The sequence below is a fragment of the uncultured Sphingomonas sp. genome, assembly GCF_964244265.1.
Classification (GTDB): Bacteria; Pseudomonadota; Alphaproteobacteria; order Sphingomonadales; family Sphingomonadaceae; genus Sphingomonas.
Genome location: NZ_CAXTHV010000019.1, coordinates 1 through 54,572 on the forward strand (window position 1 = coordinate 1; position 54,572 = coordinate 54,572).

The window sequence follows — 54,572 nt, forward strand, 5'->3', positions numbered from 1 at the left end:
AGGTGGATCATCTTGGTGCCGGTGTCGGCCTGCTGGCGGTTGTTCGTCACCGCGACCGAATAGAATTCGCCGACGCTGTTCTCGCCGTTCAGCACGCACGACGGGTATTTCCAGGTGATCGCGCTGCCAGTCTCGACCTGCGTCCACGACACCTTCGAATTGCGCCCCTGGCACAAGGCGCGCTTGGTGACGAAATTGTAAATCCCGCCCTTGCCGTCCGCGTCGCCGGGATACCAGTTCTGCACGGTCGAATATTTGATCTCGGCATCGTCCAGCGCGACCAGCTCGACCACCGCGGCGTGGAGCTGGTTCTCGTCGCGCATCGGCGCGGTGCAGCCTTCGAGGTAGCTGACGTACGAGCCCTTGTCGGCGACGATCAGCGTGCGCTCGAACTGGCCGGTATTCTCGGCATTGATGCGGAAATAGGTCGACAGCTCCATCGGGCAGCGCACGCCCTTAGGGATGTAGACGAAGGTCCCGTCAGAGAAGACCGCGCAATTCAGCGCGGCGAAGTAATTGTCGTGCTGTGGCACCACCTTGCCCAGCCATTTGCGGATCAGGTCCGGATAGTCCCTGATCGCCTCGCTGATCGACCGGAAGATCACGCCCGCGGCTTCAAGCTCCTTGCGGAACGTCGTGGCGACAGAGACGCTGTCGAATACCGCATCGACCGCGACCTTGCGCGCACCCTCCACCCCGGCGAGCATCTTCTGCTCCTCGATCGGGATGCCGAGCTTTTCATAGACCTTGAGAATCTCGGGATCTACCTCGTCGAGGCTCCCGACCGTGGCCCGGGCCTTGGGCTCGGCATAATAATAGGCGTCCTGGTAATCGATCGGATCGAGCCGCAACTTGGCCCAATCGGGCGGCGTCATCGTCAGCCACAGGCGATAGGCCTTCAGCCGCCAATCGAGCATCCACTCCGGCTCGTTCTTGCGCGCGGAAATGAAGCGGACGGTGTCCTCGCTCAACCCCTTGGGCGCGAACTCCTGCTCGATGTCCGAATGGAAGCCCCATTCGTACGCCTTGTTCGCAGCCGCATAAGCCTCCGCGTTCTTGGTGGCCATCTTCAGGAAATCCCAACTTCCGTTCGGGCTGAGCTTGTCGAAGCCCCGTCCTTGTTCTGTAACGTCAAAGAAAAGGACCGCCCTTCGACAAGCTCCCGGCAAACGGAGGGAGCGTTGGACAAACTCGCCAGGCTCACCCCCGCCAGCGCACCACGCACCGCACCATTGACCGCGTTCCAGTGCGGCTTCACGCGACAGCTTTCCTCGACGCAGCATTCGTGCGTGCTGCCCTCGACACAGGCGGTCAGCATGATCGGCCCCTCGATCGCCTCGACGATGTCGGCCAGGCTGATCGCCGCCGGCGGTCGCGACAGGCGAAAACCGCCACCAGTGCCGCGCGTGCTCTCGATCAGACCGGCGGCCGACAGGCGGCTGACCAGCTTCTGCACGGTCGGTAGCGGCAGCCCGGTTTCGACAGCGAGCAAAGTCGCATTGAGCCGCGTCGAGCCACCCCTCGCCCCACAGCTTCGCGCGGCGGCGGACATCATCACGACCGCATAATCAGCCAGCGAGGAAAGGCGCATTGTTACGACAACCTTAAATAGGACCTAATCAGTCCGATTGCCATGTGGGCGTTGACGGACGCGTCGTCAACCGCTCGCCGCCACGTCGATCGCATGGATGCCGCTTGATCATGCCTGGTCTAGGGTGCAGCCTGGCATCTGACTCCGCATGAGCTTTCCCGCCCGCCCCCTGCTGTTCACGCTTCCCGCCGAACCGGCACACCGCCTGACGATCCGCCTGCTCGCGGGCTGGGCGTCCGCCGGCTTGCCGTTCGCGCCGCAGCCGCCGGCATTGCCGGTGACCGTCGCCGGCATCACCTTTGCCAACCCGCTCGGGCTTGCCGCGGGCGTCGACAAGGACGGGCGAGCAATCGATGGATTCTTGGCGCTGGGCTTTGGCCATGTCGAGATCGGCACGCTGACCCCGCTGCCCCAGCCGGGCAATCCGCGCCCTCGACTGTTTCGGCTGGTGGCCGACCGCGCGGTGATCAACCGCATGGGGTTCAACAATGCAGGACTGGCCGCCGCGCTGCCCCGCGCCGAGCGCGCCCGAAGGCGTGGCGTGCTGGGGATCAATATCGGCGCCAACAAGGACGCCGCCGATCGCATCGCCGATTACGAACACGGCGTCGCCGGCGCCGCCTGCGTCAGCGATTACGTCACGATAAATATCAGCTCGCCCAACACCCAGGGTTTGCGCGACCTGCAACATGGCCCGGCGCTGGTCGAGTTGCTTGCGCGCGCGGCGGGGGCGCGCGGGACGACGCCGCTGTTCCTGAAGGTCGCGCCCGATCTTGACCACCGCCAGGTCGACGCCATCGCCCGTGCCGCGATCGATGCGGGGATCGACGCGCTGATCGTCGGCAACACGACGACTGCCCGCTTTACCCTCGCCTCACCGAATGCCGGCGAAAGCGGCGGCCTGTCGGGCGCCCCGCTCGCCGCGCTCGCCCGCCGGCGGCTGGCCGATTTCCGCACGGCCACGGGGGGCGCGTTGCCGCTGATCGCCGTCGGGGGCATCGGCGATGCGGGTGAAGCCTATGCCCGGATCCGCGCCGGCGCCAGCCTGGTCCAGCTCTATACCGCTTTGGTCTATGGGGGGCCGGGACTGCCCGCACGCCTGCTCCGAGACTTGGCGGCATTGCTGGCGAGGGACGGCTTTGCAACGGTAGCCGAGGCGACCGGCACGGACAGCTAGCGCCTCCGCATCACCCGTTCGGTGATGGCCTGGCCCTCGCGCCGAGGATCATAGCCGCCGTCGAACGCGCCATCACGCACGATCAGCCCCTGCAGGCCCGAATCCTCGCCCTGGCCCGGCCGCAGGGTGATGCCGCGCGCTGCCAGTGCGGCCTGCAGACCGGGTGAGAATTTGGTCACCTCACCGAAGAAGTTCCCCCCGGTCGCGACCAGATTGGGGAGGGCCAGCGCGTCCTGCATCGGCAGCTTCCAGTCGATCGCGCCGACCATCGACTTGCCGACATAGGCCAGGATCGCGCTGCCTCCCGCCGATCCCAGCGCGCCGGCAAAGCGGCCGTCGGCATCCAGCATGATCAGCGGCGTCATCGACGATCGCGGGCGCTTACCCGGCGCTGCCGCATTGGCGATCGGCCGGCCCTGCGCGTCGCGCGGCGCAAACGAGAAATCGGTCAGCTGGTTGTTGAGGAAGAAGCCATCGACCATCCGCCCGGTGCCGAAGATCGATTCAACCGTCGTCGTCATCGACACCACGTTGCCCGCGGCATCGCGGACGATGAAGTGCGAGGTGCCGGTCGGCTCGACCGTCGCGTCGATCGCTGCCAGCGTTGCGCCTGGCGGCATGCCTGCGGCAGGCGCTGGCGCCGCGCTGGTACCGATCAGCGCCGCGCGCGAGGCAACGTAAGCGGGATCGAGCAGGCCCGCCACCGGCACCTTGACGAACGCCGGATCGCCGACATACCGGTCGCGATCGGCGTACATCAGCCGGCTCGCCTCGGCGAACAGGAACCACGCCTGGGGGTCCTGCGGCCCGCGTGTCGCGATATCGGTGCGTTCCAGCATCGCCAGCAATTGCAGCAGCGCGACGCCGCTCGACGGGGGCGGGGGCACGCAGACGAGGTACACGCGGTAGTGGCCGCACAAGGGATCTCGCTTGACCGGGCGATAGCCGGCGAGATCGGCCAGCGTCATGGTCCCCGCCAGCGGTTCGGCATGCGTTCGCGCGACGATCCGCGCCGCCGTCGGCCCGGCATAAAGCGCGGCCATGCCCTGGCGTGCCAGACGGCCGAGGAATTCGGCATAGGCCGGGTTGCGCAGGCGGTCGCCGGTCCGAACCAGTTTGCCGTCGGGCCCGGTGAAATAGGTGCGGACGTCGGGAGCATCATTCTCCGCGAACTTGCCGGCCAGGAAACGCCCCAGCCGGGGCGACACGATGAAGCCGTCGCGGGCAACCCGCCCGGCATCGCCGAACAGGGTACGCCACGGCAATCGGCCATGCTCGTCATGCGCCAGCCCAAGCAGCCGCACCGCGCCGGGCACGCCGGTCGCGCGCCCGCTCAACACCGCCTCGTTGAACGGCATCGGCTTGCCGTCGGCGCCCAGGAACATGTCGGCGGTGGCCCCGGCCGGTGCCGTTTCGCGCCCGTCATAGAGGGTTATGCGGCTGGTTGCGGCGTCTAGATAAATCATGAAGGCGCCGCCGCCGATTCCCGAGCTCTGCGGCTCGACGAGCGAGAGCATCGCCTGCATCGCGACCGCCGCGTCGACCGCGCTGCCGCCGCGCCGAAGCACCGCCAGCCCCGCCTCCACCGCGACCGGATTAGCGGCGGCAACGAACACCCGGTCGTCGCGCGTGACCGTCGCAGGTTGCGATTCGCGTGTCGTGACGCACCCCGCCAGCACGGTTGCCAGCAGAACGGCAAGCGCGATTTTGGTCCGCCGCATCACCTGCGCCACGGTCGCATGCCCTGCATCATCGTGTCTCCGTTCGCCGCACCATGATGATAGGCATGCTAGGGTGGGGCTGTCGATGGCAAGCATGTGGCCGGTGCTGGCGAAAATCGCCTGGCGGCGGTAGACCGATGGCCGTCGCGGTGACACCCTGGCGCCTGCATCGCGATTTCGACGGGAGCATTGATGAGCCGGCAGATCGAGCGCTTTCCCAATCTGGTCGCAATGTTTCTCGCGCGCGCCGCAGCGGGAGGCGACGCGCCATTCCTGTGGCGCAAGACCCGCGGCAAATGGGTGGCGACCAGCTGGGCCGAGGCCGCGCGCCAGGTGGCGAGCCTGGCCAGGGCGCTCAAGGCCATCGGCCTACAGCCCGGCGACCGCGTGATGCTGGTCAGCGAGAATCGTCCCGAATGGTGCATCAGCGACCTGGCGGTGATGGCCGCCGGGTGCGTGACGGTGCCGACCTATGTCACCAACACCGAACGCGACCACGCCTATATCATCGAGAATTCGGGCGCGCGCGCGGTGATCGTGTCGACCGCGAAGCTCGCCCGCCCGCTGCTCCCGGCAGTAACCGCGTCCGCAGGGTCGATGGCCATCATCGGGATCGAGGAGCTGAAGCTCGGCCCGGCCGACGCGTTCGATCACCACGATTGGGGCCGGCTGATCGCCGACCACCCGGCCACCCCCGACATGATCGCCGCGGACGCCGGGCGCGATGACCTGGCGTGCATCATCTATACCAGCGGCACCGGCGGTACGCCGCGCGGCGTGCGGCAGCATCACGGCGCGATCCTCCACAATGTCGAGGGCTGTGTTGCGCTGATCGCCGAGGATTTCGGCTGGGCGGACGAAGTGTTCCTGTCGTTCCTGCCGCTGAGCCACGCTTATGAACATACCGGCGGCCAGCATCTGCCGATCGGGCTGGGCGCGCAGATCTATTATGCCGAAGGGCTCGACAAGCTGGCGTCGAACATCGCCGAAGTGCGCCCCACGATCATGGTCGTGGTGCCGCGCCTGTTCGAGGTGCTGCGGACCCGGATCACCAAGGCGGTGGAGAAACAGGGCCGCCTGCAGACCTATCTGCTCGACCGCGCGGTGGCCATCGGCCGGCGGCGCGGCGCGGGACGCATGCGGCTGCGCGACCGGCCTGTCTCGCTGCTGGTCGACGCGCTGCTGAAGCCGAAGATCGCCGCGCAGTTCGGCGGCCGCGTCAAGGCGCTGGTGTCGGGCGGCGCACCGCTCAATCCCGAGGTCGGCACCTTCTTCCAGTCGCTCGGCCTGACGTTCCTCCAGGGTTATGGCCAGACCGAGGCGGCACCGATAATCTCGTGCAACCGCCCCCGCGCCGGGATCAGGATGGACACGGTCGGCCCGCCGCTCGGCAATGTCGAGGTGCGAATCGCCGAGGATGGCGAGATCCTGGTGCGCGGCGAGCTCGTCACGCACGGTTACTGGCGCAACGAGGCCGAGACGCGGCGCGTTTTGCACGACGGCTGGCTGCTGACCGGTGATATCGGCGACATTGACGATGCCGGGCGGATCAGGATCACCGACCGCAAGAAGGACCTGATCGTCAACGACAAGGGCGACAACGTCTCGCCCCAGAAGGTCGAGGGGATGCTGACGCTGCAGCCCGAGATCAGCCAGGCGATGATTACCGGCGACCAGCGCCCCTATATGGTCGCGCTGCTGGTGCCGGATGCCGAATGGACCCAGCAATGGTGCGCGATGAGCGGATCGTCGTGCAACTTCGCCGCGCTCGCCGGCAATGCGGATTATCGCGCCGCGCTGATGGCGGCGGTCGACCGCGTCAACGGCGACCTATCGCAGACCGAGCGCGTCCGCCGCTTCATCATCGCCGACGAGCCGTTCACCATCGCCAACGAACAGATGACGCCCAGCATGAAGAACCGCCGCCACGTGTTGAAGGCCATCTATGGCGCGCGGCTGGACGCGCTGTATCGGTGAGGCGACGTCGGCGGCGGTGACAACCTACGGCGCGGCGGCCGACACACCCATCTTTGCCGCCACCGTCCTGGGCAGCACCTCCATCGTCCAGTCGGTGCCGGGCTTCAGGTATTTGGCCGCCACCGCCTGCAACGCCGCCGGGGTGGCATTGGCATAATCGCTGGCGATGCCGCGCACCGCGATCAGGCGGCGCGGGTCATAGGTCGCGCCGGCCAGCTGATCGAGCCAGAACGTGTTGCCCGTCGACGCGCGCAGGATATATTGCTGCATCGGCAGCTTGGCGCGCTGCAGCTCGTCGTCGCTGATCGGATTGGCGACCAGGTCGGCGGCAATCTCGCGCGACAGCTTGAAGAAGAGGGCGGTCTTGTCGGGCGGCACCTGCCCGATCGCGATCATCCGCCCTCCCGCCGACAGCCCCGTCGGCCAGCTCGACTGGACGTTGGGGCTGTAGCTCGCGCCGGCCGCGATGCGCAGGCGGTCGAACAGCCGGTCGCTGAACACCGCCGCCAGGATGTCGAGCTGGCGGCCTTCGCGGATGCCGTCGACACCCGCCCCGGTCGGCCAGGCGATCACCGCCACCGCCTGGTTTTCGGGCCCGTTATGCGTACGTACGACCGGATCGACGATATGGTCCGGAAAGCGGATCGGCGTTTCCGTCGCGGCCAATGCCGTACGGGGCTTGAGCGCGCCGAAGGTCGCGGCGACCGCGGCAACCGCGTCGTCGGCCTTGACGTCGCCGAACACCTGCACTTCGATCGGGCCGCTGGCGAGGATAGGCTCCCACAATCTGCGGAAATCGGCAGCTGTCATGCCGGTCACCGAATCGCGCGGCGGAATACCCCAGCGCGGATCCTTGGCGTGCAGCAGCCATTCGAGATCGCGCGAGAGCACGCCATCAGGCGAGGATTCGAGCCCCGAATAGCCGGCCAGCATCACCGCCTTGGCGCGCGCCACCGGATTGGGGTCCCAGCCCGGCGCGGCCAGCTTTTCGGCGATCAGCCGCAACTCGTCCTTGTAATCGGCGGGCGACGTGATCCCGCCGAGCACGAAGGCGTCGTCGTCGATCGAGAAATCCATCCCCAGCCGGCGCCCGGACGTCAGCTGGTCGAGCTGTTCCTGGCCGAGCCGGCCGATGCCGCTGGCGACCAGCGCGAGGTCGCCGGCCCAGGCCGGCGTCCGCCGGTCGGCGGGGAGTGCGTTATAGCCGCCACCCCAGCGCACGCGGACATAGACGCGCCCGGTCTCGCTGGGATTGGCGAACAGCATCAGCCGCACGCCGTTGGAATAGGTGACGCGTTCCATGTCCAGCTCGGGCAGTGCCTCCCGGCTGACCACCGTCGCCGGCTTGCCGAGCGGCGGCAGCCTGGAGAAGTCGACCCTTGCCGTGGCGGTGCGCTTGCCCGCCAGCTTCGACACGTCGGCCTTCAGCGCGGCGGCCAGCTTGGTGCCGGCGGCGGCATCCGGCTGGGGCGTCGAGACGAGGGCGCGGGTCTCTACCCCCTGGAAGATCTTCTTGCTCGACGCCAGGATCGACGCCGGGGTGAACATCCCCTTGGCCCGTGCGTCGGTGAAGATCGCATAGGATATGTCGGGCGCGGCCACCGTCTCGCGGATATCGAGCGCCGCGACCATGTTGTCGGCCTGTGCCGCGCCCGCCTCGACCCGGGAAGTTTCCACGCCGTTCTTCATCGCCGAATCATATTCGGCGAGTTCGCGATCGAGTTCGGCCTGGCTCGGCGGCCTGGTCTGGGCGTCGGCGATCACCGCGCGGACATCCTTCAGCGCCTGTTCCCAATTGTCGCCGACCGGCACGACGTTGACGAAGGTGCCGTTGACCGACCGCGATACGTCGTCGAGGCTGACCTGCGCCTGGAGAAAGCTGCCCCCGGCGCGGGCGCGCGTCTCCAGCCGGCGGCTGATGATCTGCGCGGCCAGCTGGTCGATCATCCGCTTCTGGTTGAAGATGACCGTGTCGGCATTGAACTTCCACGGCCGGATCACGCCCATCGTCACCAGCGCCGGCAGGCCGGGCTCGACCAGCGTGCCGGTGGTCGGCTGCCCCGGGGCGGGACTGCCGAAATCGGCGTCGGCCGGCGCCGGTCCGATCCCCTTCCAGCCCGAAAAGTTCTTGTCGACCAGCACTTCAAACAAGGTCGGGTCGAAATCGCCGGAGATGATGATGACGGTGCGTTCGGGGCGATACCATTTGTCATGAAACGTGCGCACGGTATCGGCGGTCGCCGCGAGCAGCGTCTCGTCGGTGCCGATCGGCGGGCGCGTCGCCATCGGCTGTCCGGCGAACAACGTCGCGCGCAGCGCGTCGGAAAAGCGGACCTGGGGCCCCGGCGCCTCGCGCTTTTCGGCGAGCACCACCGGACGCTCCGAATCGAGCACCTTCTGGTCGAAGGTGGGTCTGGCCATCATGCCCGAAAGGATCTTCAGGCTTTCGTCGACGCTTTCCGCCGACGCCTGCGGCAGGTCCAGCTTGTAGACCGTCTGGGTCGGCGTGGTCTGCGCATTGGTGTCGGTGCCGAAGGTCGCGCCGAACCGCTGCCAGGTGCGCTTCGCCTCGCCGTCGGCGACATACTGGCTGCCGCGAAACGACAGATGCTCCATCAGATGGGCGAAACCCAGTTCCTTCGGGGTCTCCATCAGCGAGCCGACGTCGATCCGGACCCGGATCGAGACCTGCCCGGGCGGCACGCCGTTCTTGCGCACCGCATAGCGCAGGCCGTTGGGCAGGGTGCCGAACCGCCAGTTGAGGTCGGGGGTGATGTCGCTGCCCTTGAACAGCCACGCCGACCGATCGACTTCAGGCCGGACCGCGAGCGCAACGTTCCCCGTTTGCTGCGCATTGGCGCGGGCCGGATCGTTCTTCCGGTCGGGAACGTCCTGGGCAATGGCCGGGATCGCGAGACCCAGGACGATCGCGGCGACCAGGGAAAAGCGCTGTGTGCGTGGATATATCGACATCAGCCCTGTCTAGCGGGCTTCGCCGGTCGCCGCCAGCCCGCGTCGGTATATCGCTGGGAGGGCCCCGGGCCGGAACCGCCGCCTAAGGCCGCGCTTGATAAGCGCAAGTCGTCACGCCACATACCGGGCATGCTGATCGAAACCGAAGCAACACCCAATCCGGCGACGGTGAAGTTCCTGCCTGGACGGACGGTCATGGAACACGGCACGCGCGACTTTGCGACGCCGGAAGAGGCCGAGGCCTCGCCATTGGCGGAAGCGCTGTTCGACCTGGGCGACGTGACCGGCGTTTTCTTCGGCCGCGATTTCGTGTCGGTCACCGCCGCGCCGGGAACTGCCTGGTCGGGGCTGAAGCCCGACGTGCTTGCTATCCTGCTCGATCATTTTTCGGCACGGATGCCGCTCTTCCATCCGGCGTCGGCCGCGGGCATCGGCGTGGCGCCCGACGATGGCGGGTTGGCCGACGATCCCGCCGATGCCGACATCGTCGCGCAGATCCGCGAGCTGATCGATACCCGCGTGCGGCCGGCGGTGGCCAATGACGGCGGGGACATCATCTATCGCGGGTTCGACAAGGGCAAGGTCTTCCTGCGGATGCAGGGGGCTTGTGCCGGCTGCCCGTCATCGACGGCGACGCTGAAGAACGGCATCGAGCAGCTGCTCAGGCATTATGTCCCCGAAGTGACCGAGGTGCGCGCGGTCTGACCGGCACCTCCCGCTGCTGATTGCATCCGTCAACTGGTGGGGCTGTCCAGGGACGCCTCGTCACCCCTGGAAAGGTAATGCCATGGCCGACAAGCTCGACGATGCCGCGCTCGACACGCTGTTCCGCACCGCGCGCAGCTATAACGGCTATACCGACGGTGCCGTGAGCGAGGCCGATATCCACGCCATCTACGACCTGGTAAAGATGGCGCCGACATCCGCCAATCAGCAGCCCGGACGCTTCGTCTGGTGCCACAGCGCCGAAGCCAAGGCCAAGCTCGCCGCCTGCACCGGCGAAAAGAACGCCCCCAAGGTCATCGCCGCGCCGGCGACGGTGATCATCGCCTATGACCGCGAGTTCCACGAGCACCTTCCCGAATTGTTTCCGCATGTCGACGCGCGGCCGTGGTTCGCCGACCCCGTCGCACGCGAACGTCACGCCACGCTCAACACGACACTGCAGGCGGGATATTTCATCCTGGCCGCCCGCGCGCTGGGTTTCGACACCGGACCGATGACTGGCTTCGACAATGCCGCCGTCGATGCCGCCTTCTTCGCCGATCGGCCCGATTACCGGTCGATCATGATCTCGACGTTCGGCCATGGCGACCCGACCAGCATCTTCGGCCGGCTGCCGCGTCCCGACTTCGACAGGTTCAACACTATTGTCTGACGAATGATTGCGGTAGCGGGGCCAATGATCCGCACGCTTGTGATCGAGACCGCCACCGCCGCCTGTTCAGTAGCGCTGGTCGCCGGCGACGTGATGGTCGGCCACGCCCATGAAGTGGTCGGCCGCGGCCATGCCGAACGGCTGGTCCCGATGATCGCCACGCTGCCCGACGGCGGTCGCGCCCAGGCGATCCTGGTCGATGTCGGGCCGGGCAGCTTCACGGGGATTCGCGTCGGGATCGCCGCCGCGCGCGGGCTGGCGCTGGGCTGGGGCGTGCCGGTCGCCGGGTTTTCGTCGCTGGCGCTGGTCGCCGCCGCCGCGTTCGGCCACGACCCCGGCTGCCGCCGGCTTGCCGTACTTCTGGAAGGCGGGCATGGCGAAGTGTTCATGCAGTCGTTCAACGCCCAGCCCTTCGCCGCCACCTCCGCCTTGGCCTCGCTGCCGCCGGCGGCAGCGCTGGCGGCGTTGGGCGGCCGCCGGGCCGTCGGCAACGGCGTCCGCTTCCTGGCCGCCATCGATCCGATGATCGAGGCGATCGACGCCCTGCCGGATGCCCGCGACATCACGCTGCTGCCGTCCGCCTGCCGCCTTCTGCCGCCGAGCCCCTGTTATGGCCGCGCCCCCGACGCCAAGCCGATGGCGATCGCGTCATGAGCACCGTGTTGATCGAGTTGCGCCAGGGCGGCATCGCCGATGTCGATCAGGTCGAACGCATCATCACCGAGGCGTTCGATCCCCGTTATGGCGAGGCGTGGACGCGCAACCAGGTGATCGGCATCCTGGCGATGCCGGGCGTCTGGATGACCCTGGCCGAAATGGCCGGCACGCCCTGCGGCTTCGCGCTGGCCCGCGGCATTGCCGGGGAGGCCGAGTTGCTGTTGATCGCGGTCCTGCCAACGGCGCGGCGGCGCGGTGTTGGTTCGGCATTGATGCGGTGCTTGCTGGCCGAGTGTCGGACACGCAAGATCGCCACGCTGCACCTGGAGGTGCGCGCGGGGAACGACGCCATCAACCTGTATCGCAGCACGGGTTTCGTGAAGATCGGCGAGCGCCGCGATTATTATCGCGGCGGCAACGGCCAGAGCTATTCGGCCTTGACGCTGCATCGCAAGATGGACTGACGGTACTGGCGACGGCCACCGGGGCGCCGGGGTGATCGCGCCGCCTGTTGCGACTCACTCTCCTCTTTCGCAATAAGCCCGCACGCCCTACATCGGATGCATGTCACGAAAAATCGATCTCGAGATGCTTTGCAACGAACGGGGTCTGCGAATCACCGATCAGCGCCGCGTGATCGCGCGGGTGCTGTCGGAAGCGGAGGACCACCCCGACGTCGAGAAGGTCTATGAGCGCGCCTCGTCGATCGACCCCGGCATCTCGATTGCGACGGTATACCGCACGGTCCGCCTGTTCGAGGAGGCCGGCATCCTCGATCGCCACGATTTCGGTGACGGCCGCTCACGCTACGAGCCCTCGCCCGAGGCGCATCACGACCATCTGATCGACGTCGAGAGCGGGCGGGTGATCGAGTTCGTCGATCCCGAGCTCGAACAGCTCCAGAAGCAGATTGCCGAGCGGCTCGGTTTCCGCCTCGTCGATCACCGGATGGAACTGTATGGAGTCAATCTCTCGCGCAAGGATTGACGCGGCCGCCGGTCGGCCGTCGCGCATTCCTCCGCTAGGCTGGGGGCGGATCGCACGGCGCGTGGCGGGCCTTGCGCTTGGCGTTCTGGTCTGTGTGCCACTCCACTTCCTGTGGCGGCTGGTCAGGGCGCCATCCCCCTGGCCGCGGCTGTTCCTGGCCTATGCGGGTCGGGTGGCAGGCGCGCGGGTGACGGTGACCGGCACGCCGTTGCGCCGCGACGTATTCTTCATCTCCAACCATTGCAGCTGGATCGACATCCTGGCGATTGCGGGCGCGAGCGGCAGCGCGTTCATCGCCAAGGCCGAGCTGCAGCGCACGCCGATGATCGGCTGGCTGGCGAACATGAACCGTACCGTGTTCGTCTCGCGCGAGGATCGGCTGGGCGTCGCCGAACAGATCAACCGCCTGCGCGCGGCGATGGCGCGCAACTGGTCGGTCACCGTATTTCCCGAGGGTACGACCACCGACAACCGATCGCTGATCCCGTTCAAGTCGCCGTTGCTCAAGGTGCTGGAACCGCCGCCGCCCGGGGTCAGGGTCCAGCCGCTGATGCTCGATTACGGCGCGGTCGGCCCCGACATCGCCTGGATCGGCGTGGAGAACGGACGCGACAATGCGCTGCGCGTGCTGGCGCGACGGGGCAGCTTTGCGGTGCGCCTCCATTGCCTGGAGCCATTCCACCCGCGCGACTTTTCCGGCCGCAAGGCGATCGCGGCGGAAAGCCAGCGCCGCATCCGCGACGCGCTGGCCGAGGCGATGGGCCGCCCGGTGCCGGACTTTATCGGTCATAACGCCTGGGCGGGCAAAACTCCTGACAATATTGGACAGGATTTGCTAACGGCCTGCCATGACCGCTTCTCCCAAGACATTCCACGTCAAGAGCTTCGGCTGCCAGATGAACGTCTATGACGGCGAGCGGATAAGCGAGCTGATGGCGGCGCAGGGGATGACCGCGACCGGCGAGGCGGGCGATGCCGACCTGATCGTGCTCAATACCTGCCACATTCGCGAGCGGGCGACCGAGAAGGTCTATTCGGACATCGGCCGCCTGCGCAAGCATGCCCGCAAGCAGGGGCGCGGCCCGATGATCGCGATCGCCGGCTGTGTCGCCCAGGCCCAGGGCGACGAGATCGCTCGCCGCGCCGGGGTCGACGTCGTCGTCGGGCCCCAGGCCTATCACCACCTGCCCGCCCTCGTCGCCCGGGCGGCGCGCGGCGGCCTCGGCATCGACATGGACATGCCCGGCCTGGCCAAGTTCGCCGCGCTGCCGGCGCGGCGCAAGGTCGGGCCGACCGCGTTCCTGACGGTGCAGGAGGGATGCGACAAATTCTGCACCTATTGCGTCGTTCCCTATACGCGCGGGGCAGAGATCAGCCGGCCCTGGACCACGCTGGTCGACGAGGCGAAGGCGCTGGTCGATGCCGGCGCGCGAGAGATCACGTTGCTCGGCCAGAACGTCAATGCATGGCGCCAGGGCGACCGCGATCTCGGCGCCTTGATCCGCGAGCTCGATCATATTCCCGGCCTCGCGCGGATCCGCTATACGACCAGCCACCCCAACGACATGACCCAGGGGCTGATCGACGCGCACGCGCACGTCGAGAAGCTGATGCCGTTCCTCCATCTGCCCGTCCAGTCGGGCAATGATCGCGTGCTGAAGGCGATGAACCGCAGCCATTCCCGCGACAGCTACCTGCGCATCCTCGACCGGGTGCGCGCGGCACGGCCCGACATCGCGCTGTCGGGCGACTTCATCGTCGGCTTCCCGCAGGAGACCGAGGCCGAGTTCGCCGACACGCTTAGCCTGATCGATGCAGTCGGCTATGCCCAGGCATACAGCTTCAAATACTCGCCGCGCCCGGGCACCCCGGCCGCCGACATGGCGGGACAGATGCCGGCAGAGGTGATGGACGACCGCCTGCAGCGCCTCCAGGCCAGCCTCAACCGCGATCAGGCGGCGTTCAATGCCGCGACGGTGGGACGCACGTGCCGGGTGCTGATCGAGCGCAAGGGCAAGCTGCCGGGGCAGTTGATCGGCAAGAGCCCATGGCTGCAATCGGTGCACCTGACGAGCGAGGCGAAGATCGGCGCGCTGGTACAGGTCGACCTGATCCGCGCCGATCCGAACAGCATGGCGGGTGCGGTCGGGATGTCGGCGGCGGCTTGAAGTCTCGTGCGCTTGAACGAAGCGAAAATGGACCAACCGCCCCTTTTTAGCTGTCTTGCCCGCCGCCGCTCTGTCATCCTTCGACACGGATGAATCATACCCGCCTCCCCGAGCACCACGGAAATCGCGTGGCTCGTTTCCATACCCTCGCGCGTTTGCCCGATCCATACTCCCCGTCCTGGCCCAAAGGAGCCGCATGAGCCGCAAGCCCGTTCCCGCGCAGATCGGCGACCGCAGCCGCGTCGAGCTGACCTTCGACAAGCCCCAGCTGCTCGCGCAATTGTTCGGCCAATATGACCGCAACCTCGTCGCCTTGGAACACCGGCTGGGCATCTACATCACCGCGCGCGGCAATCGCGTCGGGCTGGAGGGCACCGCCGAACAGGTGGCGATGGCGCGCGACGTGCTCAACGACCTCTACAAGCGTATCCAGCGCGGCGAAGACCTCGACGGGGGACTGGTCGATGCGTCGATCGCGATGGCCGCCGAACCGACGCTGGAGGGCATCATCCGTGCCGTGCCCGGAGGTAATGGCGACCCGTCAATCATGATCCGCACGCGCAAGAAGACGATCGTCCCCCGCACGCTGGCCCAGGCGCAGTACATGCGCGACTTGACCGGCCACGACATGATCTTCGCGCTGGGACCGGCCGGCACCGGCAAGACCTATGTCGCGGTCGCGCAAGCGGTCGCGCAGCTGATCAACGGATCGGTGCAGCGGCTGATCCTGTCGCGTCCCGCGGTCGAGGCCGGCGAGAAGCTCGGCTTCCTGCCGGGCGACATGAAGGAGAAGGTCGATCCCTATCTGCGCCCGCTCTATGACGCGCTCAACGACTGCCTGCCCGCCGAACAGGTCGAGCGCCGCATCCTGTCGGGCGAGATCGAGGTCGCGCCGATCGCGTTCATGCGCGGCCGCACGCTGGCCGACGCCTTCGTGATCCTCGACGAGGCGCAGAACACGACGCCCGCGCAGATGAAGATGTTCCTGACCCGCTTCGGGCAGAACAGCCGGATGGTGATCTGCGGCGATCCCAACCAGGTCGACATTCCGGGCGGCGTCGTCGCCTCGGGCCTGAACGACGCGGTCGTGCGGCTGGAGGGCCTGGAGGGCATTGCGGTGGCGCGGTTTACCTCAACCGACGTGGTACGGCACCCGATCGTCGGTCGCATCGTCGAGGCTTATGAGGGAACAAGCGGTTGATTGCAGGGATATCCCGACATATAATTGGATATCCATGGAGGGCGGTCGTGGCTTCTCTTTACATCAAGGACAGCGAGACCGCGGCCTTGGCCAGCGAAATTGCCGGAAAACTTGGCAAGACCAAGACAGAGATTGTTCGTGAGTTGCTTCGCGCGAAGAAGGCCGAACTGGAGGTTCTGGAGCCCAAGGCCAATTTGGTCGAATGGATGGAAGAATATCATCGTACGCATCCCCGCCTGGAGCCGACCGGGCTCAAGGCAGACAAGGCATTCTTTGACTGGTTGTCCGGCGAAGAGGACGTGGATGACCCTTTTCATTGATGCCTCCGCGCTTGTCGCTCTTGCCGCCGATGAACCCGAACGCCGGGCACTTTCCGCACGTCTGGCAGATGACAACAACCCCATCTGGTCGGCCATGACGTATTGGGAAGCGGTTTCTGCCCTGTGCTGGTCATACAAGCTCGACGCGCCCGCGGCACGCCATCGTATCGTCGAGGTTCTGGCACCAATGCCAATCCGTCTGGTCACGATCGGAGCAGTAGAAGCCGATCTCGCGCTCGAGGCCTATGAACGGTATGGCAAGGGCCGGCACCCCGCCAGGCTTAATCTGGGCGATTGCTTTGCATATGCCTGCGCCAAGGCCAATGGCGCGCAATTGCTCTACAAGGGCGGTAACTTCGCCCGGACGGACCTCGCCTGATGCTTGACATCGCCATCACTCGCGAAGATCCATGGCCCCATCATGACTGGGACGCGCTCGCCGCCGCTGCGGCGCAGGCGGCGATTTGTCTGACGCCGTATGGCGACTGGCTCGGGGGTCCGGCAACCATCGAAATTTCGGTCCGGCTCACCACCGACGACGAGGTCCACGCCCTCAACCACCAGTATCGCCACCAGGACAAGCCGACCAACGTGCTGAGCTTCCCGATGGTGCAGCGCGACCTGCTCGATGCCGTCACGCTCAATTCCGACGATGGCGAGGTGTTGCTGGGCGACATCGTGCTGGCGCATGACGTCTGCGCCGCGGAAGCCGCGGAGCGCGACATCGACCTGGCCGCGCACGCCGCGCATTTGATCGTGCACGGCACGCTGCATTTGCTAGGCTATGATCATATGGACCCGCGCGAGGCGGAGGCGATGGAGGAGATCGAGGCGCGTGCCCTGGCCTCGCTCGGTATCGCCAATCCCTATCTGATCCACGAGGATTGATCACTCTTATGCCTGAGGGCCAAAGTACCGGGGACACCGGCGAAAATAGTCTCTGGCGCAAGTTGATGGGGCTGTTCGGCGACGCGGAGCCGTCGTTGCGCGACCAGCTGGAAGACATGATCCGGCGCCATGAGGGCGATCCCGCCCCGGATGCCAAAGGTGACCTGACCCCGCTGGAACGCCAGATGGTCCGTAACCTGCTCCATTTCGGCGAGCGTGATGCGGGCGACGTCGGCGTGCCGCGCGCCGACATCGTCGCGGTCGAGGAAAAGACCAGCTTCACCGATCTCGTGGCCTTGTTCGCCGATGCCGGGCATTCGCGCCTCCCGGTCTATCGCGAGTCGCTCGATAAGGTCGTCGGCATGATCCACATCAAGGACGTGTTCGCGATCCTGGCAAATGGCGCCCCCTCCCCCGACGGGATCACCGCGCTCGTCCGCCAGCCGCTCTACGTGCCGATGGCGCAGGGCGCGCTCGACCTGCTCGCCGACATGCGCCAGAAACGCGTCCATCTGGCGATCGTGCTCGACGAATATTCGGGCACCGAGGGATTGGTGACGATCGAGGATCTGATCGAGGAAATCGTCGGCGACATCGAGGACGAGCATGACGACGCGCCTGAAGCGCTGCTCGTGCCGCTCGACGGCGGCGCCTGGGATGCCGATGCGCGGGTCGAGCTGGAGGATGTCGCCGCGATGATCGACCCGAAGCTGACTGCCCCTGACGAGGATGTCGATACGCTGGGGGGGCTGGCGGCGGTACTGGCGGGGCGCGTGCCGGTGCGGGGCGAGCGGCTTGATACGCCAAGCGGCTGGACGATCGAGGTGATCAATGCGGACGAACGCCGTGTCCAGCGTGTCCGGCTCCACCCGCCCCGGCCGGTGCCGGAGAACACCGACGATTAGAATGCAGGCTCAACGCCTGTGATCGATTTTTTCGCTATCGTAGATCAGATTAACTCATTGCATAAATCATTGCGGGAAGGAGCCGCCGAGTTCAGTGTCCGCTCAGCAAGCCGCAACGACGGCGCGCATGTCCCTATCCCTGCGCGAGCGCCGGGGACAATGAGGAGCAGAGAGATGGACGCAATCACTGAAGGCAGCCCGCTGAGCGCGCCAGGCAAGCAGCCCGCCGCGCTGCGCACGTTGCTCGGCCGCACCAATCGCGACTGGTGGCCCAACCAGCTGTCGCTCGAGATCCTTCACCAGAAGGGTCTTACCGGCAACCCCATGGGCGATGATTTCGACTATGCGCAAGCGTTCCGATCGCTCGATTATGACGCGCTGAAACGCGATCTCACCGCGCTGATGACCGACAGCCAGCCCTGGTGGCCGGCAGATTACGGTCATTACGGCCCGTTCTTCATCCGCATGGCGTGGCATTCGGCCGGCACGTACCGTACCGGCGACGGCCGCGGCGGCTCGGGCGCGGGGCAGCAGCGTTTCGCTCCGCTCAATTCGTGGCCGGACAACGGCAATCTCGACAAGGCGCGCCGCCTGCTCTGGCCGATCAAGCAGAAATACGGGTCCAAGCTCAGCTGGGCCGACCTGTTCATCCTCGCCGGCAACGTCGCGATCGAATCGATGGGCGGCCCGACCTTCGGCTTTGGCGGCGGCCGCGCCGACGTGTTCGAGCCCGAAAAGGATATCTATTGGGGCACCGAGGAGGAATGGCTCGGCCAGACGCGGATCGACGAGGAGGCCGGACTGGCGCTGGAGACTCCGCTCGCCGCCATCCAGCACGGCCTGATCTACGTCAATCCCGAAGGACCCGGCGGTTGCCCGGACCCGATCGGCTCGGGACGCGACATGCGCGAGACCTTTGCCCGGATGGGCATGAACGACGAGGAGACCGTCGCGCTGACCGCCGGCGGCCACACCTTCGGCAAGGCGCACGGCGCGGGCGACCCGAAGCTGGTCGGCAAGGAGCCGGAAGGCTCCGACATCGCCAGCCAGGGCCTGGGCTGGACTTCGACCCACGAGAGCGGGATGGGCGACCATACGATCACCAGCGGCATCGAGGGGTCGTGGACGCCGACGCCGATCACCTGGGACGACAGCTATTTCCATATGCTGCTCGACTATGAATATGAACTGGTGAAGAGCCCCGCCGGCGCGCATCAGTGGCAGCCGGTCGACCAGGCGCCGCAGGACCTGGCGCCGGGCGCGCACAGCCCCAACCGCCGCGTGCCGACGATGATGACCACCGCCGACATGGCGCTGAAGAAGGACCCTAGATACCGGGCCATCTCCGAACGGTTCCGCGACAACCCCGGCCAGTTCGCCGACGCCTGGGCGCGGGCATGGTTCAAGCTGTGCCATCGCGACATGGGCCCCAAGATCCGTCTGCTTGGGCCCGAGGTGCCGGCCGAGGACCTGATCTGGCAGGATCCGATCCCGGCCGCCGACTACAAGATCATCGAGACTAACGAAATTGCCTCGCTGAAGCTGATGATCGCGGCGTCGGGTCTCTCGGTCGCCGAGCTGGTGGGCACCGCCTGGGCGTCGGCCTCGACCTGGCGCGGGTCCGACCATCGCGGCGGCGCCAACGGCGCACGCATCCGCCTCGCGCCGCAAAAGGATTGGGACGTCAACGAGCCCGCGCAGCTTGCCAGGGTGCTCGCCGCCTATGAGGACATCAAGCGCGACTTCGACGCGCAGGCGGCAGACGGCAGGAAGGTGTCGATCGCCGACCTGATCGTGCTGGGCGGCTCGGTCGGCATTGAGAAGGCGGCGCATGACTGCGGCCAGGCGATCGCGGTGCCGTTCATCCCCGGCCGCACCGACGCGACCCCCGAGCAGACCGACGCCGAGAGCTTCGACGTGCTCGAGCCCAAGTGCGACGGCTTCCGCAACTACCTCCAGACGCGCTACAACGTGCCGACCGAGGAGCTGCTGGTCGACCGCTCGCAATTGCTGGGCCTCAGCGCGCCCGAAATGACGGTATTGGTCGGGGGCTTGCGCGTGCTCGGCGTCAATCACAGTGGCGCCGCCAAGCACGGAATGTTCACCGATCGCCCCGGGCAGCTGAGCAACGACTTCTTCGTCAACCTGCTCGACATGCAGACCGCGTGGCGCCAGGTCAGCGACGAGAGCGACGAGGAGTTCGTCGGCACCGACCGCCACACCCATGAGCCCCGCTGGACGGCGTCGCGCACCGACCTGGTGTTCGGCTCTAACTCGCAGCTGCGCGCGCTGGCGGAGGTCTATGCCTCGGCCGACGCGGGGGGCAAGTTCGTCAAGGACTTTGTCGCGGCGTGGACCAAGGTGATGAACGCCGACCGCTACGATCTGGTCGCGGCTTGACCTCCCGTCCCCGGCGCGCGTGGCGTCGGGGACCTGCCGGTTGCCGCCGCCCGTTCCTCTCCCTATCGTGGCGGCATGCGCCAGCGAATCCTGATCGGTCTTGCGCTCGTCCTGGTCGTGCTGGGCGGGCTGTATCTCCTGTTTGCCCAGCCCGACGAAGCCCGGTTGAGCGTCGCGGCGGTTACCGGGCGACGGCCCGAAATCACCCCGCCCCGCGCGCAATTGTGGCCGACAATGGGAACCGCCCAGGCGGTCGGCTGGGGCGATGGCGCGACCCCCAGGGCAGCCGCCGGGCTGAAGGTCAAGGCGTTCGCCACCGGGCTGGAGCATCCGCGCTGGCTGCACCGCCTGCCCAATGGCGACGTGCTGGTCGCCGAAAGCAATTCGCCGCCGCGCGCGACGCGCGGGATCGCCGACATCGTGATGGGCTGGCTGCTCGGGCGCGTCGGTGCCGGCGGCGCCTCGCCCAACCGGATCGTCCTGCTGCGCGACGCGGATGGCGACGGCGTGGCGGAAAGCCGGTCGGTGCTGCTCGACGGGCTCAACTCGCCCTCGGGCATGGTGCTGATGGGGCAATGGCTCTACGTCGCCAACACCGACGCGCTGGTCCGCTATCCGTTCACCCCCGGCCAGACGCGGATCATCGCCCCGCCCGAACTGATCGTGCGCTATCCCGGCGGCGGCAATCACTGGGCGCGCAACGTCATCGCCGCGGAAGACGGCCAGTCGCTTTACCTGTCGGTGGGATCGTCGAGCAACATTGCCGAAAACGGGCTCGACGCCGAAAAGCTGCGCGCCGACATCCTTCAGGTATTTCCCGACCGGAAGACCTTCCGCATCTATGCCGCCGGCCTGCGCAACGCCAACGGCATGGCGCTGGAGCCCCACAGCAACACGCTGTGGGCGGTGGTCAACGAACGCGACATGCTGGGGTCGGACGGCCCGCCCGATTACATGAGCCAGATCGAGATCGGCGACAATTTCGGCTGGCCGTGGTTTTATTGGGGCGGCTATCCGGACCGCCGCGTGAAACCCGAAAACCCGGGCCTGCAGGAATATTCGAAGCGTCCCGATTATGCGCTGGGGCCGCATACGGCATCATTGGGGCTGACTTTCGCCGCCGGCGCCACGCTTGGCCCGGCCTTCGCCAGCGGCGCGTTCATCGGCCAGCACGGCTCGTGGAACCGACAGCCGGCGTCGGGTTACAAGGTGATCTTCGTGCCCTTTGGCGACGACGGTTTTCCGGCGCGCGGCGCGATGCCGGTGGACGTCCTGTCCGGCTTTCTCGATGGCGAAGGTCGCGCGCAGGGGCGACCGGTCGGCGTCGTGCTCGATCGTACCGGCGCGCTGCTGGTGGCCGACGATGTCGGCAACACGATCTGGCGGGTCAGCGCCGCGGCGCCGGTAAAATAGGGATCATTCGAGCAACCTGGGCGCTTCCTTGGCCAGCTTGGCGCGAATGCGGTCGGCGAACAGCGCGAGGAAGGGCGGCAGGTCGACCGTCGCGATCACGCGCTCGTCGCGCACGTCCAGCCGGCCGGCGACGCGCTGCCCCAAGGCCGCCACGGTGAACGCCATGATGTCCCCCTGCCAATGATGGTCGACCGCCGCGCCGCCGGGAAACCAGCCGGCAAGCTGGCCGATGCCGGCGTCGATCCGCCGCCGCGCTTCGGCCAGACCCAGTTTGTGCGGTATGTCGACGGTAATCGGCTCGCTCATCTATCACCTCAAGCTCGCGAACAGCCCCGCCACGATCACGTGGCGAACAGCATCGCATCATCGGCAAACGCCTTGAACTCCAGCGCGTTGCCCGACGGATCGCGGAAGAACATCGTCGCCTGCTCGCCAGGCTGACCAACGAAGCGGACGTGCGGTTCGATCCCGAACACGATCCCCGCCGCCGCGGCCCGCGCCGCCAGCGCGCGCCAGTCGTCCATCGCCAGCACGACGCCGAAATGCGGCACCGGCACGTCATGGCCGTCGACCGGATTGGTCAGCCCAGCCGCCCCGGCCGCAGGATCAAGGTGCGCCACGATCTGATGCCCGAACAAGTCGAAATCGATCCAGCGCTCGGCGCTCCGGCCCTCCGGGCATCCGAGCATACCGCCGTAAAAGGCCCGCGCGGCGTCCAGATCGTGGACCGGAAAGGCGAGATGGAAGGGACAGGGCATGCGCCGTTGCTACCCGATCAGACGCTAGGTGCGAAGAGGGGCGGAGCGGTCGCGTGGCATGACGGCCATTGCCGCGCCGCCGCCGCACGGCGATAGCCGGACGATGCGCCGCCTTGCTCCGCTTTACCCGCTCGCGCTCGGCGCGCTGGCCGCAACCGGGTTCGCGCCGTTCGGCTGGTGGCCGATGACGCTGGTATGTTGTGCCCTGTGGCTGGTCGCGGTGCACCGCGCGGCGACGCCGCGCCGGATGCTGCTGATCGGCTGGCTGTTCGGCGTCGGCCATTTTGGCGTCGCCAACATCTGGATCCGCCAGGCATTCGATTTCCAGGACGCGATGCCGCATTGGCTCGGCTATCTGGCGGTGCTGCTGCTTGCCATGTACCTCGCCATCTATCCGATGCTGGCCGCGGGGCTGGCTTGGCGGCTGGCCCGTCCCGCCGCGCGCGGAGCACCGGTGGCGGCTCTGGACGGCGCCTTCGTCTGCGTCGCCGGGGCGGGCTGGATCGCGACCGAATGGCTGCGCGGTACGATGTTTACCGGCTATCCGTGGGATCCGCTGTCGGTCATCTGGGTGCCCGACGTCGCCCGGGTCGCGCGGCTGACCGGCACCTATGCGCTGTCCGGGCTGACGATCGTCGCCTCGGGGATGCTGGCGATGCTGGTCGCCGGCCGCTGGCGGATGCCGCTCGGCGGGGCGGCCATTGGCGGCGCCCTGTTTATCGCGGCCTATGCGCCTTCGCCCCCATCGCCCCCCGCCGGCGGACCCCTGCTCCGCGTGGTCCAGCCCGATCTGGCCGAAGAGGAGCGGCCGACCCCCGATTATCCCGAGAACAACTTCCAGGCACTGGCCCGCTGGTCGGGGCGCCCGCCCGGGCGCCCCCGGCTGATAGTATGGCCGGAGGGCGCGCTGCGCTATCCGGTCGAGGACGGCTATCCGCGCTATATCTACAGGGAAATGGGTAACGCGACGGCAGCGCGTGCGCGCATCGCCTTCCTGCTCGGCGATCGCGACCTAGTGCTGACCGGCGCGCAGCCGATGTATTTCGGACGTGGCGGCGATCTGGTCGCGGCGACCAACGCAATCGTCGCGATCGGTCCCGATGCCCGCCTCCATGGCCGCTATGACAAGGCGCACCTCGTTCCCTATGGCGAGTATCTGCCGCTCAGGCGGTTGCTCGAAGCGATCGGGCTGTCGCGGCTGGTGCCCGGCGACATCGACTTCATTCCCGGCCCGGGTCCCCGCTCGCTGGACCTGCCCGGCTTTGGCCGAATCGGGATGCTGGTCTGCTATGAAGTGATCTTTTCGGGTGCGGTCGTTGGCCCAGGAACGCGCCCGCGCCTGCTGTTCAATCCATCGAACGATGCCTGGTTCGGCGAGATCGGGCCGCTCCAGCACCTCCGGCAGGCGCGGCTGCGCGCGATCGAGGAGGGCCTGCCGATCGTGCGCGCGACGCCGACCGGCATCTCGGCGGTGATCGGCGCCGATGGCGGGCTGATCGCCGCGCTGCCGCCGCACGTCGCCGGCGCGATCGAGGTTCCGTTCCCCCGTCCCTTGCCGCCGACACCATTCGCGCTGTGGGGCAATGCCGTCGCCGCGCTGATCGCGGGGCTGTTGATGATTAACGCGATTGCCATTCGCCGGCTGGACCGTTAGGGCACCAGCTCATATAACGATTTCTTTATACGGGCATGGAAACGGCCCGCTTCCCGCCAGAATATGAGGAAATGCATGCGTTCCGATTACCTCTTCACCTCCGAATCCGTGTCCGAAGGCCATCCCGACAAGGTTGCCGACCAGATCAGCGACGCGATCGTCGACCTGTTTCTGTCCAAGGATCCGGAGGCGCGCATCGCCTGCGAAACGCTGACCACGACGCAATTGGTGGTGCTCGCCGGCGAGATTCGCGGCAAGGGGATCATGGACGAAGCGGGCAATTGGGCGCCGGGCGTGCCGGAAGAGGTCGAACAGGCGGTTCGCGATACCGTCCGGCGCATCGGCTATGAACAGGACGGCTTTCACTGGCGAACCTTCCGCTTTGAAAACAACCTCCACCCGCAATCGGCGCACATCGCGCAGGGCGTCGATGCCAGCGGCAACAAGGACGAGGGTGCGGGGGACCAGGGGATCATGTTCGGCTATGCCGCCGACGACACGCCAGACCTAATGCCGGCGACGCTCTATTACAGCCACAAGATCCTCGAACAGATGGCGGCCGACCGCCATTCGGGCGCCGCGCCGTTCCTCGAACCCGATGCCAAGAGCCAGGTCACGCTGCGCTATGAGGGCAGCAAGCCGGTCGCCGCCACCGCGATCGTCGTCTCGACGCAGCACGGCAAGGGCTATGACGAAGGCGCCAGGGAAGCCGAGCTCCACGCTTATGTGAAGCGCGTCGTCGCCGCCATCATCCCCGCCGAGCTGCTGTCCGGCGAAACGGTCTATCACATCAACCCGACGGGCAGTTTCGAGATCGGCGGGCCCGACGGCGATGCCGGGCTGACCGGCCGCAAGATCATCGTCGACACCTATGGCGGTGCCTCGCCCCATGGCGGCGGCGCGTTCAGCGGCAAGGACCCGACCAAGGTCGACCGGTCGGCCGCCTATATCACGCGCTATCTCGCCAAGAACATCGTCGCCGCCGGTCTTGCCCAGCGCTGCACGATCCAGCTGGCCTATGCGATCGGCGTTTCCAAGCCCCTGTCGCTCTATGTCGATACGCACGGCACCGGCACGGTCGGCGACGACGAGCTGGAAGTCGCGATCGGCAAGATCGAGAAGCTCGGCGGCCTGACCCCGCGCGGCATCCGCACCCATCTCGGCCTCAACAAGCCGATTTATGCGAAGACTGCCGCCTACGGCCATTTCGGCCGCAAGGCAGAAGGCGACTTCTTCCCCTGGGAGCGTACCGATCTGGGCGACGACCTGAAAACGGCGCTCGCCTGATCCTCGGCGATAATTGCCTGTCGGGGGGGGGCGGGCGCGATCCCCGGGTCTTCTCCGGCCAGCTGATCGGCGTGCTGCGATCACGCCCGGTCGTCGGGGCTGCGATGATCCTCGAGTCGAGGCGGGCCGTTCAGGCGGCGCCAAAGGTCGGCCATCACCCGATTGTGGATCACCCACCGCCGCCACCATTGCGCTGCCCTGACCCTTCTGGCCCGCCGGTCCAGCGCAATGCACAGGGCGAGGATCGCGGCCATCGCGCACGCACACACCGCCAGTATCGCCATTGCGGAGCCGTCCATCCATGATCAATAGGAGCATCGGGCAAAGGGGACAATGCGAGCGCGCACCGGCAAGCGGTAAATCATCCCGACCCGGGTCAGACGAAGCATTGCCGTCCTGCAATCCCCGCGGGGCTGCGCCAAAAATTGACGCTTCCCATGTTGGACATCCTGTGTCTTCATACTATCCGATCTTTTCCATCGTCCATGGCGACCCGACGGAAGTGGCCGGAACAATCGCTGTAGGGCGTGAACTTGTGTGACTTTTGACGACATGCGCTGCGTCCCCGGCAACGCTGTCTCGACCTCGCAATCGCTGGGTCTGCGCTCTAAGCGGCCGGCACCATGAACGACCCGATCACCATCCGCCGCCTCTATGGCCGGCGCCAGGGCCACAAACTCCGCCAGGGCCAGGCATCGTTGGTCGAGGAACTGCTGCCTGCCATATCGGTGCCTGCGACCGGTCCGCTCGACGCCATGCGCCTGTTCGGCGATGGCCGGCCGCTTGAGCTCGAGATCGGCTTCGGCGCGGGCGAGCACCTTGCCGCGCAAGCGGGCAGCACGCCCGGCAACGGCTTCATCGGCTGCGAACCGTTCCTCAACGGCGTGGTCGGCGCGCTCAACCATGTCCGCGACGCCGCGCTGGACAATGTGCGCCTGCATATGGGCGATGCGCTCGACGTGATCGAGCGGCTGCCCGACGCCGGCCTGTCGCGGCTATACCTGCTCCACCCCGATCCGTGGCCGAAAGCCCGGCACGCCAAGCGGCGGATGGTGAATGACGGACCGCTCGACCTGATCGCCGCCAAGCTGAAGCCGGGCGGCGAGTTCCGGCTGGGGACGGACGATCCCACCTATTGCCGCTGGGCGATGATGGTGATGGGGCGCCGCCGCGACTTCCGCTGGACGGCGACGAGCGCGCGGGACTTTCTCGAACGCCCCGCCGATTGGCCGCAAACGCGCTACGAACGCAAGGCGCGGCGACAAGGCCATGAAGTCTGGTATTTCCGATACATACGCATTTAACTCGATACTTTCGACCGTCTGCCAAGCCGTCAGGCGATGCGGATGACGATCTTGCCGGTATGCCAGCCGCTTTCGAGCCGGCGCAAGGCGTCCGGCAGCTGCTCGAACGCATAGCTGCTGTCGATCACCGGCCGGATGCCGGACCCCGTCTCGATCACTTCACCGCGCCGTCGGAACAGAGGATCAGATCGGGGATCGTCGCCGCCCGATAGGCGCCTGATATGAAGATCTTGTCGCGATAGTTGAGCGATGCCGCCCGCATCGCGATCCGGACCTGGCCGGGACCGAGCGGAGCCGGCGCGGGCAGATTCTCGATCGCCAGCGAGGCCGGCCCGCTCAGGCGATGGGTGACGAACGCCTTCATCGGGAAACTCCCGCTATGCGCGACAGCGACGGAGCCGCGCCTGGCTGTCGCCCGCGCCTCACCGCGACGGCATCTCGATCGGGGCGAGCTGCTCGTGGGGGAGCGCCGCGTCGATCGCGGCTTTTTCCTCCGCCGTCAGCCGCAACGCCACGGCGGCCAGGCTGTCGCGCGCGGTCTCCGGGCGGGTCGCGCCCACGATCGGGATCATCACCGGCGAGCGGGCGAGCAGCCAGGCCAGCGCGACCTGCTGCACGCTGACGCCGCGCGCCGTCGCGATCCCGTCCAGCACCGGCAGCGACGCGACGTGGCCGGCGCCGCCCAGCGGCGACCAGGCGAGGAAGGCGATATCCTCCGCCGTGCAATAGGACAGCAGGCCCTCCGCCTCGCGCGCCCAGATCGAATAGCGGTTCTGGACACTGGCGATCGGCACGATCGCCCGCGCCTCGGCGAGCTGCCGGCGGCCGACGTTGCTCAGCCCCACCGCGCCGACCTTGCCCTCCTCGCGCAGCCGCGCCAGCGCGCCGACCTGATCGGCGAACGGCACGGCGGCGTCCGGCCCATGGAGCTGGTAGAGGTCGATCCGCGAAACTCCGAGCGCGCGCAGGCTGCGTTCGCACGCCGCGCGGATATGCTCCGGGCGGCCGTCGCGCGCCCACCCGCCCGAGGTCCGGACATTGCCGCTCTTGGTGGCGAGGAGGATCGCATCGCGCGGGCCGCCCCAGCGCGCGATCGCCTCGGCGAGCAGGGCTTCGTTATGATGCGCTTCGGCCGGGGACGGACCGTAGCAGTCGGCGGTGTCGAAGACGGTCGCGCCCGCATCCAGCGCGGCGCAGATGGTGGCGATGGCGCGTTCGCGGGACGGCAGCGGCAGGTCGGTCGAAAGCCGCATCGGGCCGAACGCGATGGTGGGGCTCCCGCCCTTCAGGATGCCGGGTGTCTCGGTCACGCTCGGAGTCTGTTTGGAAACTCGCGGAAGTGCAAGTTTCGAGGCGGCACCGGCCCGCTCCCCACCCGACCTCCCACAGCGTATCCTGATTGGGAGGTCGGGCGGGGGAGCGGGCCGGTGCCGTAAACGCGCCATAGACGCGTTTCCAAACGGACTCTCAATGCCGGGCCGAACGCAGCAGCCGCCCCGGCCCCGCGCCGGTAATCGACCGTCTCGACACCAATCTCGTCGGCAAGCGTCAGCTGGGCGCGCGGCGCATAGAAACCCGTGTGCTGCACCACAAAGTCGAACGCCCCGGCGAGCGTGGCGGAGTTGCGCATTACCATCTGGATCGCGCCGAACAATGGTGCGGCACGCTGCCTCTCCGCCAGCCGCAACCCGAGATCCGGGCATCCGAGCTGCTCTGCCGCTTGCTCGAGCAAGCGCACCATGCTTCGCGGTAAGACTATCGATTGGCCACTTTCCAAAGTCTGCGGCGCGATGCCGAAATCGTCGAGCATCGCCTTCGGCGAACCGCCCATCTCGGTCACGAGTGCCCAGAAGCACCGTAGTGCCGAGGCGCGTACCCACGGCAGCGATGTAGAATCCGAATCGGCAATATCTGCAGGCATCGTTGGCGCCATGGTCTATCCTCCCCCGGGACTAGCATGGCAGCCGGAGAGCGCGAAAGTGTAGCGATCGCGGCGACGGCCTTGCGTGTGCGGGTTTGACGAGCCTCCGCCGCCTGCTATCCGCGTCCGAAAGGACCTTGTCAGCGAGGCTTCCTTGTGCGACCTTTCGATCGAGGAAATGCGTGACCGCCATGAAATCTGGCACCGCATCCTGAGCATCGCGCGGGACTGCGACCGCTTTGACCGCCAGCTCGTGCTGTCGCAGCTTTGATGCCAGGTCACGACCCTCTGTTCGGGGCGAGTGGATAGCCGTATCGTCTCCGCTGTGATCGGTCTCCGTAAACGCTTTGGGCTGCTGCGGCGACGGCGTGCCGATGCCGCAGCGCCGGATGCGACACCCGATGCCCTGCTGTTCATGGTCGATCCGGGACGTGTTCGGCCTTGGCGCGGCTTGGCGCGTGATGAGACCATGCTGACCCCTCAATCCCGCCGAGACCTGATAAACTCGATTGCCGATGACGGCCAGCGCGTGGCGGCAATCGTCCGCCCAGTGTTCGACGACGCCCATTTTCTTTATGAGATCATTGCCGGATCACGGCGGCTTGCCGCGGTGGCGCAGTTACGCGCGACCACCCGGCCCGATCTTAGGCTGCTGGTCCGGGTCGAGATGGTTGACGATGAAGCGGCCTATCGGCTGGCCGATCTGGATCAGCGAGCCTGCCTTCCGCTCGCACCGATCAACCGCGCGCGCAGCTATGCCCGCGCGCTCGACGAAATTTACAGCGGCGATCAGGGGCGGATGGCCGACCAGCTGCAATTGGGCGAGGACGAGCTTGCCGCGATGCTGATGGTGGCGAGGATCCCGGAACCGGTGGTTGCCGCGTTCGCCGCGCCCGACGACCTGACGCTCGATACCGCGCTGGCGCTTGCCCGGCGTAGTGCCGAACCGGACGGATTGCACCTCCTTGCCACTGCCACGCAGATCGCCATGGCGCAGGCAGCCCGACGCGCCGATGGCCAGCCGCCTTATCCCGCCGATGAGGTGCTGCGCCTGCTCGACCCCGCGGCGCAGGCCGCTGCCCCGACAATGACGCGGGGAACGCCCATACGAGTTGAAGTCACCACCCTCGCCAGCCGGGAGCTGGTGATCCGCCTTACCCCCCGAAAAGCGATGTCCGTCAAGAATTACAGGTTGTTGATCGAGGCCATGCTGGCCGGCGCGGGCGATGCGGGATTTATCGTATCACTCGCGGAAGACGATTCAGATGATCCTTCTCCTTGAGGGTCCGCCCGGATGTCGGGATTGCCCGATCGCCGCCACAGCGCGCGCAGGGCCTGGCCCAGTATTGCGGGCATTCCCGGCCGCAGCAGCAGCAAGTCGCGGATCGCGGGGCCCTTGCGCGCGCCGATCACGCGCTTGTACCCGCTGTCTCCCGCGCCCCAGTCGACCGTCTGTATGCCCCGGTCGATTGCGCGCATGAGATTGCGATAATAGAGCAGCTTGCCCGGCGAATGCTTGGCAAAGGCCGGGTCATAGCTGTTGGCGATGGCATAGCTGAACGGGCCGACGTCCATGTCGAACGAAAAGGCGGCCGGTGCGTCACCGACCGCCAGCATCGCCGTACGCAGCATCGCCGCCAGCACCGGATCGCCGGTCAGCGATCGCCAGAAGGTGCCATGACCGCCGCGGGTGAACTTGGCGTCGCGGCCATCGGTGGATGTGGCGATCCAGCTTTTCTCCTCGACCGCGGCCATCTGGTCGAACCCGCCCGCCGCCAGAGCCGCGCCCTCGAGAAAGCGCCAGTCGAGCGCGCCATGGCTTGCCAGATGCTTTTCGTGAAAGCGGTTCTTCTTGATGGTCGATGGCCGCGGCCATGCGCCGCCCGCGCGCACCGCGGCGAGATCGAGCAGGTAGCTGTCGGCGACGAAGCGATCGAGCACCGCCCAGCCGCGTGCCCGCGCCGCAGCGACGAACGGCGTGACGATGGCGTCGCCGTCATAGCTTGGACCGATGCGCAGTGCGTTGACCTCGCGCGCCAGCCCGTCCAGCAGCGCCACGTGGCCGCGCTCGTTGATACCCTGGCGCGCCGGAAAGCAGCGAAACGGCCAATAACACCCTGGCACCGTCGCCAGCGCCGCCGGTTCTGGACCGAAGCGGATGAACGGCAGCGCGGCGATGGCCTCGCCATCATCCTCGACCACGATCGTCCGTGCGCGTCCGCCATAGGCCAGCAAGGCTGAGGCGTACCAGTGATAACGCAGGAAACGGTGACCCACCGGCGCCGCTTCGGCGACCACGTCGATCAGCGACGACAGCCCGTCGAACGCGGTGGCGCGCATCGTCGGCAGCAGACGGTGGCGGCTGGTCAGCAAGAGCGGCGGCGGCATGGCAACCGCGATAGCGTCCAGCCGTTACCATCCCGTTTGACAAGTCAGCCCGTCCGCACCCAGGCTCGTGCCGCGTCGACCGGCTCGACCCTCGTCCGCCGCATGGCGCAGCAATGCATTGCTCCAATACCTTTCATTCGCAGGCACGACGCCCCATGGTGGTCGCAGATGCCGACACTTCCCGCTGTCTCGACGATCGCCCAGGCGATCCAGCTGTCATTGTCGCCGGTATTCATGCTGGCCGGCATCGGCGCGCTGCTCAATGTCCTGGCGGGGCGCCTGTCGCGGGTGGTCGATCGCGGCCGGATGGTGGAGGCCCTCCATCCCGGCTCGACCGGCCCCGAACATGATCGCCACGTGTGGGAGCTGCGCCTGCTCGACCGGCGCATCTCGATCATCAACGCCGCGTTGTTCCTGGCCGTCTCCAGCGCGGTAATGACGTGCCTGGTGGTGGCGTTGCTGTTCGTCGCGGAACTGACCGGATTGCATATCGGCGATGCCGTCGCGCTGGCGTTCATCCTGGCGATGGTGCTGCTGATCTCCGCGCTGGTCGGGTTCATGATCGAGGTGCGCGTGTCGCTGCATGCGATCCGCATCCGTGCCGAATTACTGGAACATCGCCGATGACCGAGAAACGACTGTTGCAGGCGGTCGTCACCCTCGCTTGCCTGGTGCCGTTGTCGGTGGGGGGATGGAGCATCCTTCACGGACCCGGTTTCCTAGGGCATCCGCCGGTCATCCCGCGCGACCTCGACAGCCATTTCCGCTACATTTCGGGCATCTTCTTCGGCGTCGGCATCGCCTTTGCGACCTGCATACCGGGAATCGAGCACAAGGGCCCGCGCTTTCGCCTGCTCGGCGCGCTGGTCGTGTGCGGCGGGCTGTCGCGGGTCGGCTCGCTGCTGGCGGTCGGCGCACCCGGCGGCGGCCACCTATTCGGCTTTGCCATGGAATTGGGGACGGTGCCGCTGCTGATGCTGTGGCAATGGCGCTTCGCTCAGCGATTTCCGTCAAGCCCGGCGCCGGCATCGACCGTCGGCAGATAGCGTGGCGCGATCCGGGCCCTGGCAGCCTGTTCGTAGACATAACCCGCACCGAGAAGTGTCGCTTCGCTATAGGCCTGTCCGATAAAAGACACCCCGACCGGCAGCCCGTGGACCAGCCCCATCGGCACCGTCAGGTTCGGATAGCCCGAGATCGCCGGCAGCTCGGACGAGGACGGGCCGCTGAACTGGTCGCCGTAAACGGGATCGCTCAGCCACGGCGCGCCATAGGTCGGCTCGACCAGGATCGTCGCGCCGGCCGCCTTCAGCATCGTGTCAATGGCGCCCTTCGCGCCCTCCAGCGAGGTTGCGCGCGCATCCATGTAATCGGCGTCGGCCAGCCCTTTCGTCGCCTGCGCCATGTCGAAGATCTCCTGCCCAAAATACGGCATCTCCGTTGCCGCATTCGCCTTGTCGAAGGCGATGACGTCGGCCAGCGTTCGCGTCCTGACCGCTGCCGGCGTGGTCGCAAGGTATTTGTCGAGGTCGGTCTTCAACTCGACCTTGAGCACGGTGAACTCGGCATCGCCGACCTTGTCGGTCTTCGGCCGCTGGACGTCGACCAGCACCGCGCCTTGCGCCTTCAGCACCGCCAGCGCGGCATCAAAGCGTGCGGCGAGCGGCGCCGGCATGTCGGGACGCAGCACCGCAATCCGTACGTCCTTCAGCGACGCCTTGCTCAGCCCCGCCGCATAATCCTTGCGATACTTGCCCGCGCCGGCAGTGGCAGGATCGGCAGGATCGGCGCCGATCATTGCCGAGAACAGGATAGCGGCGTCGCGCACGCTGCGCGCCATCGGGCCGGGCGTATCCTGGCTATGGCTGATCGGCACGACCCGGGTGCGGCTGACCAGCCCGACCGTGGGCTTCAGCCCGACCAGCCCGTTCATGGACGACGGGCACACGACCGATCCGTCGGTCTCGGTGCCCAGCCCCGCCGCGGCGAAGCTCGCCGCAATCCCGGCCCCCGTTCCCGACGACGATCCACAGGCGGTGCGATCGAGCGCATAAGGGTTGCGGACCAGCCCGCCCACCGCGCTCCACCCGCTCATCGACTTGATCGACCGGATATTTGCCCATTCGCTCAAGTTGGTCTTGCCCAGGATCACCGCGCCCTGCGCGCGCAGCAGCGCCACCACTGGGGCGTCACGGCCCGTCACATTGTCCTTCAACGCCAGGCTGCCGGCGGTGGTCGCGACCGGGTCTCTGGTCTCGATATTGTCCTTGATGAGCAGCGGCACGCCGTCCAGCGGGCCGAGCGTCTTGCCCGCCTTACGCCGCGCATCGCTGGCGCGCGCCTGAGCGACGGCGTCGGGGTTGATCGCGATCACGGCGCGCAGCGTCGGCCCGGCCCGGTCCATCGCCGCGATCCGCGCGAGATAGGCGCGGGTGACGCCCTCGCTGCTGGCGCCGCCAGCCATCGCGGCGCGCAACTGGTCGATCGACTGTTCCTCGACCACCGGCACCGCTTGTGCGAGCGCCGGCAGCGGTGTGGCCAGCAGGACGAAAGCGGTAAGGCGTCGCATCGATTTTCCTTCATTTCGCTTGTGGCGCCGCACACCGCCTGAACACCGGCACCGCGTGATCTCTATTGATACCCCAGCGCGGCGAACTTGGCATTCAGCCAATAGAACGACGCGCCCGACGAGATCGCCACCAGCGCGCACAATACCCAGCCGATCGGCGTCGGCATCTGGCGCACCGGATCGCGATATTGCCAGCGCGCACCGCCGATCAGGAAGAACAGCCCGAAAACGATCAGCGCAGGCACCAGCACGAAGATCTTGATCGAATAATCCACGCGCGGGGCATGCGCCTCTGCCGCCCGTAACGGCAGCACAATACCCTCCCAGCCAAAAGCAGCCGCGGCGATCAACGACACCAGCCCGCCCAACCGAAATTTTGTATCCTCTCCCATATGACCCCCATTTTATGCCATGTCCTAGTCATGAATGAAAAGAGGTTGCCGAGGCCCGTCAGGGCCCCGGCAACCTCCTAACATGGTCAGCGGCCGGAAGCTCCAGCCCGGAAGGACCATGCGAACCGCGGGTCACGGGCCATGCGTTGATTGGGGGAGGATACCCCCCGCGCAGCCCCGCCGACCCTTTTAGCGGCGCGTCCCCCGAACGAACTGAACCGACCCCCTTGCTGAACCATGAGACATCGGATCACCTCCTTTCGCTAGTTGAAACGGCGTGCCCGGCCTGGGCACGATCGCAATGTGAATCACGCGGCCGCTCAATACAAGCCTTGTAATGATCAACGTTTTCGACGAACCTTTATGGCCCGCTTCGATGGCCTGCAGGGCATGACATTCTCCTCTCGTTGCGGACCATTGAGAGAGGTCGGTCATCCCCGGCAATCCTCGATCACCCGGTCGACCTCGGCCCAGGCAGGGACGACCAGCGGCGGCGCGCCGGGGCGATCGAGCACGAAGCGTCCTCGGCTGAACGCCATGGCGTCGAACAGCGGGTCGTTCACCGGAAGCGCGGCGGCGACATAGGGGAGTCCGCCGCCCACCGGCTGCACCGGCAGCGCACGGGTCAGGCTGGTGGTGCGTACGGTCACAGTCGTCGCCCTTGCCCCGGCGACCGACAAGTAGAGCGACCGCGCCGCGGCGTCGCAGCGCAGCGTCACGCGGGCGTCCTCGCCGACCGTCCCGAACAAAGCGATCGACCCCCGGCCGTCGCTGCGATAGGCCCAATCGCCAGGCGTAATCGGCCAATCGCGCCAGTCCGAACCGAGCGGCATCGGCGTCGGGACGGGTCGGGACACCACTGCCGGCGCTGGCCCGGCCCGGGGCGCGGGTGGAGGCGTCGGCACGCAACTGGCGACGATCACCACCAGGGCGACGATGCCGACCGGCACGGCAAAGGGCAGAAGGCGACGCACCTTCGGCTTATGACGCGTCCGCGCCCGCGCCTCAACCCTCGTCCAGCGACCCGGTCTCATGGCGATAGCCGTGGAACGATGCGCTCAGCTGGACTAGACCACAGCCGCCCAAGAGGAAATTGTTCATGCCCGATCGTCCCCCTGCCGCGCTGCTGACCCCCGCGACGTGCGCCGCCACGCTGAAGGTCAAGAGCCGCGAGGGCGGCTCGGTCGGTACTCTCCACGCCTTCATGGTCCACAAAAGATCGGGCCGCGCGACGCATGCCGTGCTCGGCCTTGGCGGGCTGCTCGGGATGGGCAAGAGCTTCTATCCGGTGCCGATCCAATTGCTCACCTATGATCGCGCGCTCGATCAATATGTCGCGTCGGTCGACGCCAAGGTGCTGGAGGGCGGCCCCAATTGGACAAGCACCGCCCCCGAATTCGACCAGGCCTATGCCGATCGCGTGGCAAGCTATTACGGTGCAGAGAAGTACGAACTGGAACTGGGCTGAGGCTCAGGCGGGCACGTACGACATCTGAAGGCAATCGCCCACTGCCGAACACCGATCCGTCTACCGACGCCAGCTTGATGTCGGCGTTGATCATCGCCGCCCTGCTCCCCCGAACTTGCGCTGGGTCTTGCCGTAACGCGTCTTGCGGGTCCCCGGCTTGCCCTCGTTCGAGCGTCCCATCACCGGCGCGCGGTGTTCGTCGGCGGGCAGCCCAAGCTCCTCGGCTTCCAGCGACCTGATCTCGTCGCGCAGGCGGCCGGCGGTCTCGAATTCCAGGTCGGCGGCGGCGGCGCGCATCTTCCTTTCCAGTTCCTCGATATAGGCGCGCAGATTGTGACCGACCATATGCGGCCGCTCGTCGTCGATCTCGATCGTGACCTGGTCGCGGCTGGCCACGTCCTTGATGATGTCGCCGATGTTCCGCTTGATCGTGGTCGGCGTTATTCCGTTCAGCTCGTTATAGGCGTGCTGTTTTTCCCGCCGGCGCCCGGTCTCGTTGAGGGCGCGCTCCATGCTGCCGGTCATGCGATCGGCATAGAGGATGACGCGACCGTCGACATTGCGCGCGGCGCGGCCGATCGTCTGGATCAGCGAGGTTTCCGACCGCAGGAACCCTTCCTTGTCCGCATCGAGGATGCAGACGAGCCCGCATTCGGGAATATCGAGCCCCTCGCGCAGCAGGTTGATGCCGACCAGCACGTCGTAGACACCAAGCCTGAGATCGCGGATCAACTCGATCCTCTCCAAAGTCTCGACATCCGAGTGCATGTAACGGACCTTCAACCCCGCCTCGTGCATGAACTCGGTCAGGTCCTCCGCCATCCGCTTGGTCAGCGTGGTGACCAGCGTGCGATAGCCCATCGCCGTCGTCTTGCGGCATTCGTTGATGCAATCCTGCACCTGGTCCTCGACCGGCTTGATCTCGACCGGGGGATCGATCAGCCCGGTCGGGCGGATCACCTGCTCGGCAAAGACGCCGCCGGTCTGCTCCATCTCCCACCCGCCCGGCGTCGCCGAGACGTAGGTGGTCTGCGGGCGCATCGCGTCCCATTCGTTGAAGCGCAACGGACGGTTGTCGATGCAGCTCGGCAAGCGGAAGCCATATTCGGCCAGCGTGATCTTGCGCCGGTGGTCGCCCCGCGCCATGCCGTTGATCTGGCCGATCGTCTGGTGGCTTTCGTCGACGAACAGCAACGCGTTCTCGGGCAGGTATTCGAACAAAGTCGGCGGCGGCTCGCCCGGCATGCGCCCGGTCAGGAAGCGGCTGTAATTCTCGATTCCCGCGCAGCTGCCCGTAGCCGTGATCATTTCCAGGTCGAAGTTGGTGCGCTGCTCCAGCCGTTGGAGCTCGAGCAGCTTGCCCTCCGCCTCCAGCTCCTTGAGCCGTTCGGCGAGTTCGTGACGGATCGCCTCCATCGCCTGCTTCAGCGTCGGGCCGGGCGTGACGTAGTGCGAATTGGCGAACACGCGGACATAGGCAAGGCTGGCAACCTTCTTGCCGGTCAGCGGATCGAACTCGACGATCTCCTCAATTTCGTCGCCGAAGAACGACACCCGCCACGCGGTGTCCTCGTAATGCGACGGGAAAATTTCCAGCGTGTCGCCTTTCACGCGAAACTTGCCGCGTGAAAATTCACTATCATTGCGCTTATACTGAAGTGCAACCAGCTTCCGCACGATCTCGCGCTGGTCGACGCTCTGGCCCTTCTTCAGGTCGAAGATCATCGCCGAATAGGTCTCGACCGAGCCGATGCCATAGAGGCAGCTGACCGAGGCGACGATGATGACGTCGTCGCGTTCGAGCAAAGACCGGGTGGCGCTGTGGCGCATCCGGTCGATCGACTCGTTTATCGAGCTTTCCTTTTCGATATACGTGTCGGATCGCGGGACATAAGCCTCGGGCTGGTAATAATCGTAATAGGAGACGAAATACTCGACCGCATTGTCGGGAAAGAAGCTCTTGAACTCGCCATAAAGCTGCGCGGCGAGGATCTTGTTCGGCGCGAGCACCAGCGCCGGGCGCTGCAGCGTCTCGATTACCTTGGCCATGGTGAAGGTCTTGCCCGATCCCGTCACCCCCAGCAGCACCTGGTCGCGCTCGCCGGCCAGCGCCGCCCCGGTCAGTTCGCGGATCGCACTTGGCTGGTCGCCCGCCGGCTCATAGTCGCTGACGAGCTTGAAGGCCCTGCCGCCCTCAGCCTTTTCGGGGCGTTGGGGACGGTGCGGCACGAACGATTCGCCGGTTTCGGGCTCGGCGAGGCTGGTGCGAATCTGGATCGGCATAGGCGAACATATGGGGCTCGCGGCGGGCGCCGCAATCCGCCGCGGCGCCGTTCTATCGCAGGCGTCGATAGGCGACGCGCCACATCGCCACGCCGATCCCCGCCGCCATCGCCGCCAGCGCCACGCTGGTCGCGATGGCGCTCGCCCAGCGGAACAGCGCCGCGCGCGCGTCGATCCCCGGGGGCGCCAACAAGCCGAACCCGTGCGTCTGTCCGGCCAGGAAGAGCACGAAGCCGATCGCTCCCCCCAATGCGGCGGCATGACCGGGGCCGCGGCGGCCCGCGCCATGGAGCAGCGCCCAGGGCAAGGCGGCAAGGGCAGTGATCCCGGCCGCCGCGATCATGCCGCCGCCAAGGAAGGTGGTCGCCAGCACCGCCCCGTCAGCCTGTCCGGCGGCGACCGCTAAGATCGTTGCGATCGCGCCGCAGATCAGTCCGCCGGCACCGATCGCCAGCCCGGCGCGGTCAATGGACGTCTCATAGGCGCTCGTCATTGCCTGCCCGCCGTACCTCGCCGCCGTGCCTTCGTACACTCTACTGGCCGGCACCGCCGTCAAGCCCATATCTATCGCAAGGCACGAACCGCCGGGGTGTCAAGGCAGCGCAACAGGGCGGCGCGCGCCACGGGGGCCACCCGCGGCGGCGGCGCATAAGCGGGGACCGACACCGTCCGCCCGATCGGCACGGCCGCGAAGCCGCGCTGGCCCGAGCACCGCTCGGCGGCGGCGAGCAACCGCGGCGGCGTATCCCAGGCCTCGTAGGACAGCCGGAACGTCGCCCAGTGGATGCCGATCGCGCGCGCCGCGCCCAGCCGGCGCTGCACCTCGACCGCGTCGACCGGGCCGATATGGCTGCCCGACACCATCTGTCCGGCGGTGAAGCGGAACGCGCCGATCGGAATCAGCGCCAGCCGTACCGGACCCAGCCGCGCGGCCTCATCGGCCCAGCGGAGATCGCCCACCCCCGTATCGCCCGCGAAGAACAAATTGCCGCCGCGCAGCCGCACCACGAAGCTGGACCACAGCGCGCGGTTGCGGTCGGCGATCCAGCGGCTGCCCCAATGATGGTTGCGCGTGACGATCACGTCGGCACCCTTCACCGTCACGCGCCCGCCCCAGTCGAGCGCGGTGGCAGGCACGCCAGCCTGGCCGATGACGCTGTCATTGCCCAGGCTGGTGACGATCGCCGGCCGGTCGCGATCCCACAGCTTCCTGAGGGTCGTCAGGTCCATGTGATCGTAATGATCGTGGCTGACGAGCACGATATCGATCGGCGGCAAGTCGTCGAACCGCGCGCCGGGTTCGGCTATCCGCCCGGGCCCGATGCCGAACGGTCCGGCGCGGTCGCTCCACACCGGATCGGTCAGGATGTTGAGCCCCTGGGTCTGGATCAGCACGGTGGCGTGGCCGATCCACGTCACCGCCATCGCGTCGCCCATCACCCGCGCCGGGGGTCGTACCGGGGTGACGGCAACGCGCTGCGGCCAAGCGGGCCGCCGGTCGCCCCCCAGGACATAGCGCACGATCGCGCCGCGCCCGCCGGGCGGCGACAGATCGTCGTCACCGCCATCGGGGTTGAAGAACCGGGCACCGTCGAAATGGTCGCTGACCGGCCCGCGATAATAGATTGCGTCGAGAAAGTCGGGCGCGATCGCGCCTGCCAGGCAGAGCCCGATGACGACGAACAGCAGGGTCCTGCCAAGGGCGCCAGCGAAACGCATCCTGCCCCATCGGCGCACGCAGCGAGCTTGGCAACCTCTGCCCCAGGGCGAATCGCCCTACAGCGTCCCTTACCAATGCCAGCGCGACCCCCAGCACCACCGACAGCAACGCGCTCTGCACCGCCTCCGTCTTGGAATAGGCGGTGCCGACGACGAAATTGCTCTCGCCAAACGCCATCAGCAACAGGTTGGTGGCGACGATCTGCGCCAGCCCACCCGCCGCACACCAGGGCAGGAACCAGCCTCCCAGCCCGGGAAACGGCGCCAGCATCGCCAGCGCGACCGGCAGACCGTAAAGATAGCGAATCAGCCCCGCGGCGTTGATCGACAGCGTCCTCGACACCCGCCGCTGCACCGCCGTCCGCCACGCCTGCATCGCACCCCCGATCAGCGCGGCGGGCAGCCAGATAACGGTCATCGTGTCGTAAGCCGCGCGGCCAAGACGTCGGACAGAAAATTCAGGACCCTCGCATCATCAGGCCGCCCGACTTCAGGCTGCTTTCGAATGCACCACGCCTGTCAGTGAGAGCTCAAGCCAGCAACTTCTCCCGCGCGATCTTCTCGCGCCAGACCAGCGGCGCCAGCTGGTGCACATTGGCGCCGCTCGCATCGACCGCGACCGTCACCGGAAAGTCGCTGACCTCGAATTCGTAGATCGCCTCCATGCCCAAATCCTCGAACCCGACGACCCTGCTGCCCTTGATCGCCCGCGCCACCAGATAGGCGGCGCCGCCGACCGCCATCAGATAGGCCGATCTGGCCTCGGCGATCGCGGTGGTCGCGTCGGGGCCGCGCTCGGCCTTGCCGACCATCGCCAGCAATCCCCGGCCCAGCATCATCCGCGTGAACTTGTCCATCCGCGTCGCGGTCGTGGGACCGGCGGGGCCGACCACCTCCTGGCCGACGGGATCGACCGGGCCGACATAATAGATCACCCGGCCCCTGAACGAGACGGGCAGCTCCTCCCCCCTCGCCAGCATGTCGGCGATCCGCTTGTGCGCGGCGTCGCGACCGGTCAGCATCTTGCCGTTGAGCAGCAGCCGGTCGCCCTGCCGCCACGACTGCACGATCTCGGGCGTCAGCGTATCGAGATCGACGCGGATCGCCGCTGCGTCAGGCGTCCAGTCGACCTTGGGCCATTCGTCGAGCTTGGGCGTTTCCAGATAGGCCGGGCCCGACCCGTCGAGCGTGAAATGCGCGTGGCGGGTCGCGGCGCAGTTCGGGATCATCGCCACCGGCTTGCCCGCGGCGTGGCACGGCGCGTCCATGATCTTGACGTCGAGGATGGTCGACAGCCCGCCCAGCCCCTGCGCGCCGATGCCGAGCGCATTGACCTTGTCGTAGATCTCGATGCGCAGCGCCTCGATATCGTTCCTCGGCCCCCGCGCCTTGAGCGGCGCCATGTCGATCGGTTCCATCAGCGCCTGCTTGGCAAGCAGCACGCAATGCTCCGCCGTCCCGCCGATACCGATGCCGAGCATCCCCGGCGGGCACCAGCCGGCGCCCATCTGGGGCAGCATCTCCAGCACCCAGTCGACGATCGAGTCGCTGGGGTTCATCATCTTGAACTTGGACTTGTTCTCCGATCCGCCGCCCTTGGCGGCGACGTCGATCGAGACGCTGGCGCCCGGCACCATCTCGACGTGCAGCACGCACGGCGTGTTGTCCTTCGTGTTGCGCCGGGTGAACGCCGGGTCGGCGAGCACCGACGCGCGCAGCTTGTTCTCCGGGTGCAGATAGGCGCGGCGCACGCCTTCATCGACGACATGCTGCAACGGCCGGCGGGTATCGTCGAGCCGGCAATCCATGCCCCATTTGACGAAGACGTTGACGATGCCGGTATCCTGGCAGATCGGCCGGTGTCCCTCGGCGCACATTCGCGAATTGGTCAGGATCTGCGCGATCGCATCCTTGGCCGCGGGCGACTGCTCAGCCGCATATGCCGTGCCCAGCGCGCGGATATAATCCATCGGGTGGTAATAGCTGATGAACTGCAACGCGTCGGCGACGCTCTCGATCAGGTCGGCGGCACGGATAACGGTCATGGTCGGCTCCTTGGCGGAACGCCCTAATGTCTGATCCACGATCGTGGAAGCGGCACCCCGACGAAAGATCGATGGGATCGGAGGGCGTGAAGCACTTCCTAACCTGTGTCGGCTAATCGCTGCGCATGGCATTTCGACCGCGCCATTTCCTTGTCGAACGGCAACGCGCCGTGGCCCACGCGCTGTCGCTCGATTCGGACAGCACGCCCGAGGGATCGGAAGCGCGGCTCGCGCGGCTGGCGGAGGTCGGGTCGGCGTGGCCGGTGGTGATGTTTGCCCAGTTGATCGCGCCGGCGGTCATGGCCGTGATTGCCGCGGGCAGCGGAAACGCGGCCATGCTGCCGCCGATCGCGCTTCGTGCCGCCCTGATCATCATCGCATCGCTCATCGCGCTGGCTCCCCTCAAGCTCCGCTTTGCGCGGCAATGGACCACCCACGTCCAGATGCGGACGCTGGCCGTCGGCGCAGGCATGCTGGGCATCGGACAGCTCGGCCTGCTCCCGCTGATCGCTCCGCTGCCCGACGGCCAGCCACAATTGTCCTGTTTCATCGCCGTGCTGGGCGCGATCATCATCGCCGCCATCGCGCTCCACCCCGCGCGCGCCGCGATGCTGGCCCATGCCGCCGCGATCGTCGTGATGGTATCGGTCGCAACCGGTCCGTCGGCGCCCGCCGCGATCGCCCTGCTCGCCTTGGCCAGCCTGGCGATCGCCACGATCCGGCTCGCGCGGCACGACATCGCCGAGAATGCGCGCCGCTCCGCCACCAGCGGCGAGGGCCGGCTCGCCGCCCAGCTGGTCCGCGAGGTCGAGGAGCATGGCGACGGCTGGTTCTGGCAGACCGATCGCCAGGGGCGGATCACCTATCTGTCGGACAAGGTCGGGCGCGAACTGGTCCGCATCGGCGCGGATCCGAACGCGGCCAGGCTGACCGACATCTTTCGAATGGATGCGGGCACGCCGGATACCGAGCGCACGCTGGGCTTTCACCTGTCGTCGCGCACCAGCTTCTCCGATTATGCGGTTCGCCCGATCGCCGAGGACGACGGCGAGCGCTGGTGGTCGATCTCGGGCCGCCCGATGCTTGACGAGGTCGGGCGGTTCCAGGGCTTTGTCGGCTCCGGCTCCGACCTGTCGCAGAAACGCCGGTCGGAGGCCGAGATCACGCGGCTCGCGCTGTTCGACGGCCTCACCGGGCTTGCCAATCGCCAGCAGATGCGCGCCTCGCTCGACAAGACACTGGCGCCGCACCAGGGCGGGCATCGCGTCACGTCGCTGATGCTGATCGACCTGGACCGGTTCAAGACGGTCAACGACACGCTGGGGCACCAGACCGGCGACGCGCTCCTCCGGCAGGTCGCGCAAAGGTTGCTGCGCGCGGTCGGCGAGGCTGGGCTGGTCGGGCGGCTCGGCGGCGACGAGTTCCAGATAGTGCTGCCCGGCGAGGGCGATCGGGCGCGGCTCGGCGACCTGGCGCGCCGGATCATCGGTTCGCTGTCGCAACCTTATTTCATCGATGGCTCGTCGATCATCATCGGCTGTTCGATCGGCATCGCCATCGCGCCCCATGACGGCGAGCATGCCGAGACGCTGATCCGCAACGCCGACCTTGCGCTCTATGCCGCCAAGGGCGACGGGCGCGGCATCCACCGCTTCTTCCGCGAGGAACTGCTGGCCGGTGCGAGGACGCGCAAGGCGCTGGAGGACGATTTGCGCCAGGCGCTAACCGGCGACCAGATGTACGTCGCCTACCAGCCGGTGGTATCGACCCAGGGCGCGCGGATCGTCGGGTACGAGGCGCTGCTGCGCTGGGACCATCCGACGCGCGGCGCGATCTCGCCGACCGAGTTCATCCCCATCGCCGAGGAATGCGGGCTGATCGAATCGATTGGCGAATGGGTGCTGCGCACCGCCTGCGACGAGGCGGTGACCTGGCCCCAGAATGTCCGCGTCGCGGTCAACGTGTCGCCGATCCAGTTCGCCAACCCCGCGCTGCCGTCGATCGTGACGTCGGCGCTGGCCGGTTCTGGGCTCGCCGCGACCCGGCTCGAGCTCGAGATCACCGAGGGCGTGTTCCTCAACGAGGACGCGCGGTCCGAACAGATGTTCAAGTCGCTCAAGGGGATCGGCATACGCCTGGCGCTCGACGATTTCGGCACCGGCTATTCCAGCCTCGGCTACCTCAAGAAGGCGCCGTTCGACAAGATCAAGATCGACCAGAGCTTCGTACGCGGCGCCGCCGTTCCGGGCAGCCGCAACGCCGCGATCATCAAGGCGATCGTGACACTGGCCGACACGCTGTACATGGAAACCACCGCGGAGGGCGTCGAGCACCAGGACGAGGTCGAGCTGATCCGCGCGCTCGGCTGCAGCCACATCCAGGGCTATGTCTACGGCAAGGCGGCAAGATCGGACGAGGTCATCCGCCAGCTGCACGCGGCCGGCGGCCACGCCACCGCGCAAGGCTACAAGGTCAGCCGCAGTCAGCGATCGACCATGCTGCGGTCGGCGGCGATCGACGTGGCCGGCGCGCAGGGCGATGTGCGCATCCGCAATATCTCCGCGACCGGCGCGCTGATCGACGGCATCGAATTCCCCCGCGACCCCGCCGGCATCGACGTGCTGATCGAACTGCTGGAGGGTCAGATGTTCCCGGCGACGATCCGCTGGGCCAAGGACGGCAAGGCCGGCGTGGAGTTCAGCGAGAACTTCAACCTGGAGCGGTTGAACGCGCCCGTCCCGGGGAAGTCGATCCGGACGGGGTAGCGCGGCCGGTTGCCGTGTCCATTATCGATGGCCGGCAGATACCGACCCCGTCATCGTCACCCCGGACTCGCTCCGAGGCCCGCTTTCCTGTCCACCCCCACATACATCGTACCGCGATAGCGATCGGCCATGATATAGACCCAGCCGCCCTGCCGCTCGCGCTCCATCCTCCAACGCATGAAAAGAGCGGGACCCCGGGTCAAGCCCGGGGTGACGATCATACGGGTCGGCGATCGCCTTCTACCGCTAACTACCGTCACCCCGGCCCTGAGCCGAGGCCCCGCTTCTTTGATTGGTCAGGGTAGCAAAACCCCAAGCCGAGCCCGGGTGACGACATGAGGGGTGACAACTATATTGGCGTCCGTGCTAAACCGCCGGATATCGCAGCCGGCCGATGAACCGCGTCAGGCTGGGCCGGTGCTCCACCCGCGCCAGGAACTGCGCCTTCGCCTTTTCGAACCGCATCAGCCCGTCGATCCGGCGCGCCAGGAACGCGCGGGTGTCGGCTTGTCCTTCACTGGCGTCGTCGAGGAAGACGGCGATCGTCGCGGCATAGATCGCGCCCAGAGTCGCGCGCTTGGTATAATGGTTATAGTCGGTCGCATTGTCCCCCGCCGCGCGCCACATCGCATCGGCGGCGCGCCAGCCGAGCCGCGCGGCCCGCGCCAGATTAGGCGGCAGCGCCAGGATCGCCAGCGCGCGCCGCAATGCCTCGCGATCCGGCGCCAGCAGCGTCAGCCGCGCCTCGACCAGCGTGGTGATCTTCTCGCGGACCTTCATCGTCGCCAGGCGATCGGCCGGCACCGCCTCCAGCATATCGCGATCGATCGCGGCGAACCATGCATCGATCATCGCCGCCGCATCGGACAGCGCGAGCGCGGCGACGTCGGGGTCGACCCCCGCGCTTCCCGCCGCCAGATCGCGTGCCGTCGCCGTCCAGCCGTCGAACGCCGCATTGGCGGCCACCAACGGCGCCAGCGCGTCGCGTATCTCGTCCAGCGTGGGATCGTCGGAAAGGGTCATGGCCGCGTCTATGCATCCGCCGGGGTGTCGGGAGCAAGCGCATCGCGCCGTGCCTGCCGCACCAGGACCAGCGCCGCCGCCACCAGCAGGGCACCGGCCAGGTCGGCGACCCCCGGGCGCTCGGCATAGGCGATCCACCCGATGGTCGCCGCCACCACCGGCTGGATCAGCAGCGCGATGCCGACCACCACGGGCGGCAATTGCCCGAGCGCGAAGATCATCAGCCCCTGCCCCACCACCTGGCTCGCCAGCGCCAGCGCGACCAGCGGCCACCAACGATCCGGCCATAGCTGCTCGCCGAGCACCACCGCGAACACCAGCAGCGGCAACAGGCTGGCCAGCGTCGACAGCGCCAGCGCCGGCAGCGGCGGCAGGATTTCCCGTGCCCGCGCCATCAGCACGAAATAGCCGGTATAGAGAATGCCGGCGGCCAGGCACAGCAGGTCGCCCGCCAGGTGGCGCGAATCGAGCTGGTACGATCGGCCCATCAGCAGCGCCCCGCCCGCCCCCGCCAGCAACAGCGCCACCGCCTGCATCTGCGACGGCCAGGCGCGCGCGATGAGAAAGCCGTAGACCGGGTAGATGATCGTCGCCGAATTGCCGAACAAGGTGGCATTGGCCAATGTCGTGCGCAGGATGCCTAGGTGCCAGCTGCCCAGGTCGGCGGCAAAACAGATGCCGGCGAAGAAGACGGCGATGCCCAGGCCCAGCCCCGTCATGGGCCCCGTCCCCCGCCCGATGCCGCGCGGCCGCCAACCGCTGGCCAGCGCCAGCGCGGCCAGCACCGGCGCCGCCAGCGCGATCCGCCAGAACGCCGACGCCACTGGCCCGACATCGGCCAGCCGCACGAACCACGGCCCGAACGCCAGCGCGACGTTGCTCGCCAGCAAGGCGGCGAACGCCAGCGGGTGGACAGGCGGGCTTCGTCGCATCGAAGCAGAACTTGGCATCGGGCGCGGGTGCATGGCACGCCATAGCGTCCTATCTGGCGTGCGTCAGGTAACAACGGGACCCGCGCGACGATGACCAGCTTGTTCGATCCCATCCAGCTGGGCGATATCCATGCCGCCAACCGCATCCTGATGGCGCCGCTGACCCGCGGCCGGGCAACCGACGCGCATGTCCCGACCGCGATCATGACCGACTATTACCGCCAGCGCGCCGGCGCCGGGCTGATCATCACCGAGGGCACCGGGGTCAGCCGGCTCGGACTGGGCTGGCCCAACGCGCCGGGGCTGTGGACGGACGAACAGGTCGAAGCGTGGAAGCCGGTGACCGCCGCGGTGCATGAAGCGGGTGGCAGGATCGTCGCGCAGATCTGGCACATGGGCCGGCTCGCGCGGCCCCAGGTGACCGGCCGCCAGTCGCTGTCGTCATCGGCGATCCGCGCGCCCTATCACGAGCCGGCCAATCCCTATGACACGCCGCGCGCCGCGACGCTCGATGATATCGATCAGGCCTATGACGATTATGCATCGGCCGCGCGCAATGCGATCGCCGCCGGGTTCGACGGCGTCCAACTGCACGGCGCCAATGGCTATCTGATCGACCAGTTCCTGCGCGACGGCATCAATCACCGCGAGGACGATTATGGCGGCAGCCCGGAAAACCGCATCCGCTTCATGCGCGAGGCGGTCGCCGCGGTGATCGCCGAAATCGGCGCCGGCCGCACCGCGATCCGCCTGTCGCCCAATGGCGAGACGCAAGGCGCGGACGATAGCGATCCCGCGTCCGTGTTCCTTCCCGCCGCCAGGGCGCTGGACGAACTCGGCATCGCGTTCCTGGAGCTGCGCGAACTGTCACCCGACGGCACCTTCGGGACGACCGACGTGCCCAAGCTGGGCCCGCAAATCCGCGAGGTGTTCAAGCGCCCGCTGATCCTCAACCAGGATTACGATTTCGCGCAGGGCACGGCACAGCTCGCCGCCGGCTTTGCCGACGGCATCGCCTGGGGCCGCAAGTTCCTCGCCAATCCCGACCTCGTCGAACGTTTCCGCCGGGGTGCGCCGCTCAACCCCGACGACCGGCAGACCTGGTACACGCCGGGACCGGAGGGCTATACCGACTATCCGACGCTGGTCGAAGCCGGGTAGCGTGAGGCGTATGGCCTTCCTCTTCGTCATGCCGGCAGCCACAAATGGTTTCGCCACCCGACGCTGTCCTGCAAGGTGACTGTTCCGCACCCGAAAAGCGAGATGGCGATCGGCACCATCAAGAGCATCGAGCGGCAGAGCGGGGTGAAGCTCCGGTAAGGCGTGCCGCGCGGCTGGAATGAACACACGAAGGAATGATCATGGTTACCGTCCACTATCCCGCGATCATCGAGCGCGCCGGCACCATGTTCAGCGTCTTCTTTCCGGACCTGCCGGGCTGCACGTCGGCGGGCGCTACCCTCCAGCAAGAGGCGTTGGGCGCGGAGGAGGCGTTGAACGGGCATCTAGCCGTCTCGATCGAGCATGGCGACACGATCCCTGCCCCATCCGATCTCGATGCGTTCGGACGCGACGCCGAGGTCGACGAGGCCGCCCGCCTCCTCGTCCGCGGTGAACGGCCCGGTCGGGCCGTGTGCGTCCAGGTCTCGATCGACGAGGGCCTGCTTGCCCGGATCGACCGGGTTGCCTCAAACCGGTCGCGCTTTCTGGCCGACGCCGCGCGTACCGCGCTGGCGCGCAGGGGATGAGATCGGTACGCTTGGATACCCCAACGTCGTTCCTTAATCGTCAGGTCGGCAATCTATAACGTCAAAAAATTGCGGTTCCGCATTCGTTCACTTGCCTTTCGCAAATGCGGCTGGAGTCCATGCGTCGCGGTTCGTGGGCGCCTTCCGCATGCCATGAACCGAATCAAATTAGCGACGAACCGAGTCGCCGAACCGTCATTTACCATCTTGCGTGCGCGGGCGGATCGGCACAATCTGTAGGGGTTCGGTTCGGGGGCGAGCCCTACTATTAGTGATAACGGTGCCGTGACCCCATATTGGGGCAAGCACGATCCGCGTCTGGCAGGAGGCGGTGGACCTGTTTTGTTCGTCGCTTTCACCCCCGCGTCGATGGTAGGATCGGGGTTCGCTCCGATTCGGTCGGGCGACGCCGTCGCCGACGGGCAAAATTGAGGTTGGCGATGGATTTCAGGGATATCGAGGACAGCGTGATGATGGCGACCGACAGTATCGAAGCGACCAGGCCGGTCAGGACGGCGGCGGCGGCCAACCAGCCACGCGCCGACAGCCGGTCGATCGCCCGGCCCTATCCGGTTGAGGTCGATCATTCGCGCGACGCGCTGCTCACCGAATTCGGCAAGGACACGCTGAAGGACCGTTACCTGCTGCCCGGCGAGACGTTCCAGGACCTGTTCGTCCGCGTCGCGTCGGCCTATGCCGACGACGCCGCGCATGCCCAGCGGCTCTATGATTATATCAGCCGGCTGTGGTTCATGCCGGCAACGCCGGTGCTGTCGAACGGCGGCACCGGGCGCGGCCTTCCAATCAGCTGCTTCCTCAATTCGGTGCCCGACAGCCTGACCGGCATCGTCGACACCTGGAACGAGAATGTCTGGCTGGCCTCGCGCGGCGGGGGGATCGGCACCTATTGGGGCAATGTCCGCGGCATTGGCGAGCCGGTCGGCCTCAATGGCAAGACCAGCGGCATCATCCCGTTCGTGCGGGTGATGGATTCGCTGACGCTGGCGATCAGCCAGGGTTCGCTGCGGCGCGGATCGGCGGCCTGTTATCTCGACATCAGCCATCCGGAGATCGAGGAGTTCCTCGAAATCCGAAAACCCTCGGGCGACTTCAACCGCAAGGCGCTCAACCTCCACCACGGCGTGCTGATCCCCGACGCGTTCATGGCGGCGGTGCGCGACGGCGGCGCGTGGATATTGCGCAGCCCCAAGGACGGGTCGGAGCGCGGCAGGGTCGATGCCCGCGCGCTGTTCCAGAAGCTGGTCGAGACCCGGCTGGCGACGGGCGAGCCGTACATCATCTTTGCCGACCACGTGAATTCGACGATGCCAAAGCATCACCGCGACCTCGGGCTGAAGGTCTCGACGTCCAATCTGTGCAGCGAGATCACGCTGCCCACGGGCAAGGACCATCTCGGCAACGATCGCACCGCGGTCTGCTGCCTGTCGTCGCTCAACCTGGAAACGTGGGACCAGTGGCAGGGCGCCAGGGGCTTTATCGAGGACGTGATGCGCTTCCTCGACAATGTGCTCCAGGATTTCATCGACCGCGCCGAACCCGGCATGGAGCGCGCCGCTTATTCGGCGATGCGCGAGCGTTCGGTCGGCCTGGGCGTCATGGGCTTTCACTCCTTTCTCCAGGCGCGCGGGCTGGCGTTCGAGGGCGCCCTGGCGAAATCGTGGAACATCAAGATGTTCAAGCACATTCGCGGCCAGGTCGACGAGGCGTCGATGCAGCTGGCGATCGAGCGCGGCCCCTGCCCCGATGCGCATGATCGCGGCGTGATGGAACGCTTCAGTTGCAAGATGGCGATCGCGCCCACCGCGTCGATCAGCATCATCTGCGGCGGGACCAGCGCATGCATCGAGCCGATCCCGGCCAACATCTATACCCACAAGACATTGTCGGGCAGCTTCTCGGTCAGGAACCCCTATCTGGAGAAGATATTCATCGACAAGGCGAAGAATACCGACGCGGTGTGGAATACGATCCTCGAAAAGGCCGGGTCGGTCCAGCATCTCGACTTCCTGACCCAGGAAGAAAAGGACGCGTACAAGACCAGCTTCGAAATCGACCAGCGCTGGCTGATCGAGCTCCAGGCCGACCGCACGCCGTTCATCGACCAGTCGACCAGCCTGAACCTGTTCATTCCCGCCGATGTCGAAAAATGGGACCTGCTGATGCTCCACTTCCGCGCGTGGGAACTGGGCATCAAGTCGCTCTATTACCTCCGCTCGAAGTCGGTCCAGCGCGCGGGCTTCGCCGGCGGGGTAGAGGCCGACAACACGATCGAAAAGCCGAAATACGAGTTTGCCACGACCGATTATGACGAGTGTCTTGCCTGCCAGTGATGCATGCACATATACATGTGCTTGTTGATAGGAAGGTACGTGATGAAGACCGCGCGAATGGTGCTGCTGGTGACTCCGGAGGAAAAGGCGCGCATCGCGACGGAGTCCGCGAAACTGGGCGTCAGCGCCAGCGAGTACATCCGCAAGCTGGTCGGTTTGCTCGATGCCGAAGACGTGCGCGCGGCCGAGGAACTGGCGCTGCTGGCACCGGAATTGACGGCCATGGCTGATCGTCTCGATGCTACCTTTGCCGACTTTTGCGCGCAGGAGAAAGTCCGCGAAGAACGGTGGGCATACCTGGCGTCGCCGGAATATCGGGAGACGATCCGCCGTGAAGTGCGGGCCGATCCGACGATCGATTGGGACCGGATGCGCACGCTGTTCGGCGGCAACCGCGGCGAAGTGGCAGCCGAATGAGCATGATTGGCGATACGTTCGCGGCGGTTCGACGGTTGATGCTGATGGACAGCGACATTGAGCGGATGAAACAGGCCATCGCCGCGCACGACGCAAGGATGCAGGACCATAATGACCGTCTCGTACGGATCGAGACGGTCATGGAGTTCTACCGCCCGGCACCGCCGCCGCCGCGCCTGCGCGGCGCTGAGGGGCGATGATGCGCGGTCCGCTATGCCTCCTCTTCGAACGTCACGGCCACGTCGGCGTTGGCGGAAAGGCGCACGGTGTCGCCTTCGACATCGGCCACCAGCCCCAGCGAGATGAAGTGATGGTGTCCCTCATGGCTTCCCGTGCCCTCGACGACCTCGGCCGCCGAATCCTTCTTGGTCAGCTTGATGCGGCCGCCTTCGACCTTGTCGACGGTGCCGACATGGACGCCGTCCGCGCCGATCACCTCGGCATGTTCCTGGATCTGGGTGGGATCGACCATCGTCATTCTCCTCTCATTGGTTCGGATGCGCAACGCACGAGCCCGGCGTTGGTGGCATGAGCTGGCAGATCGTCGTCATGTTCGCGGTCGCCGCGCTGTTCGTGCTGCTCGGCGCCGGCCTGCTCCTATTGCTCGCCCGCCCGCAGCCGCCCGCGCGTATCTATGTCTATCGTATGGTCGGGATCATGGCGTTGTCGGGCGGTATCGTGCTCGCCATGTCCGCGGTCGCAATGTGGCAGTGGAGCGTTGAGGAATGATCGACGACCTTATCCATGACGTGGAGTTGACCGGCACGACTCTCGTCTCGACCCTCATTACTTTCCCGGAGTAATTCCCATGTCCCTTCTCGAGGCCCGCAAGCAGTACAAGCCGTTTGAATACCCCTGGGCGTTCGAGTTCTGGAAACGCCAGCAGCAGCTCCACTGGCTGCCCGAGGAGGTGCCGCTGGGCGAGGATTGCCGCGACTGGGCGCAGAAGCTGTCGGATCACGAGCGCAACCTGCTGACCCAGATCTTCCGCTTCTTCACCCAGGCCGATGTCGAGGTGCAGGATTGCTATCACGACAAATACGGCCGCGTGTTCAAGCCGACCGAGATCAAGATGATGCTGACCGCGTTCAGCAACATGGAGACGGTCCACATCGCCGCCTACAGCCACCTGCTCGACACGATCGGCATGCCCGAGAGCGAATACGGCATGTTCCTCGAATATGCCGAGATGAAGGACAAGCACGACTATCTTCAGCAATTCGGCGTCGACAACGACCAGGACATTGCGCGCACGCTGGCGATGTTCGGCGGCTTTACCGAAGGGCTCCAGCTGTTCGCCAGCTTCGCGATGCTGATGAACTTCCCGCGTTTCAACAAGATGAAGGGCATGGGCCAGATCGTCAGCTGGTCGGTACGCGACGAGAGCCTGCATTGCGAAGGCATCACGCGGCTGTTCCACACCTTCGTGAAGGAGCGCGACTGCCTGACCAAGCCGGTCAAGGACGACATCCTCGACGTATGCCAGACGACGGTCAGGCTGGAGGACGCGTTCATCGACCTCGCTTTCGAACAGGGTCCGGTCAACGGCATGGCGTCCAGGGAGATCAAGAAATACATCCGCTACATCGCCGACTGGCGGCTGAGCCAATTGGGCCTGCGGCCGATCTATATGATGGACGAACACCCGCTTCCGTGGCTCGCCCCGCTGCTCAACGGCGTCGAACACGCCAATTTCTTTGAAACCCGCGCCACGGAATACTCGAAAGCCGCCACCAAGGGCCAATGGAACGATGTGTGGGAATCGTTCGACAAGCGCCAGAAGGCAAAGGCGGGACGACCCGCGGCGAACGAGGATGCGGGGGCCGAGGCGGCGGGGGACGATATGTTCGCGCGGGCTGGAATTGCCGCGGAGTGAGTGCATTCGAGAATGGTTCGAAAACGCCCCGGCTGGTGATCCCGCTGAAGGGCCGGAAGCGGCTCCAGGCCGGCGGGAACAACGCTGAAGAACCGCCGGCAAGGTCGCGCCCGAGTATGACGGCGCGATCCTCCGCACATGGACAGGCGATACCCCCACCTTTGCAACCTTGTCCCCCACAACCGCGCCGCCGGCCGGCCCCTCAAGGAGCGCTCGCTACATGATGCCCACCAACATTCCCGCGACCAACGGCCATGATTCGTGGAGCACGCCGGGTCCGTCGCGCGCGATCAACGTCACGCTGGCCCGCGCCGACGTCGAGACGCTGTGCACGAAGCACAGGACGCGGATCTCGGGCATTGAGATACTTCCCGGTGGCGGCACGCGGGTGGTGATGATGAACGGCGACGATGCCGCAATAATGCGCCGCGCGTTCGGCAAGTCGGTCATTGCCGGCGTGGTCAAGCGCGAACATTGGCTGCGCGCGCGCTGACGTCCGCGTTAACCCAAAACGCGAAAGCCGGGTTAACTCCGCCGGCATAGCATCGCACCATGCTGCCTTCGCCCAGGATCTTTCGCAGCCGCTGGTCGGCGCTGTTCTGGGCCGGCGGCATCCTGTGGTTCGCCTATGACGTCGCCGACAACGCACCGGTCCGCGCGGGTGCGGCCAACGCCGCCGACGCCGCAGCCGATGCCACTGGGATAGCGGTCGACAATGGCGACCTGGCCGTGCTGGCCAATTCGATGGGCGGCTGAGACGACCGGGATCATCGGATGGTGACGGGGTCCGCCGCCGCCATCGCCATGGCACGACCGGGGGCACGATCGGGGGCCGCTTTCCGCGTCGGCGCCGGTCGCCGGTTGCGCGCGGCATAGGAATCGATCGTGTCGCGGGCGCGATCGGCGGCGGCATTCAGGTCGACCGGCTGTGCCGTAGGAGCCCGGCGCTCGCTGCAACCGGCAACCGGCAGACCGATCGTCAGCAACGCGACAGCGATGACAGTATGACGCAAGATCCTTACCTCGATCAATCGATTCGAAACGGACGAACGATCGCTGGTGCGTCGTGTTCCACGACAACCGTTCAGCAGCCTTGATATTGCCAATTGTGCCGTTTGCCGGCGCGCAGCTGCTCGATGGTCTGCGCGACTCCTGCTCTTGCCCGGCCGCCGCGGCGTCGCCATTCCAGAAGCTCAGCGCGGCATGCGCCTTGAACGCCGACAGATTGGCGAGCGGCCGGCCGCGATAGGAAAGGATGACCTGCCCCAGCGGATCGTCTCCTCGACCTCCGGGCAGGCAGCGTGAAGACGCAGGCGCAAATGGTCGAGGATCGGTTGCGCGAACGGCCGGGCGGCGGCGATATAGGCGTCGATCCTCGCGTCGCGGGTGGCGGCGGTCATGGCGCGGGTCTCCCCTCGGGTGGCGGCGGCATGCTGCTACCGCCACCAAGCGGGGTCAATGCCGCGGTGTAGCTGCCCGGCTGCGTTACCTCAGGGCTTGAGCGCCTCGTCCTCGGCATCGTCCAAATCGTCATCGTCGACCGTGCCCGCGTCGAAATCGTCCTGGGCCTCGTCCTCGTCAATGTCGGCCTCGTCCAGGTCGGCTTCGTCGTCCAGCTCGCCGATCTCGTCATCCTCCATGTCCAGCTCGTCCTCGTCGGCGTCGTCATCATCCGAGATTTCGCCGACATCGGGATTGAGATCGGTCAGGATCGTGCCGTCGCCGGGGCCGCTGCGCATCGTCTCCAATATCTCGGCGCGCTGGCTCTCGTCATAGCCCTCCTCGTCATACCCGTCGTCGCCCGTACCCAGGCCGGGAACCTGATTGCCGCCCATCATCTTTCTCCACGATCTTCTTCAATGCCGCCGCCATGGCGACCGGATATCGCGAACGGTGGAGCAGGGTTGCCGGTTCCC

The 54,572-nt window shown here is 66.7% G+C and carries 58 protein-coding genes and 3 pseudogenes; 34 read left to right on the plus strand and 27 right to left on the minus strand.

From position 1 onward, the window contains the following. On the minus strand, positions 1-1,067 hold a 1,067-nt coding region (gene sufB / locus ACFE7K_RS09320), incomplete at its 3' end, for a Fe-S cluster assembly protein SufB (RefSeq protein ID WP_375397914.1). 2 nt (positions 1,068-1,069) lie between these two features. Then, the gene (locus ACFE7K_RS09325) at positions 1,070-1,591 is read right to left on the minus strand and encodes an RrF2 family transcriptional regulator (RefSeq protein WP_375397915.1); all 522 of its coding nucleotides are present in this window, start codon (positions 1,589-1,591) and stop codon (positions 1,070-1,072) included. Between the two features lie 148 nt (positions 1,592-1,739). Here ACFE7K_RS09325 and ACFE7K_RS09330 point away from each other — a divergent pair, with 148 nt between their 5' ends. Beyond that, a complete protein-coding gene (locus tag ACFE7K_RS09330) occupies positions 1,740-2,768 on the plus strand; it encodes a quinone-dependent dihydroorotate dehydrogenase (protein WP_375397916.1) in 1,029 nt (342 codons plus the stop codon). Here ACFE7K_RS09330 and ACFE7K_RS09335 read toward each other — a convergent pair. Further along, the gene (locus tag ACFE7K_RS09335; protein WP_375397917.1) at positions 2,765-4,489 is read right to left on the minus strand and encodes a gamma-glutamyltransferase family protein; all 1,725 of its coding nucleotides are present in this window, start codon (positions 4,487-4,489) and stop codon (positions 2,765-2,767) included. The genes ACFE7K_RS09330 and ACFE7K_RS09335 overlap by 4 nt on opposite strands. A gap of 192 nt (positions 4,490-4,681) precedes the next feature. Between ACFE7K_RS09335 and ACFE7K_RS09340 the strand changes: the two genes are divergently transcribed. After that, on the plus strand, positions 4,682-6,466 hold the full coding sequence (locus tag ACFE7K_RS09340; RefSeq protein ID WP_375397918.1) for an AMP-dependent synthetase/ligase: 1,785 nt from the start codon (positions 4,682-4,684) through the stop codon (positions 6,464-6,466). A 24-nt stretch (positions 6,467-6,490) separates the two neighbouring features. On the opposite strand, the gene ACFE7K_RS09345 is transcribed toward ACFE7K_RS09340, so the two are convergent. After that, positions 6,491-9,439: a M16 family metallopeptidase gene (locus tag ACFE7K_RS09345; protein WP_375397919.1), complete on the minus strand. Its 2,949-nt coding sequence runs from the start codon at positions 9,437-9,439 to the stop codon at positions 6,491-6,493. 129 nt (positions 9,440-9,568) lie between these two features. Here ACFE7K_RS09345 and ACFE7K_RS09350 point away from each other — a divergent pair, with 129 nt between their 5' ends. The 14 genes from ACFE7K_RS09350 (at position 9,569) to ACFE7K_RS09415 (ending at position 21,756) form a co-directional block, all read left to right on the plus strand. Next, positions 9,569-10,144, plus strand: coding sequence for a NifU family protein (locus ACFE7K_RS09350; RefSeq protein ID WP_375397920.1), 576 nt, complete (start codon positions 9,569-9,571; stop codon positions 10,142-10,144). 82 nt (positions 10,145-10,226) lie between these two features. Further along, the gene (locus tag ACFE7K_RS09355; protein ID WP_375397921.1) at positions 10,227-10,817 is read left to right on the plus strand and encodes a malonic semialdehyde reductase; all 591 of its coding nucleotides are present in this window, start codon (positions 10,227-10,229) and stop codon (positions 10,815-10,817) included. A 24-nt stretch (positions 10,818-10,841) separates the two neighbouring features. Beyond that, positions 10,842-11,471 carry a tRNA (adenosine(37)-N6)-threonylcarbamoyltransferase complex dimerization subunit type 1 TsaB gene (gene tsaB, locus ACFE7K_RS09360; RefSeq protein WP_375397922.1) on the plus strand — a complete coding sequence of 210 codons (630 nt, stop codon included), beginning with the start codon at positions 10,842-10,844 and terminating at the stop codon, positions 11,469-11,471. Then, positions 11,468-11,938, plus strand: coding sequence for a GNAT family N-acetyltransferase (locus tag ACFE7K_RS09365; protein WP_375397923.1), 471 nt, complete (start codon positions 11,468-11,470; stop codon positions 11,936-11,938). The genes tsaB and ACFE7K_RS09365 overlap by 4 nt, the downstream gene beginning before the upstream one ends. 100 nt (positions 11,939-12,038) lie before the next feature. Continuing rightward, positions 12,039-12,461 (plus strand): Fur family transcriptional regulator, encoded by a 423-nt coding sequence (locus tag ACFE7K_RS09370; RefSeq protein WP_375397924.1) that lies wholly within the window; start codon positions 12,039-12,041, stop codon positions 12,459-12,461. Continuing rightward, positions 12,433-13,371, plus strand: coding sequence for a lysophospholipid acyltransferase family protein (locus tag ACFE7K_RS09375; protein WP_375397925.1), 939 nt, complete (start codon positions 12,433-12,435; stop codon positions 13,369-13,371). The genes ACFE7K_RS09370 and ACFE7K_RS09375 overlap by 29 nt, the downstream gene beginning before the upstream one ends. Further along, positions 13,310-14,629 carry a tRNA (N6-isopentenyl adenosine(37)-C2)-methylthiotransferase MiaB gene (gene miaB / locus ACFE7K_RS09380; RefSeq protein ID WP_375397926.1) on the plus strand — a complete coding sequence of 440 codons (1,320 nt, stop codon included), beginning with the start codon at positions 13,310-13,312 and terminating at the stop codon, positions 14,627-14,629. The genes ACFE7K_RS09375 and miaB overlap by 62 nt, the downstream gene beginning before the upstream one ends. Before the next feature lie 196 nt (positions 14,630-14,825). Next, positions 14,826-15,830 (plus strand): PhoH family protein, encoded by a 1,005-nt coding sequence (locus tag ACFE7K_RS09385; RefSeq protein WP_375397927.1) that lies wholly within the window; start codon positions 14,826-14,828, stop codon positions 15,828-15,830. A 47-nt stretch (positions 15,831-15,877) separates the two neighbouring features. Continuing rightward, the gene (locus ACFE7K_RS09390; protein WP_375397928.1) at positions 15,878-16,150 is read left to right on the plus strand and encodes a type II toxin-antitoxin system VapB family antitoxin; all 273 of its coding nucleotides are present in this window, start codon (positions 15,878-15,880) and stop codon (positions 16,148-16,150) included. After that, complete coding sequence (locus ACFE7K_RS09395; RefSeq protein WP_375397929.1) at positions 16,134-16,529, plus strand: type II toxin-antitoxin system VapC family toxin; 396 nt, start codon at positions 16,134-16,136, stop codon at positions 16,527-16,529. Before ACFE7K_RS09390 ends, ACFE7K_RS09395 begins: the two co-directional genes overlap by 17 nt. Next, positions 16,529-17,038 (plus strand): rRNA maturation RNase YbeY, encoded by a 510-nt coding sequence (gene ybeY, locus ACFE7K_RS09400; RefSeq protein ID WP_375397930.1) that lies wholly within the window; start codon positions 16,529-16,531, stop codon positions 17,036-17,038. The genes ACFE7K_RS09395 and ybeY overlap by 1 nt, the downstream gene beginning before the upstream one ends. A gap of 8 nt (positions 17,039-17,046) precedes the next feature. After that, positions 17,047-17,943, plus strand: coding sequence for a hemolysin family protein (locus ACFE7K_RS09405; RefSeq protein WP_375397931.1), 897 nt, complete (start codon positions 17,047-17,049; stop codon positions 17,941-17,943). A 174-nt stretch (positions 17,944-18,117) separates the two neighbouring features. Beyond that, on the plus strand, positions 18,118-20,343 hold the full coding sequence (katG, locus tag ACFE7K_RS09410) for a catalase/peroxidase HPI (RefSeq protein ID WP_375397932.1): 2,226 nt from the start codon (positions 18,118-18,120) through the stop codon (positions 20,341-20,343). Positions 20,344-20,418: 75 nt separating this feature from the next. Next, positions 20,419-21,756 (plus strand): PQQ-dependent sugar dehydrogenase, encoded by a 1,338-nt coding sequence (locus ACFE7K_RS09415; protein WP_375397933.1) that lies wholly within the window; start codon positions 20,419-20,421, stop codon positions 21,754-21,756. Between the two features lie 3 nt (positions 21,757-21,759). Here the strand turns inward: ACFE7K_RS09415 and ACFE7K_RS09420 are convergent, their stop codons facing one another. Together ACFE7K_RS09420 and ACFE7K_RS09425 are read right to left on the minus strand one after the other, a co-directional pair. Beyond that, positions 21,760-22,062, minus strand: a complete 303-nt coding sequence (locus ACFE7K_RS09420; RefSeq protein WP_375397934.1) for a polyhydroxyalkanoic acid system family protein — start codon at positions 22,060-22,062, stop codon at positions 21,760-21,762. A gap of 35 nt (positions 22,063-22,097) precedes the next feature. Further along, positions 22,098-22,514, minus strand: coding sequence for a VOC family protein (locus ACFE7K_RS09425; protein WP_375397935.1), 417 nt, complete (start codon positions 22,512-22,514; stop codon positions 22,098-22,100). A gap of 103 nt (positions 22,515-22,617) precedes the next feature. Here ACFE7K_RS09425 and lnt point away from each other — a divergent pair, with 103 nt between their 5' ends. Together lnt and metK are read left to right on the plus strand one after the other, a co-directional pair. Further along, entirely contained in the window at positions 22,618-24,168 is a 1,551-nt protein-coding gene (gene lnt, locus ACFE7K_RS09430; RefSeq protein WP_375397936.1) for an apolipoprotein N-acyltransferase, read from the plus strand. Positions 24,169-24,243: 75 nt separating this feature from the next. Beyond that, on the plus strand, positions 24,244-25,455 hold the full coding sequence (metK, locus tag ACFE7K_RS09435; RefSeq protein WP_375397937.1) for a methionine adenosyltransferase: 1,212 nt from the start codon (positions 24,244-24,246) through the stop codon (positions 25,453-25,455). 80 nt (positions 25,456-25,535) lie between these two features. On the opposite strand, the gene ACFE7K_RS09440 is transcribed toward metK, so the two are convergent. After that, positions 25,536-25,754, minus strand: coding sequence for a hypothetical protein (locus tag ACFE7K_RS09440; RefSeq protein WP_375397938.1), 219 nt, complete (start codon positions 25,752-25,754; stop codon positions 25,536-25,538). A 324-nt stretch (positions 25,755-26,078) separates the two neighbouring features. On the opposite strand from ACFE7K_RS09440, the gene ACFE7K_RS09445 reads away from it, so the two are divergent. Continuing rightward, positions 26,079-26,759: a tRNA (guanine(46)-N(7))-methyltransferase TrmB gene (locus ACFE7K_RS09445; RefSeq protein ID WP_375397939.1), complete on the plus strand. Its 681-nt coding sequence runs from the start codon at positions 26,079-26,081 to the stop codon at positions 26,757-26,759. A gap of 29 nt (positions 26,760-26,788) precedes the next feature. On the opposite strand, the gene ACFE7K_RS09450 is transcribed toward ACFE7K_RS09445, so the two are convergent. The 4 genes from ACFE7K_RS09450 to ACFE7K_RS09465 are packed head-to-tail and all read right to left on the minus strand — an operon-like array spanning position 26,789 to position 28,692. After that, a complete protein-coding gene (locus ACFE7K_RS09450) occupies positions 26,789-26,917 on the minus strand; it encodes a zinc-binding dehydrogenase (protein WP_375397940.1) in 129 nt (42 codons plus the stop codon). After that, the gene (locus tag ACFE7K_RS09455) at positions 26,914-27,123 is read right to left on the minus strand and encodes a hypothetical protein (RefSeq protein WP_375397941.1); all 210 of its coding nucleotides are present in this window, start codon (positions 27,121-27,123) and stop codon (positions 26,914-26,916) included. Before ACFE7K_RS09455 ends, ACFE7K_RS09450 begins: the two co-directional genes overlap by 4 nt. A 58-nt stretch (positions 27,124-27,181) precedes the next feature. Then, the gene (locus ACFE7K_RS09460; RefSeq protein ID WP_375397942.1) at positions 27,182-28,069 is read right to left on the minus strand and encodes an aldo/keto reductase; all 888 of its coding nucleotides are present in this window, start codon (positions 28,067-28,069) and stop codon (positions 27,182-27,184) included. Next, positions 28,066-28,692: an AraC family transcriptional regulator ligand-binding domain-containing protein gene (locus tag ACFE7K_RS09465; protein ID WP_375397943.1), complete on the minus strand. Its 627-nt coding sequence runs from the start codon at positions 28,690-28,692 to the stop codon at positions 28,066-28,068. Before ACFE7K_RS09465 ends, ACFE7K_RS09460 begins: the two co-directional genes overlap by 4 nt. Before the next feature lie 403 nt (positions 28,693-29,095). On the opposite strand from ACFE7K_RS09465, the gene ACFE7K_RS09470 reads away from it, so the two are divergent. After that, on the plus strand, positions 29,096-29,962 hold the full coding sequence (locus ACFE7K_RS09470; RefSeq protein WP_375397982.1) for a ParB/RepB/Spo0J family partition protein: 867 nt from the start codon (positions 29,096-29,098) through the stop codon (positions 29,960-29,962). On the opposite strand, the gene ACFE7K_RS09475 is transcribed toward ACFE7K_RS09470, so the two are convergent. Then, positions 29,866-31,068 carry a GNAT family N-acetyltransferase gene (locus ACFE7K_RS09475; RefSeq protein WP_375397944.1) on the minus strand — a complete coding sequence of 401 codons (1,203 nt, stop codon included), beginning with the start codon at positions 31,066-31,068 and terminating at the stop codon, positions 29,866-29,868. The two genes, ACFE7K_RS09470 and ACFE7K_RS09475, sit on opposite strands and share 97 nt — an antisense overlap. Before the next feature lie 168 nt (positions 31,069-31,236). Here ACFE7K_RS09475 and ACFE7K_RS09480 point away from each other — a divergent pair, with 168 nt between their 5' ends. Both ACFE7K_RS09480 and ACFE7K_RS09485 read left to right on the plus strand, forming a co-directional pair. After that, the gene (locus tag ACFE7K_RS09480; RefSeq protein ID WP_375397945.1) at positions 31,237-31,695 is read left to right on the plus strand and encodes a DUF2721 domain-containing protein; all 459 of its coding nucleotides are present in this window, start codon (positions 31,237-31,239) and stop codon (positions 31,693-31,695) included. Further along, positions 31,692-32,114 carry a DUF4345 domain-containing protein gene (locus tag ACFE7K_RS09485; protein ID WP_375397946.1) on the plus strand — a complete coding sequence of 141 codons (423 nt, stop codon included), beginning with the start codon at positions 31,692-31,694 and terminating at the stop codon, positions 32,112-32,114. Before ACFE7K_RS09480 ends, ACFE7K_RS09485 begins: the two co-directional genes overlap by 4 nt. Here the strand turns inward: ACFE7K_RS09485 and ACFE7K_RS09490 are convergent. From ACFE7K_RS09490 to ACFE7K_RS09500, 3 genes are all read right to left on the minus strand, one after another. Then, positions 32,066-33,637, minus strand: coding sequence for an amidase (locus tag ACFE7K_RS09490; RefSeq protein WP_375397947.1), 1,572 nt, complete (start codon positions 33,635-33,637; stop codon positions 32,066-32,068). The two genes, ACFE7K_RS09485 and ACFE7K_RS09490, sit on opposite strands and share 49 nt — an antisense overlap. Before the next feature lie 62 nt (positions 33,638-33,699). Beyond that, the gene (locus ACFE7K_RS09495) at positions 33,700-34,029 is read right to left on the minus strand and encodes a hypothetical protein (RefSeq protein WP_375397948.1); all 330 of its coding nucleotides are present in this window, start codon (positions 34,027-34,029) and stop codon (positions 33,700-33,702) included. A gap of 431 nt (positions 34,030-34,460) precedes the next feature. Continuing rightward, positions 34,461-35,003, minus strand: coding sequence for a hypothetical protein (locus tag ACFE7K_RS09500; RefSeq protein ID WP_375397949.1), 543 nt, complete (start codon positions 35,001-35,003; stop codon positions 34,461-34,463). Between the two features lie 125 nt (positions 35,004-35,128). On the opposite strand from ACFE7K_RS09500, the gene ACFE7K_RS09505 reads away from it, so the two are divergent. Next, positions 35,129-35,497 (plus strand): PRC-barrel domain containing protein, encoded by a 369-nt coding sequence (locus ACFE7K_RS09505; protein ID WP_375397950.1) that lies wholly within the window; start codon positions 35,129-35,131, stop codon positions 35,495-35,497. A 90-nt stretch (positions 35,498-35,587) separates the two neighbouring features. Here ACFE7K_RS09505 and uvrB read toward each other — a convergent pair whose 3' ends face one another. From uvrB to ACFE7K_RS09530, 5 genes and pseudogenes are all read right to left on the minus strand, one after another. Further along, positions 35,588-37,780: an excinuclease ABC subunit UvrB gene (uvrB, locus tag ACFE7K_RS09510; RefSeq protein ID WP_375397951.1), complete on the minus strand. Its 2,193-nt coding sequence runs from the start codon at positions 37,778-37,780 to the stop codon at positions 35,588-35,590. A gap of 52 nt (positions 37,781-37,832) precedes the next feature. Continuing rightward, positions 37,833-38,342, minus strand: a complete 510-nt coding sequence (locus tag ACFE7K_RS09515; RefSeq protein ID WP_375397952.1) for a hypothetical protein — start codon at positions 38,340-38,342, stop codon at positions 37,833-37,835. A 2-nt stretch (positions 38,343-38,344) separates the two neighbouring features. Continuing rightward, positions 38,345-39,499, minus strand: a complete 1,155-nt coding sequence (locus tag ACFE7K_RS09520) for an MBL fold metallo-hydrolase (RefSeq protein WP_375397953.1) — start codon at positions 39,497-39,499, stop codon at positions 38,345-38,347. A gap of 91 nt (positions 39,500-39,590) precedes the next feature. Beyond that, positions 39,591-39,917: pseudogene (locus tag ACFE7K_RS09525) on the minus strand (EamA/RhaT family transporter); the annotation flags it as partial. A gap of 112 nt (positions 39,918-40,029) precedes the next feature. Next, positions 40,030-41,544 carry a fumarate hydratase gene (locus ACFE7K_RS09530; protein WP_375397954.1) on the minus strand — a complete coding sequence of 505 codons (1,515 nt, stop codon included), beginning with the start codon at positions 41,542-41,544 and terminating at the stop codon, positions 40,030-40,032. Positions 41,545-41,714: 170 nt separating this feature from the next. Between ACFE7K_RS09530 and ACFE7K_RS09535 the strand changes: the two genes are divergently transcribed. Continuing rightward, positions 41,715-44,309 carry a putative bifunctional diguanylate cyclase/phosphodiesterase gene (locus tag ACFE7K_RS09535; RefSeq protein ID WP_375397955.1) on the plus strand — a complete coding sequence of 865 codons (2,595 nt, stop codon included), beginning with the start codon at positions 41,715-41,717 and terminating at the stop codon, positions 44,307-44,309. Positions 44,310-44,401: 92 nt separating this feature from the next. On the opposite strand, the pseudogene ACFE7K_RS09540 reads toward ACFE7K_RS09535, so the two are convergent. The 3 genes and pseudogenes from ACFE7K_RS09540 to ACFE7K_RS09550 form a co-directional block, all read right to left on the minus strand. Beyond that, a pseudogene (locus tag ACFE7K_RS09540) lies at positions 44,402-44,476 on the minus strand (GIY-YIG nuclease family protein); the annotation flags it as partial. Positions 44,477-44,675: 199 nt separating this feature from the next. Next, positions 44,676-45,332 carry a COQ9 family protein gene (locus ACFE7K_RS09545; protein WP_375397956.1) on the minus strand — a complete coding sequence of 219 codons (657 nt, stop codon included), beginning with the start codon at positions 45,330-45,332 and terminating at the stop codon, positions 44,676-44,678. An 8-nt stretch (positions 45,333-45,340) separates the two neighbouring features. Next, positions 45,341-46,264: a DMT family transporter gene (locus ACFE7K_RS09550; protein ID WP_375397957.1), complete on the minus strand. Its 924-nt coding sequence runs from the start codon at positions 46,262-46,264 to the stop codon at positions 45,341-45,343. 90 nt (positions 46,265-46,354) lie between these two features. On the opposite strand from ACFE7K_RS09550, the gene ACFE7K_RS09555 reads away from it, so the two are divergent. The 6 genes and pseudogenes from ACFE7K_RS09555 (at position 46,355) to ACFE7K_RS09580 (ending at position 50,980) form a co-directional block, all read left to right on the plus strand. Then, positions 46,355-47,425 carry an alkene reductase gene (locus ACFE7K_RS09555; protein ID WP_375397958.1) on the plus strand — a complete coding sequence of 357 codons (1,071 nt, stop codon included), beginning with the start codon at positions 46,355-46,357 and terminating at the stop codon, positions 47,423-47,425. A 36-nt stretch (positions 47,426-47,461) separates the two neighbouring features. Then, positions 47,462-47,584, plus strand: a pseudogene (locus ACFE7K_RS09560) (type II toxin-antitoxin system HicA family toxin); the annotation flags it as partial. Positions 47,585-47,625: 41 nt separating this feature from the next. Further along, complete coding sequence (locus ACFE7K_RS09565; RefSeq protein ID WP_375397959.1) at positions 47,626-48,012, plus strand: type II toxin-antitoxin system HicB family antitoxin; 387 nt, start codon at positions 47,626-47,628, stop codon at positions 48,010-48,012. 440 nt (positions 48,013-48,452) lie between these two features. Continuing rightward, a complete protein-coding gene (locus tag ACFE7K_RS09570) occupies positions 48,453-50,363 on the plus strand; it encodes a ribonucleoside-diphosphate reductase subunit alpha (RefSeq protein ID WP_375397960.1) in 1,911 nt (636 codons plus the stop codon). 42 nt (positions 50,364-50,405) lie between these two features. Continuing rightward, positions 50,406-50,780 carry a hypothetical protein gene (locus tag ACFE7K_RS09575; protein WP_375397961.1) on the plus strand — a complete coding sequence of 125 codons (375 nt, stop codon included), beginning with the start codon at positions 50,406-50,408 and terminating at the stop codon, positions 50,778-50,780. Between the two features lie 38 nt (positions 50,781-50,818). Beyond that, positions 50,819-50,980 (plus strand): hypothetical protein, encoded by a 162-nt coding sequence (locus tag ACFE7K_RS09580; protein WP_375397962.1) that lies wholly within the window; start codon positions 50,819-50,821, stop codon positions 50,978-50,980. A gap of 11 nt (positions 50,981-50,991) precedes the next feature. Here the strand turns inward: ACFE7K_RS09580 and ACFE7K_RS09585 are convergent, their stop codons facing one another. After that, the gene (locus ACFE7K_RS09585; RefSeq protein ID WP_375397983.1) at positions 50,992-51,252 is read right to left on the minus strand and encodes a DUF2171 domain-containing protein; all 261 of its coding nucleotides are present in this window, start codon (positions 51,250-51,252) and stop codon (positions 50,992-50,994) included. A gap of 56 nt (positions 51,253-51,308) precedes the next feature. Here ACFE7K_RS09585 and ACFE7K_RS09590 point away from each other — a divergent pair, with 56 nt between their 5' ends. From ACFE7K_RS09590 to ACFE7K_RS09605, 4 genes are all read left to right on the plus strand, one after another. After that, on the plus strand, positions 51,309-51,509 hold the full coding sequence (locus ACFE7K_RS09590) for a hypothetical protein (protein ID WP_375397963.1): 201 nt from the start codon (positions 51,309-51,311) through the stop codon (positions 51,507-51,509). Between the two features lie 79 nt (positions 51,510-51,588). After that, positions 51,589-52,656 (plus strand): ribonucleotide-diphosphate reductase subunit beta, encoded by a 1,068-nt coding sequence (locus ACFE7K_RS09595; RefSeq protein ID WP_375397964.1) that lies wholly within the window; start codon positions 51,589-51,591, stop codon positions 52,654-52,656. A 220-nt stretch (positions 52,657-52,876) separates the two neighbouring features. Continuing rightward, a complete protein-coding gene (locus tag ACFE7K_RS09600) occupies positions 52,877-53,149 on the plus strand; it encodes a hypothetical protein (RefSeq protein WP_375397965.1) in 273 nt (90 codons plus the stop codon). A gap of 59 nt (positions 53,150-53,208) precedes the next feature. Continuing rightward, entirely contained in the window at positions 53,209-53,412 is a 204-nt protein-coding gene (locus ACFE7K_RS09605) for a hypothetical protein (RefSeq protein WP_375397966.1), read from the plus strand. 11 nt (positions 53,413-53,423) lie between these two features. Here the strand turns inward: ACFE7K_RS09605 and ACFE7K_RS09610 are convergent, their stop codons facing one another. The 3 genes from ACFE7K_RS09610 to ACFE7K_RS09620 form a co-directional block, all read right to left on the minus strand. Then, positions 53,424-53,669, minus strand: coding sequence for a hypothetical protein (locus ACFE7K_RS09610; protein WP_375397967.1), 246 nt, complete (start codon positions 53,667-53,669; stop codon positions 53,424-53,426). 180 nt (positions 53,670-53,849) lie between these two features. After that, a complete protein-coding gene (locus tag ACFE7K_RS09615) occupies positions 53,850-54,056 on the minus strand; it encodes a hypothetical protein (RefSeq protein WP_375397968.1) in 207 nt (68 codons plus the stop codon). 90 nt (positions 54,057-54,146) lie between these two features. Next, positions 54,147-54,491, minus strand: a complete 345-nt coding sequence (locus tag ACFE7K_RS09620; RefSeq protein WP_375397969.1) for a DNA primase — start codon at positions 54,489-54,491, stop codon at positions 54,147-54,149. Positions 54,492-54,572: the final 81 nt, after the last annotated feature.

Coding starts and splice junctions, on each gene's coding strand:
- ACFE7K_RS09325 (WP_375397915.1), bottom strand. CDS start 1,591: ATGCGCCTTTCCTCGCTGGCTGATTATGCGGTCGTGATGATGTCCGCC.
- ACFE7K_RS09330 (WP_375397916.1), top strand. CDS start 1,740: ATGAGCTTTCCCGCCCGCCCCCTGCTGTTCACGCTTCCCGCCGAACCG.
- ACFE7K_RS09335 (WP_375397917.1), bottom strand. CDS start 4,489: ATGCGGCGGACCAAAATCGCGCTTGCCGTTCTGCTGGCAACCGTGCTG.
- ACFE7K_RS09340 (WP_375397918.1), top strand. CDS start 4,682: ATGAGCCGGCAGATCGAGCGCTTTCCCAATCTGGTCGCAATGTTTCTC.
- ACFE7K_RS09345 (WP_375397919.1), bottom strand. CDS start 9,439: ATGTCGATATATCCACGCACACAGCGCTTTTCCCTGGTCGCCGCGATC.
- ACFE7K_RS09350 (WP_375397920.1), top strand. CDS start 9,569: ATGCTGATCGAAACCGAAGCAACACCCAATCCGGCGACGGTGAAGTTC.
- ACFE7K_RS09355 (WP_375397921.1), top strand. CDS start 10,227: ATGGCCGACAAGCTCGACGATGCCGCGCTCGACACGCTGTTCCGCACC.
- tsaB (WP_375397922.1), top strand. CDS start 10,842: ATGATCCGCACGCTTGTGATCGAGACCGCCACCGCCGCCTGTTCAGTA.
- ACFE7K_RS09365 (WP_375397923.1), top strand. CDS start 11,468: ATGAGCACCGTGTTGATCGAGTTGCGCCAGGGCGGCATCGCCGATGTC.
- ACFE7K_RS09370 (WP_375397924.1), top strand. CDS start 12,039: ATGTCACGAAAAATCGATCTCGAGATGCTTTGCAACGAACGGGGTCTG.
- ACFE7K_RS09375 (WP_375397925.1), top strand. CDS start 12,433: ATGGAGTCAATCTCTCGCGCAAGGATTGACGCGGCCGCCGGTCGGCCG.
- miaB (WP_375397926.1), top strand. CDS start 13,310: ATGACCGCTTCTCCCAAGACATTCCACGTCAAGAGCTTCGGCTGCCAG.
- ACFE7K_RS09385 (WP_375397927.1), top strand. CDS start 14,826: ATGAGCCGCAAGCCCGTTCCCGCGCAGATCGGCGACCGCAGCCGCGTC.
- ACFE7K_RS09395 (WP_375397929.1), top strand. CDS start 16,134: ATGACCCTTTTCATTGATGCCTCCGCGCTTGTCGCTCTTGCCGCCGAT.
- ybeY (WP_375397930.1), top strand. CDS start 16,529: ATGCTTGACATCGCCATCACTCGCGAAGATCCATGGCCCCATCATGAC.
- ACFE7K_RS09405 (WP_375397931.1), top strand. CDS start 17,047: ATGCCTGAGGGCCAAAGTACCGGGGACACCGGCGAAAATAGTCTCTGG.
- katG (WP_375397932.1), top strand. CDS start 18,118: ATGGACGCAATCACTGAAGGCAGCCCGCTGAGCGCGCCAGGCAAGCAG.
- ACFE7K_RS09415 (WP_375397933.1), top strand. CDS start 20,419: ATGCGCCAGCGAATCCTGATCGGTCTTGCGCTCGTCCTGGTCGTGCTG.
- ACFE7K_RS09420 (WP_375397934.1), bottom strand. CDS start 22,062: ATGAGCGAGCCGATTACCGTCGACATACCGCACAAACTGGGTCTGGCC.
- ACFE7K_RS09425 (WP_375397935.1), bottom strand. CDS start 22,514: ATGCCCTGTCCCTTCCATCTCGCCTTTCCGGTCCACGATCTGGACGCC.
- lnt (WP_375397936.1), top strand. CDS start 22,618: ATGCGCCGCCTTGCTCCGCTTTACCCGCTCGCGCTCGGCGCGCTGGCC.
- metK (WP_375397937.1), top strand. CDS start 24,244: ATGCGTTCCGATTACCTCTTCACCTCCGAATCCGTGTCCGAAGGCCAT.
- ACFE7K_RS09440 (WP_375397938.1), bottom strand. CDS start 25,754: ATGGACGGCTCCGCAATGGCGATACTGGCGGTGTGTGCGTGCGCGATG.
- ACFE7K_RS09445 (WP_375397939.1), top strand. CDS start 26,079: ATGAACGACCCGATCACCATCCGCCGCCTCTATGGCCGGCGCCAGGGC.
- ACFE7K_RS09455 (WP_375397941.1), bottom strand. CDS start 27,123: ATGAAGGCGTTCGTCACCCATCGCCTGAGCGGGCCGGCCTCGCTGGCG.
- ACFE7K_RS09465 (WP_375397943.1), bottom strand. CDS start 28,692: ATGGCGCCAACGATGCCTGCAGATATTGCCGATTCGGATTCTACATCG.
- ACFE7K_RS09470 (WP_375397982.1), top strand. CDS start 29,096: ATGGTCGATCCGGGACGTGTTCGGCCTTGGCGCGGCTTGGCGCGTGAT.
- ACFE7K_RS09475 (WP_375397944.1), bottom strand. CDS start 31,068: ATGCCGCCGCCGCTCTTGCTGACCAGCCGCCACCGTCTGCTGCCGACG.
- ACFE7K_RS09480 (WP_375397945.1), top strand. CDS start 31,237: ATGCCGACACTTCCCGCTGTCTCGACGATCGCCCAGGCGATCCAGCTG.
- ACFE7K_RS09485 (WP_375397946.1), top strand. CDS start 31,692: ATGACCGAGAAACGACTGTTGCAGGCGGTCGTCACCCTCGCTTGCCTG.
- ACFE7K_RS09490 (WP_375397947.1), bottom strand. CDS start 33,637: ATGCGACGCCTTACCGCTTTCGTCCTGCTGGCCACACCGCTGCCGGCG.
- ACFE7K_RS09495 (WP_375397948.1), bottom strand. CDS start 34,029: ATGGGAGAGGATACAAAATTTCGGTTGGGCGGGCTGGTGTCGTTGATC.
- ACFE7K_RS09505 (WP_375397950.1), top strand. CDS start 35,129: ATGCCCGATCGTCCCCCTGCCGCGCTGCTGACCCCCGCGACGTGCGCC.
- uvrB (WP_375397951.1), bottom strand. CDS start 37,780: ATGCCGATCCAGATTCGCACCAGCCTCGCCGAGCCCGAAACCGGCGAA.
- ACFE7K_RS09515 (WP_375397952.1), bottom strand. CDS start 38,342: ATGGGCTTGACGGCGGTGCCGGCCAGTAGAGTGTACGAAGGCACGGCG.
- ACFE7K_RS09520 (WP_375397953.1), bottom strand. CDS start 39,499: ATGCGTTTCGCTGGCGCCCTTGGCAGGACCCTGCTGTTCGTCGTCATC.
- ACFE7K_RS09530 (WP_375397954.1), bottom strand. CDS start 41,544: ATGACCGTTATCCGTGCCGCCGACCTGATCGAGAGCGTCGCCGACGCG.
- ACFE7K_RS09545 (WP_375397956.1), bottom strand. CDS start 45,332: ATGACCCTTTCCGACGATCCCACGCTGGACGAGATACGCGACGCGCTG.
- ACFE7K_RS09550 (WP_375397957.1), bottom strand. CDS start 46,264: ATGCGACGAAGCCCGCCTGTCCACCCGCTGGCGTTCGCCGCCTTGCTG.
- ACFE7K_RS09555 (WP_375397958.1), top strand. CDS start 46,355: ATGACCAGCTTGTTCGATCCCATCCAGCTGGGCGATATCCATGCCGCC.
- ACFE7K_RS09565 (WP_375397959.1), top strand. CDS start 47,626: ATGGTTACCGTCCACTATCCCGCGATCATCGAGCGCGCCGGCACCATG.
- ACFE7K_RS09570 (WP_375397960.1), top strand. CDS start 48,453: ATGGATTTCAGGGATATCGAGGACAGCGTGATGATGGCGACCGACAGT.
- ACFE7K_RS09575 (WP_375397961.1), top strand. CDS start 50,406: ATGAAGACCGCGCGAATGGTGCTGCTGGTGACTCCGGAGGAAAAGGCG.
- ACFE7K_RS09580 (WP_375397962.1), top strand. CDS start 50,819: ATGCTGATGGACAGCGACATTGAGCGGATGAAACAGGCCATCGCCGCG.
- ACFE7K_RS09585 (WP_375397983.1), bottom strand. CDS start 51,252: ATGGTCGATCCCACCCAGATCCAGGAACATGCCGAGGTGATCGGCGCG.
- ACFE7K_RS09590 (WP_375397963.1), top strand. CDS start 51,309: ATGAGCTGGCAGATCGTCGTCATGTTCGCGGTCGCCGCGCTGTTCGTG.
- ACFE7K_RS09595 (WP_375397964.1), top strand. CDS start 51,589: ATGTCCCTTCTCGAGGCCCGCAAGCAGTACAAGCCGTTTGAATACCCC.
- ACFE7K_RS09600 (WP_375397965.1), top strand. CDS start 52,877: ATGATGCCCACCAACATTCCCGCGACCAACGGCCATGATTCGTGGAGC.
- ACFE7K_RS09605 (WP_375397966.1), top strand. CDS start 53,209: ATGCTGCCTTCGCCCAGGATCTTTCGCAGCCGCTGGTCGGCGCTGTTC.
- ACFE7K_RS09615 (WP_375397968.1), bottom strand. CDS start 54,056: ATGACCGCCGCCACCCGCGACGCGAGGATCGACGCCTATATCGCCGCC.
- ACFE7K_RS09620 (WP_375397969.1), bottom strand. CDS start 54,491: ATGGGCGGCAATCAGGTTCCCGGCCTGGGTACGGGCGACGACGGGTAT.